This window comes from Rossellomorea orangium (genome assembly GCF_019334305.1).
Taxonomy (GTDB): Bacteria; Bacillota; Bacilli; order Bacillales; family Bacillaceae_B; genus Rossellomorea.
This window is the reverse complement of the sequence record NZ_JAHWGH010000008.1, coordinates 115,343-172,088: the sequence shown is the minus strand read 5'-3', so window position 1 is coordinate 172,088 and position 56,746 is coordinate 115,343. Positions and strand designations below refer to the sequence as shown.

Sequence of the window (56,746 nt, the reverse complement as noted above, 5' to 3'; positions counted from 1 at the left end):
CAAGCTGCTCCAGCTGCTTCTGGGACAGCTTGAGTTCAAGCCCGATGGAAAGCGTATATAACGTTACATTGAATGAATGATGAAAAATATAGGAGTCATATGTAAACACATCTGTCAAAATGGTGAGAAGATCATGGTTCGCCTTGACCTCTGACAGGACGACATCTATCACCTGTTTCAACTGCTTGGCACTATTCTCAATCATAAATAACCCTGGCTGCTCTTTAGAGGTACTTATTTGATTGAAGGCCGTCTCAATATTTTGGATCGCCTGCTGCCGCACTTTACTCGAAACGGACCCCTTTACATGGATTCCACTGGAAAGAGAGTCTTCAATATAGACATACTGAATACTAAGCTCCTTCAACCTGTAAATCATGCGTTCTGTAATAGGAACGTTATCATGAATCAAAGCTTGACCTCTCATATTATATACCGTTGTAGCTAGAACCATGCCGGGTTTTAAAGCCCGAGTTGATATAAGCCTCATAGAATTCTCCTATGTAATTCTTTCATTTTTCGACAAAATTTCCTAGTATCTCCATTATAAAGGATAAAAATGATCTTGCAAGGTGTATTTGGTTAAATATTCATGAAAGAATATTGAAGACATAAGGGGGATTAGATGGGGTTTTATGGATGTGAAGCGGGTTAGATACGGGACTCAATTTCCTTTTTTTGTTAAAATACGCAATTGCGGGTGACTTTGACGCAATAATTAAAATAATGACGCAATTACGGTCGGTTTTGACGCAATAAATCATATAATGACGCAATCACGGTCGATTTTGACGCAATTATCCTTATACCAGCAATGTGAAAATGTGATAAACCCCTTTCTACATGCGGGATCCACCTACCAATAGCTCAAATTCCCCCTTAATGATTCTCTTTCTCCCATAACAAAGACCAGTTACTCTGTTATGAGCACTGGTCATTCTCAACTTTTATATCATCTTTAACAGCGCATCCCTGCCGGCCATCCCTGTATGGATACCGAGATTCGCAGCTTCGTAGGTGATGGACTCCAGTGGCGCATCCAGTAGCTGATCAATGGTTTTCACACCGACCGCTCTTCCGGCGATGATCCCCCTGTCCTTTAACTTCTCATTCAGCAGCGCAACATCAAGTGCCCCACACATGATATATCCTTTTTCACTCGTCACGACGAGGAGATTGGTTTTCGGAAGTTCAACAGATATGGCTGTAAAGGTATGTCCTCCAATGGTAATTGGAGATACATTCATCATATTTCATCGCTCCCTTCACTCATATGTATGTTATGAATGAAGAAACGGTGACCTATTTACTGCTTTAATTTCCATTCCAAAACGTCCCGTAAAAACTCCGGCATAAAGTACTTTTTCTCAAGCCTTTGAAGGTCTGGAAAGAAGTGACCGAAAGTGAACATATCAGGAAGCGCCAGTTTGTACATTTTTGAAGGCTCGATCGGGGAGTCTCCAATCAGGATATCATGGTTACTGAAATGAATATTGTAATATACAAATCTACCCATCACTTTCCCCCTGAACCCAAGGCCCTTCACTTCAAGATTCGGCCAATCCTCATTGAGAGTCTGCTTAATGATTTCCTTCAGCTCAGCTCCCTTCATCCGGATCATACATGGGTTGATGGGATGGGGAAGGATGCTATGCAAATCCTGCTTTGTCACTGCTCCCTCATGAAGACCATCCATAAGAAGACCTGAATTTAAGAATCCGCAATCAGCACTACACCATTCCACAAGTGCTGCACAAAGCCTGTCAGGAAGGAGGGATGGCTGAAACCAATCGACTGGGAGAGGTGCTTTCAGCCGGGTAATCTCTTGCTCTAATAATTTTTCCCCCTTGCGAATCCAATCAAGAATCTCCTCTTCTTCCCCCTCAACTGAAGGGAGTTCATGCTGTTCATATAACACTGCCTTTTTTTCTACGATTTGCTTTGTAGCCGTATCCACTTCAATGGTCACATGACCGACGTAGTGACCATATTTCCCTCCGGCACCCAGCATGGTCCCTTTCACCATTTTGCCCACAGGTAATACATGGTGGGTATGTGCACCGAGAATGACGTCTATTTCAGGGAATTGCTCCCCAATCATCTCGTCATCCTTGATTCCTAAGTGCGAAAGCAGAATGATCATATCCACTTTGGGATGAAGCTCGTCAACCAATCTCTTTAATTCATCTATTGGTGAAGTGATATTCCAGCCGAGCGCTTCGTAAAAAGGCTTGAAATAGGCCGTTAATCCAATGACACCAATCTTCCCTCCTCTACCCGTCTGATAAATCCGGTGAGTATCTATCCAGTCGGGACGCCCGGATGACTGATCCAGCAGGTTCCCGACAATCACATCAAATTCGGCATCTTTATAGAGATTGTTTAAATCATCATAATCAAGGGTGATCCCTTCGTTATTGCCGATTGTGACGGCATCGTACCCCGCTTCATTTAATAACTCTACATTCCCTAGTCCCAACGTCGCTTCACTCAAAGGGTGCCATCGGTCAACGTGATCTCCGATATCGAATACATACACAGAGTCCCCGTCCATCACATGCTGCTGTTTTCGCTGTTTGAGGAAATCTCTGATCCTGGGCCAATGTTCAAAGTGACTGTGAAGATCGTTCGTATGATAAATATGAATGGTTTCTCTCATAAGTCGTTCACTCCTATAGGAGGTATATTATCCTGTCATTCCTTGATAAATCAACCGAATTCCAATTAATATCAAAATAATTCTCAATACACTAACCAATACTTTGGATTCGAGCTTCGTGTTGATATACGCCCCGATCTTTGCGCCGATCCAGGCTCCCGGGATGAGAGCGAGTGCATAGAGCCATTTAACATTCCCGAACAGGACATGTGTGCCGGAACTTACAATTGCCGACAGAAAAATCATGAACATGGACGTTGCCACGGCCACATGAGGTGGGAATAAGAAGATCAGGATCATGGCAGGGACCATCAATGAGCCCCCTCCAATGCCGAATAATCCGGATGTGAAGCCGACGACAAAGGCAATGGCCGCACCCAGGACAGGAGGATATCCGTAGCGAAATGTCTCTCCGCTTGGATCGGTGAATTCCCGTTGGAAGGATGCATTCCTGAATTTTTCAATGGGCTTTAATTTATTCCGCACCATCAGAATCACGGCTATCAATATCATGAAAATTCCGAAGTAAAGATTAAAGCTCTCCATATTCAAGCCTTTGTTCACCCACGCACCGACTATGGAACCAGGTCCGCTCCCGGCAAAGAAAATCAAGCCGCTTTTATAATCGACGGTTTTATGCTTCAAGTAAGCAAGGGTGGATGATAATCCCGTAAAAATCATAATAACCAAAGAAGTACCTACAGCCGTTTGAGGGTTCATGCCATCTATCAAGGTTGTATATGTACCAAAGTATATCAAGGCAGGTACAACGATCACACCACCGCCGAGTCCGACGAGGGAACCGATCGCCCCTGCTAAAAGTCCAATGGATAGAAGAACAATCCATTCCATCTATCTTTCATCTCCTGTCATTAGAAAAGATCCAGCTGCTTCGGTGCAAGCCCGTCATACTCGATGCCCAGCAATTCAATCAGTTCTTTCGCATTTGCTGCGGCGTCTCCTCCAGAATTATTGTTAAATAAAATATATAAATCTTTCGAGTTTTCATGTAAGCGATGAATGTGAGGAATCCACTCTTCCAGTTCGGCACGATTGTAGCGATAAAGATAGCGAACCTCACGCCAGTCTTCCCCATTCGGTTTATTCCATCCATACAGATTCCTGCCGTGAAACCGAATGAGCGTAGCCTCTTTATGGGTGGCTTCGAGCACCCGAGGTACAGACCCCTCTCCTGCCTGTGGTTCATCGCAAATACTGTGGATCCAGCCTTCATTTCCCATGAAGGATAAGGTCTTTTCCCGATACTCCGGTCTGAACCAGCTCTGATGACGGAATTCAAGTGCAAGGGGAAAGTCCTTTAACTGCTCCCTGCAATACCGGATATATGCGACATGCTCTTTTTTACAGTCGTACCATGGTGGAAATTGCAGCAGGACCATGGCTAATTTATCTGCCTTCACATATGGCAGAAGGGAATCCTTGAATGCCCGGAACATGTCTTCCTTTGTTTCGAAGGGGATTTCTCCACGCTGATGCCCGGTGATCCCCTGATAAGCTTTTACAATGAATTTAAAATTTTCCGGTGTTTCTCGTACCCATTTTTCAGCATTGCGAACAGGCTGGACCGCGTAAAACGTCGTGTCTACCTCTACGATGGGAAAATGGGCTCCATATTCTTTTAATTTATCACGTAGAGAGATATTCTCATAAAGGGTATCATGATCTCCCCAACCTGTGACTCCTATGTATATCATCCGCATTCACCTGCTTTATTATGAACATGTCCATTTTATCATAAGGGAAATGGAAATTCTTATGTTTGGCTTGATCCACCGCCATTTAGAAAAAGAAAAAACTCCCCTGATAAACATCAAGGGAGTTTGACATGTAGATTATCCGATTGAACCTTCCATTTCAAACTTGATCAGACGGTTCATTTCAACTGCGTATTCCATCGGAAGTTCTTTCGTGAATGGCTCGATGAAGCCCATTACGATCATTTCTGTTGCTTCTTCCTCTGAAATACCGCGGCTCATCAGATAGAATAACTGTTCTTCAGATACTTTTGATACCTTCGCTTCGTGCTCTAACGAAATGTTATCGTTAAGGATCTCGTTGTAAGGAATCGTATCGGAAGTCGATTGATTATCCATGATCAGCGTATCACACTCAATATTTGAGCGTGCGCCTTCTGCTTTACGGCCAAAGTGTACAATTCCACGGTACGTTACTTTACCACCATGCTTTGAGATGGATTTAGAGACGATCGTAGAAGATGTGTTAGGTGCCAGGTGGATCATTTTCGCTCCGGCATCCTGGTGCTGGCCTTTCCCTGCAAGTGCAATGGATAGTGTCATACCACGTGCGCCTTCACCTTTCAGGATGACAGCCGGATATTTCATCGTCAGTTTTGAACCGATGTTTCCATCCACCCATTCCATCGTTGCGTTCGCTTCACATACGGCACGCTTCGTTACCAGGTTGAACACGTTGTTCGCCCAGTTTTGAATCGTCGTATATCGACAGTATGCATCTTTTTTGATGATGATCTCAACGACTGCAGAGTGAAGTGAGTTCGTTGTGTAAACCGGTGCTGTACAACCCTCTACATAGTGAACGCTTGCGCCTTCGTCAACGATGATCAACGTACGCTCGAACTGACCCATGTTCTCAGAGTTAATACGGAAGTAAGCTTGAAGTGGTGTATCCACCTTTACCCCTTTAGGTACGTAGATGAACGATCCACCGGACCATACCGCTGAATTCAAGGCAGCGAATTTATTATCCGTAGGAGGGATAACCTTCGCCCAATGCTCACGGAATAGCTCTTCATTTTCCTTAAGAGCAGAATCTGTATCTTTGAATACGATTCCCATATCTTCAAGATCTGATTGCATATTGTGATATACAACCTCTGATTCATACTGTGCAGATACCCCTGCAAGATACTTTTGCTCAGCTTCAGGAATCCCTAGTTTATCAAATGTTTGCTTGATCTCTTCAGGTACTTCATCCCAGCTGCGCTCAGATTTTTCAGATGGCTTCACGTAATAAGTGATTTCATCAAAGTTCAATTCCTGCATATCTCCGCCCCATTGAGGCATTGACATATTATAAAAATGCTCAAGTGATTTCAAACGGAAATCAAGCATCCATTGAGGTTCTTCTTTCATGCGGGAGATTTCTTCTACGATTTCACGCGTCAAACCACGTTTCGAGCGGAAAATGGAAACGTCTTTATCGCTGAATCCATATTTATAATCCCCGATCTCAGGCGCTTTCTTAGCCATGTTGATTCCTCCATTCTTTGGTAGGGCCGAAGGAGAGCATTAGTCCTGCTCTTCCTCTGACACTCCTTTTTCCATCGCTTTCCATGCCAATGTCGCACATTTGATGCGGGCAGGGAATTTCGCGACTCCTTGTAATGCTTCAATATCTCCTAAATCCACATCGTCATCATATTCATTGCCTTGCATCATATCAGAGAAGATCTTGGAAAGCTTGAGGGCTTTCTCAATCTCTTTTCCCTTGACCGCCTGTGTCATCATGGAAGCAGAAGCCATGGAGATCGAACAGCCTTCTCCATCAAACTTCGCATCCTGAACGACACCGTCTTCCACCTTCAATGTCAGGTGAATGCGGTCACCACACGTAGGGTTATTCATGTCGATGGTAAAGCTTCCATCCTCTAAAGAACCTTTATTACGTGGATTCTTGTAATGATCCATGATGACTTGTCGATACAACTGATCTAAATTATTAAAAGACATCGCTGAAAAACTCCTTTGTCTTCACCAGGCCGGCAACCAGTTTATCAATATCTTCTTCTGTATTGTAAAGATAGAAACTGGCACGTGCTGTTGCGGATACGTTCAACCACTTCATCAGCGGCTGTGCACAATGATGACCAGCGCGAACGGCAATCCCTTCAGCGTCAAGTACAGTCGCTACATCATGGGGGTGAACATCATCAATGTTGAACGTCACAAGACCGGCACGCTGACCCGGATCATTTGGTCCGTAGATTGTCATCCCCTCAACTTCACTCATCTTGTTCAAAGCATAAGCCGCAAGCTTATGTTCGTGCTCTTCGATGTTATGAAGCCCTACTTGCTCAAGGAAATCAATCGCAGCTCCAAGTCCGATGGCACCTGCAATGATCGGTGTGCCTCCTTCAAATTTCCACGGAAGCTCTTTCCATGTGGATTCCTGAAGGCCGACAAAGTCGATCATTTCCCCACCGAATTCTACCGGTTCCATTTTATTCAGATGCTTTTTCTTACCGTAAAGTACTCCGATCCCTGTAGGACCTACCATCTTATGACCGGAAAAAGCAAAGAAATCGCAGTCTAAATCTTGTACATCAACTTTCATATGTGGAGCTGCCTGAGCTCCGTCCACAACCATGACGGCATCATTTTCATGAGCGATCCTGGTAATTTCTTTGATCGGATTCATTGTACCAAGTACGTTTGAAACCATCATGATGGAAACGATTTTCGTTTGGGGAGTGACAGTCTCTTTCACATCCTCGATCGCAATCGTCCCATCTTCCTGAAGTGGAACATATTTTAACGTCGCTCCGGTTTCTTTGGCTAACTGCTGCCAAGGAATGATGTTACTGTGATGCTCCATATGAGTGATCACAATTTCGTCACCCTCAGTCAGGTTCGCACGGCCGTAGCTCGCTGCGACGGTATTGATTGCAGTAGTCGTTCCACGGGTGAAAATCACCTCTTGAGTAGAGGACGCATTAATGAAATTGCGGACCTTTTCACGGGCACCTTCATATCCATCCGTTGCTCTCGTACCAAGAGTATGAACACCTCGGTGAACATTTGAGTTATATCCACGATAATAATCATTCATCGCTTCTATAACGGAAACAGGCTTTTGAGATGTTGCGGCACTATCAAGATAAACCAGTGGATGGCCATTTACTTCCTGGTCGAGAATCGGAAATTGTTTACGAATCTCTTTTACATCCATTAGTTTACTTTCCTTTCAATAACCTCAACAAGCTGTTTCTTAACTCCTTCGATTGGTAATTGTTTTACCACAGGAGCAAGGAATCCGTGGATGACAAGACGTTCTGCTTCGTGCTGTGGAATCCCGCGACTCATAAGGTAGTAAAGTTGTAATGGATCTACACGGCCTACAGAAGCTGCGTGACCTGCTGTTACATCATCTTCATCGATTAGAAGAATCGGGTTCGCGTCTCCACGTGCTTTTTCACTAAGCATTAACACCCGTGATTCCTGCTCTGCATTCGACTTGGATGCACCATGTTCAATTTTACCGATACCGTTGAAGATGGAAGACGATTCGTCTTTCATTACTCCATGCTTAAGGATGTATCCTTCAGAGTTCTTACCGTAGTGAACAACCTTCGTCGTGAAGTTTTGTTTTTGTTTTCCACGTCCGACAACGACGGTTTTCGTATCACCATATGAGCCATCGCCCATCAGGTTCGTCACATTTTCAGAAACGGTATCACCGTCGTTCATTAACCCCAAAGCCCACTCGATGCGGGCATCTCTTGCTGCTACACCACGACGGTTTACATATGTCGTGAATCCGCTTGTAAGATTATCCACTGCACCGTATGCCACTTTCGCGTTATTATTTGCCAACACTTCTGTGACGATATTGTATACACCGTTCTCTACATCAGCTGTAGAGATATAGTTTTCTACATATGTGACAGAGCTATTATCTTCTGCGACAACCAATACATGGTTGAACATAGCAACGTCAGCATTGTCATGAACGTAAACAGCTTGAATCGGTTGAGAAAGTTCCACATTCTTAGGAATGTACAGGAAGGCTCCTCCATTCATCAACGCTGCGTGAAGGGCAGTAAGCTTATGCTCATCCGTTTTCACGCCTTCAGTCATGAAATACTTCTGTACAAGCTCGCCATGCTCTTTTACTGCTGTAAAAATATCCGTAAAAATAACACCGTTATCTTTTAATTCGTTCGATAGTGAAAGAAAAGCAGGTGTATTATTCCGTTGAATATAAAGACTTTGATCTTTGTTTTCTAAATCAACTAATGCTTTCGCTTCTTCAGGCAGCTCGCTCAATGATGAAAACGCGTCACTTTCAACTGAATGCTTCTGGAATTGAGTGAAATTCCAATTTGTGATCTTCGTTTTATCAGCAACTGGAAGGCTAAGATCCTTTACTTTATCAAAGGCATCTGTACGAAGGGTTGTTAACCATTCTGGCTCTCCAAGTTGTTTTGAGTAGGAGCTGACATAGTCCTGATCTACTGGTAGTTTCGTTTCTACAGTCATTTTCATCCCCCTAACACTTACGCTTCTTGGCCAACAGTTTCGTCTTTGATTCCTAACTCTTCTTTAATCCAGTCATATCCTTCCGCCTCAAGGCGTTGAGCTAATTCTTCGCCGCCTGATTTCACAATGCGTCCCTGCATCATGACGTGAACATGATCTGGAGTGATGTAGTTAAGAAGACGCTGATAGTGAGTGATGATCAGGCAACCGAAATCTTCCCCACGCATTTTGTTGATTCCTTTTGAAACAACTTTAAGAGCATCGATATCAAGACCTGAATCGATTTCATCAAGGATAGCGATCTTTGGTTCGATCATCATTAATTGAAGGATTTCATTACGTTTCTTCTCTCCGCCTGAGAATCCTTCGTTCAGGTAACGTTGAGCCATGTCCGGATCCATCTCAAGGTATTCCATTTCGGAATCCATTTTGCGGATGAATTTCATAAGGGAAATTTCTTCGCCCTCTTCACGACGGCTGTTGATGGCTGAACGTAAAAAGTCTGCGTTCGTTACGCCACTGATTTCACTTGGATATTGCATTGCAAGGAATAGACCTACGCGAGCGCGCTCATCCACTTCCATTTCAAGGACATCTTCACCGTCGAACGTGATGCTTCCCTTTGTCACTTCATACTTCGGGTGACCCATGATCGCAGAAGATAAAGTTGATTTACCTGTACCATTTGGTCCCATTACTGCGTGGATTTCTCCACCCTTAATTTCAAGGTTAACCCCTTTCAGGATTTCCTTTCCTTCAATCTCAACATGAAGATCTTTAATTGTTAAAGTAGAACCTGCCATGTGTATTTACCTCCGTGACTTTATAATGAATTTAAGAATACAATTCTTTAATCATTCTCAATTTATTCTCATTACAATCTTATAACAAATAAAAGCTATAATCAACTTTTTCAAGTTGTCAGTTCATGTTAACCGGACGATAGAATCCTTATCTATTGTTGTCCTAAATGGGTGGAAAAATGTAGGATGTCGATGACTTGTTTCTCTTTGGCGGACTTTAGCCGGTTTTCTGCCCTTTCATCATCTATAAACAGCAAAAAACCAGTGCACATCCTACACTGGTTTCCTTTTTTCTTCCTTATTATATATTAGCGTGCACCCTGCGATCAAGGGCCGCAATCATTCTTCTGCTTTCCTTGTATTCCTGCTCTCTCTTTTGCTCTACTTGCATCCTGACATCATGCTTTCGTTTGTACACCTCATAACCAATCCCATGGGCTCCATGCATAGCCTTTTCCATTTCACTTGTGTACGAGATACTCTCAAGAGAGTCGATAATGAATCATTCCTTTCAGGTTTTTAATTACTTTACAACTATACTACCCCCTCGTTCATAAGACAAAACCGGTATTTCATCATTTTTTCTGAAAAATTCACCTTCAGAATCACTCCCGGGGGCTACCCTTAAGTTTTCACAAAATTCCGCCATTATACTGCCAATTAATAGTGCATCAACGGAAATTTATTAACCACTTTGTATATTTATTAAGTTTTCGCGACTATTTCGTTAGGTTGAATGTACCGTAATATAAAAAAAGAGAAGGATTTCTCCCTCTCGATTAGGTTATTGCTTTAATTGATTCAAGTCTTGAATGGACTGTTGAACCAGGGTGACTGCCTGGCTCATGACGGCTCCTCCGCCGAATGCAGCTGTTACGCCGATGGCCTCAAGGATTTCTTCCTCACTGCACCCTTGATCGAGGCATCCTTTTGTGTGATAGATGATGCAGTATTCATCCTGTGAATACAGACTGATTCCAAGGGCAATCAGCTGTTTTTCTTTTTTGGTAAGTACTCCTTCTCTAAAGCAGTGCTCAGTAAATGTGTTGTACTGCTCTGCCAGTTCCGGCATTTTCTCAGTGAAGATTCCAAGTCCCATTTTATAATCATGAAGGGCTGCTTCTGTTGTATTTCTCGGTTCCATCTGCATTTCATTCAACTCCATCTCAAAATAGATTCATCGGAAATAGTATGAGCCAATCAGGAAATGATTATGTTATTAAATTACGGAAAGGGCTGTGATCAAATAAAGCCGATGCTGAATAGTCAGCATCGGCTTATGATTGTTATTCAGTTACCGGTACAACCGCTCCGTCCCATTCTTCATTGATGAAGTCCTGGATTTCTTTTGAGCGCAATGCCTCAACCAAAGCTTTTACCTCTTCTTTGTTTTCATCACCTTTGTTCACCGCAATCACATTTACGTACGGTGAGTTACTGTCTTCGATGGCAATTGAATCTTCGAGTGGCTTCAAGCCAGCATCGATGGCATAGTTCGAATTGATGACGACCGCATCCCCTTCTTCATTTTCATACATTTGTGGAAGCAGGGCTGCTTCGTATTCATAATCGAATTTCAGCTTTCTAGGGTTTTCTTTGATGTCTTCCAGTTGAGCCTGTGTATTCTCGACACCGTCTTTTAATGTAATCAGACCCTTTTTCTCCAATAATGTGAGGATGCGTCCATGGTCGGAAACGGAGTTACTCATGAGAATCGTTGCGCCTTCTGGAAGGTCCTCAAGTGATTTATACTTTTTAGAGTATACACCGATCGGCTCGATATGAATTCCGCCGGCGTTGACGAAATCATAGTCATTTTCTTTCATTTGTAAGTCCATATACGGTGTGGTTTGGAAATAGTTCGCATCCAGGTCCCCATTATCCAGGTCTTTGTTCGGTAGGATATAGTCCTGATACGTTTCGATTTGAAGATCGATCCCTTCCTCCTCTAAGATCGGCTTCACTTGTTCAAGGATTTCTGCATGAGGTACATTCGATGCCCCAACCACTAACTCCTTCTCGTCGCTCCCTCCGGAACTTGAATCACTCCCGCATGCTGCTAAACCAAAGATACTCGTTGCTGCAATAATACCTGCTGCCCATTTTTTCATTATCATTCTCTCCTTTTTATCTTTTATCTAATTTATTTGTAAAGAAATCACCTATTAGTTGAATGGCGAAAACGACAAGTAAAATCATGATCGTTGCTGCCAGTGTTACATCTTCCCTGCTGCGCTGGAATCCATCCAGATAGGCGAGATTCCCCAAGCCTCCTGCCCCGATGACCCCTGCCATCGCTGTATATCCAACGAGGGCGATGGCTGTTACTGTGATTCCTGATATTAAAGCCGGAAGTGATTCAGGAATCAATACTTTCCATATAATTGTACTCGTTTTAGCTCCCATTGCTTTCGCTGCTTCAATGACGCCTTTGTTCACTTCTCTCAGAGCAATCTCAACCATCCTGGCATAGAAAGGAGCCGCTCCTATGATCAAAGCAGGAAGAGCTGCGTTCGCTCCACGTATCGTATCCAATAATAATTTGGTGAAGGGAATCAATAGTACAATCAGGATAATGAACGGGATGGAGCGGAACACGTTGACCACTGCACTCGTTATGGTATAAGTAAGCTTGTTCTCCCACAAATTTTCCTTGGATGTAAGAAATAACAAAATTCCAAGGATCATCCCCAATACAAATGTAATTAACACCGACATCCCGGTCATATAAAGGGTTTCAAGGGTGGCTTCCCACATCTTTTCCCAATCCACATTCGGAAATAAGTTCTCCATCATCCTCGTAACACCTCCACCTTAACCAACTGCTCTTCGGCAAACTGAACGGCTTTGTTGACCGTCTGTTCTTCCCCGTCCAGATGGACGAATAGCGTACCGTAAGCTCCTTTTTGTGTTTGTGAAATTTGCCCTTGCAGGATATTGACTTCAAGATCGAATTTCCTGATCAGGCTGGTGATGAGCGGTTGCTCAGTCGAATCGCCCACGAATGTAAATTTAATGACTTTTCCATTCGGATACTGTTCCAATAGGTGCTGAATTGTTTCTCCCGTTTCCTCTCCTTGGGATACTTCCTTTACAAATCGCTTTGTCACCTGCTCTTGTGGATTCCGGAACACTTCCAGGACATCACCAATTTCTACAACCTTCCCTTTTTCCATGACAGCCACACGGTGACAGATTTTTTTGATCACATGCATTTCATGGGTGATCAAGACGATTGTGAGTCCTAACCGTTGATTGATGTCCACCAGCAAATCAAGGATGGAATCGGTGGTTTGCGGGTCTAATGCTGAGGTGGCTTCATCGCATAGAAGGACGTTTGGATTATTCGCCAGAGACCTCGCTATCCCGACTCTTTGTTTCTGCCCTCCGCTCAGTTGAGAAGGATAGGCATCCCCTCTGCCTTCCAATCCGACCAGCACCAATAATTCATTGGCTCTTTGTATCCTTTCCTTCTTGGGTACCCCTGCAATTTCCAAGGGGAACATAATATTTTGCAGGACAGTCCGGGACCAGAGGAGGTTAAAGTGTTGAAAAATCATTCCAATGGACTGTCTTGCCTCTCGCAACTTTTTCCCCTTCACCTTGGAAACGATTTGTCCATTCACATCGACAATACCCTGATTCGGAACCTCGAGTCCATTGAGCATCCGAATCAGCGTACTTTTACCTGCACCACTATAGCCGATCACTCCAAAAATTTCTCCTTCGGCAATGTCAATATTTACTCCATCAACTGCAGCAATCGGACCATTTTTGGATTGATAGATTTTCTTTACATCTGAAATACTGATCATGTTGTCTCCACCTTCTTTCTAAGTAAAACGGTCGTTTTAATCAGGATTGTAAATATATCCCTGCAACCTCTCAAGCTCTTTCAGGATATTCAATAAAAAAATGCCCTCCTGCGATAAGCAGAAAGGCATAATCATATATAGGACTATCCTTTCTCTCATCTTTCAAAGCAATCGCTTTGAGTGAATTGGCACCATTTCAATTTTCATTGACGGTTGCCGGGCTTCATAGGGCACGTCCCTCCACCTCTCTAAATAAGAGTAAAGTATCAAGTTATTTAATTTTATTAGCTAAAGACTCTGAAAATTTGCTACAAGAGAGATTCTATCATCGGATATAGAAAAGTGTCAATTCTTTTTTTACTTTTATGACACTTTAACCGGTTCCTTCACCCTGGACCTTGTCAACCAAAGCACCGACTCCACAAATAGCAGCGGGCGGTATCCTCCCCTGACTTCAAGGATTCCTTTTTCAACCAGTTGGGACAATCGCTCTTCACCTGTCAACAGAGAAATGATATCCCCCTCTTCTCCCTCGATCACAAAATGTGCTTCAGGCATTATATCTTCTAATACTGCACAACGGCTGTTCGAAATGGAAATTCCATAGATCCAATCCCTGCGTTGAAAATGAAGGATAAATGGGCTGTCTGGAAACAAGAGTCGTAAATGGTATCTTGAATGACACTGATCTACTAATTCCTCTAAATATAGTCGCATGAATACCCTCCCAGTGAAACTTCTATATACTTACAATTCCACTTCAGGTGATCATTCCCTTTTAAACATTCTCGACATGTTTTGAACGGATGTATCAAATTTGTCGAACAGTAAGAATTTGGATGATGGAAGGTCAAAAAATGAGGGGATTCGAACCATTTCCCGAGAAATATGTCTGCGAATGTAGAAAGAAAAATGCTAAAATGTCCAAAGTATAAAAACAAAAGGCTGTTTTCGTAAACATTGTTGTTTTTGGATGTAGCGAGTGGCGGTTGATTTCCGCTACAGGTGCTCGCTTTCCGCGGGGCTGGCGGTGAGCCTCCTCGGCTTAGCCTGCGGGGTCTCACCTGTCCAGCGTTTCCCGCAGGAGTCGAGCACCTTCCGCTCCAATCAACTGACGCGAAATTTGACTATCACAAAGGAAATGTGGAGATCGGGTATGCCACTGCTTTTTCATTCGTTGCAGTGACTGATTTTATTTCATAGTCCCATACTCTTTTAAAACTGATGGTCACACACCATTTTGCTCTGTCAACACATACTACTCCAGAGGGTGAAGGGAACTGCGTAGACTACTACGGAAAACAGGCGTGCCGAGACCCCGGAAGCGGTTTTTGCTGAGGAGGCTCGGCCGAACGTCCGTGGAAAGCGGGACTGTTCCCTTCACCCTCCTGCACCATAACTTAAATGACAGGGCATCGTATATCTTGGTTTGTATGAGAATAGCAACAATCTTTGCGAAAACAGCCAAACAAAAAGACCCTCTTTAAAAAGGTCTTTTATCTCTCTAAGCATTCTTGGTGATGGTCTCATAGATGAATGGAACGGATTGAAAGGCATAAATCCTTTCTTGTTCCACGCTATCTTTTAAGAGGAGCAGGCAGGGTACACTTTCAATGGAGTGCTCTTCTGCATATTCGGGCAAGTAGTTCAAGTTTGCTTTCACAAAATGGAACGACTGGGGAAGTTTCTCCACAACGTCCATCATTTTACCTGCAACCTGGCATGTACCACACATTGGTGTATAAAGGTATACGGCTGCTAACGTATGACCATCAATCGATTGCTGTAATTCTTCTGTACTGCTTACCTCGATCAAAACTAGATCATCCTTTTTCCAAGATATTGTTTATGCACATCAATGTTTGCTCCGATCAGAACAGAGGCAAGGTGATATTCAGGAGCTGCGGCTACTTCTTTGTACATCCGGTCGATGTAAAGGTGTCCGGCCTCAGGAAATTCACGCATAAACTGTTTACGTAACTTCTCACCTGCATCATCGGCATCCACCAGGATGTACACATCCCTTTCAAACAGTTCGTCAATCAGTTCGTCCATCTTTGTAATACTGATCGTTCCATTTGTGCAAATGATTTCAATTGGTTCTTTAATAATGTCTTTTACTTTTCTCTTATCGGTTGTTCCTTCAACGATAATTACCTTTTCGTCAAGTTCCATCATGATCATCACCTTATCTTTCAGAAATAAGATTAGGATAGTATATTCAGATAACAAGAGATGATGTCCACTTTCTACTCATATTTTCTCATGTTTACAAAAAATAGTGCAAGTGGTTTGTTTCATTACGTATAGAAATGGTGCCAGATTCAATAATGAATCTGGCACCGAGAAAATCTAACACCATCCACCTTCATCACAATCCGTATATCTGGCGTCATGTCCATCAGTGGAAGTATAGCTTTGATAAATTTTATTTTCCTTTGCTTCAAAGTTCGGTTCCAGAGTTACCCCATCAAGAGGCAGACTCATTTTGCCGATCGGTTGATTATCAAGGTATAACTCAACTTCACCATTTTTTAGTTTACCAGTGACTCTGCCTGTCACATCTAATTTCTTTGGTTCAAGGACCATACGTCTTCATCCTTTCTATTTACGCGTAGTCATATGATGCCCAAAAAGAAAAACAAAACACCTTGAGAAATCCTCAAGGTGTCCTGGCAGATATTATCCTTCATTAATCATTTCGTCATACTGTTCAGCTGTCATAAGCTTGTCTACTTCTCCAGCATCTGAAGGCTCAACAACGACCATCCATGCCTTTTCATAAGGTGATTCGTTCACGAATTCAGGGCTGTCGGACAGCTCTTCATTCACTTCTACCACCTTACCAGAAACAGGGGCATACAGCTCAGAAACGGTCTTAACCGATTCAACACTGCCGAATGGCTCATTTGCTTTGATTTCATCGCCAACCTCAGGTAACTCGACGAATACGATATCGCCCAGTTCAGATTGTGCAAATGATGTAATTCCTACGCGTACATTTTCCCCTTCAACTTTGACCCACTCGTGTTCTTCTGAATAACGAAGTTCTTTCGGTGTACTCATTCTCTATCCCTCCAAATGCTAGTTATACAACCTAATATTGACACACTTTTCATTGAAAAAGCAAGAAAACCAAGTATGAATAATGAAACTTTTTCATAGCCCATGATTTAGGGAATCCAGGGCCCCGAATTACTTCCAGGTATCTTCAAATGTTTCTTCTTTAAAACCTACTGTAACCTGGTTTCCATCCGTTGTAATCGGACGTTTGATCAGCATTCCGTCAGAGGAAAGGATTTCCAATAATTCATCATCCGATGCTGAATTCACTTTATCTTTTAAACCAAGTTCACGATATTTTTTTCCACTTGTATTGAAAAACTTCTTAAGAGGATATCCGCTCTTTTCATACATGCTCTTAAGTTCTTCTTTTGAGGGCGGATTCTCTACAATATGTACTTCATTCAAAGCTGTGCCCTGGTCTTCCAGCCACTTTTTAGCTTTGCGGCATGTACCGCACTTCGGATAAGAATAAAAAGTCAATGACATCATTCCACCACCTTTCAATAAAATCCGGAGACGGGGAAATCCCCGTCCGGCAACAGTCATCTATTTCTTACATTCGACAATATCCGTAAGTATCCTTCTTTTCAGAAACATTAGCTGCATTGATTTTCTACCGTTTCTACCAACTCTTTAAGGAGGTCGGTTGCATTATCCAATTCAAGAGAATAGAAACGCTGGGTTCCTTTTTGTTCCATGGATACTAATTGCTGATCCCTCAGGATTTTTAAATGGTGCGAAACAGCAGGCCGGGATAGTGTCAGATTATCAGTTATCTGATTGACCGTAAGAGGTTCTTGTTCGGCAAGAAGTAAAATGATATCTTGACGATAAGGATCGCTCAGCGCTTGAAATAATGGTATACAAGCACGAAATGTATCGATTGCTTTTTGACCCATAGTGTTCTCCCTTCAAACTCATTCACTATTAATTATACCCGTTCTTGTACCTTACGAACAATACTGGTGACCATTTTACGCGGCATGAACCGAATTGATTGTGTGAGAATCCGGTTTTTCATCCCTGGGACAATGACCGTTTTAGTGCTTGTCATCATCTGTTTATACCCTTCCTCCACTACATCTTCGACACTCATCACGCCTGATTGGAACAGTTTGGAGGACTGAAGTTCCGCAGCGTCACTGAATCCCGTTTTAGTGGCTCCCGGGCATAGGGCCGTCACATTCACTCCATGTGGTGCCCACTCATTCGCGAGAGCTTCCGAGAAAGACAGTACATAGGCTTTTGTCGCGTAATACACTGCCATCAACGGTCCGGGCTGGAACGCAGCGGTTGATGCTACATTTAATATTTGTCCCTTCTTCCTCTTCACCATCTCTTTACCAAAATACTTACTCAACTCTGTAAGGGCTGTGATATTCACTTGGATCATGTCCAGTTCCTTTGACAAATCCGTTTGCTCAAACTCTCCAAATAGACCGAACCCTGCATTATTGATTAAAATATCCACTTGTATTCCTTGGGCTTTTATTTCTTCAAACAATTTCTTTGAAGCATCAGGCTTTGAAAGGTCTGAAGTAAATACATACGTCTTTACTCCGTACTTGTTCTCGATTTCATTTGAAAGAGTTTGAAGCTTTCCCTCACTACGGGCTACAAGAATCACATCATGGCCAGATCCTGCAAATTTATGGCTGAAGTTTAACCCGATCCCGCTTGAAGCTCCTGTTATCAATACCGTTTTATTCATTTATGGTAACCACCTTGTTTTAATGTTTAAACACTTAAACGTTCAAGTGTTTAAACATATAATAATTTACTGGGTTCGGTATGTCAAGTTATAGAACAAAAATAGGGACGGACCTCCGATTCGGAGGTCCGTCCCTGACTTACTTACAGTGCATATTTTTCTGAGTCGATCAGTTTTTCTGATGCTTCACGCTTCACTGCGATCACGTTGATCGGTGTGTGGCGGGTGAACTTACGAAGTGCTGACAGCATCATGCGAAGTGTGTCACCAGTTTCGGTTGCAACAAGTGTTTCTTTCGCATGCTGTTCGATTTTGTTGAATGCTTCCTGACAGAAGATTTGTGTGTAAAGAAGTTTTTGCTTCGCTTTCTCTACGCCACCTTTTTCAATCGCTTTTTCCGTTCTAAGAACAACGGATTCCATTGCGTAAGCCTCAGAAACGATATCCGCGATGTTCACTAGGATTTCTTGCTCTTTTTCAAGGGCTTTACCGTATTTCTGTGCTGCTAATCCAGACAGCATCAAGCCGATTTTCTTCGCATTTTTCACAAGGTATTTTTCCTGTGCCAGTGGCTCATCGCCCACTTCTTCAGGCATAAGCATCATTAACTCTTCTTGAAGCGCCTGTGCTTTTTGAAGTAGTGGTAATTCACCCTTCATCGCTTTACGAAGGTATGTGCCAGGAACAAGAAGACGGTTGATTTCATTCGTTCCTTCAAAGATACGGTTGATACGGGAGTCGCGGTACATTCTTTCGATTTCATATTCCTGCATGAAACCGTATCCACCGTGAAGTTGAACGCCTTCATCAACGATATAATCCAGTACTTCCGTTGCGAAGAATTTGTTCAGTGAACACTCTATTGCGTATTCAGCAATGGATTTGGCAACCTCTGTTCCATTCTTTACTTCTTCATCCGACAGCTTGCTCATACGATCCTCGAATAAGCCAACTGTACGGTAAACGGAGCTTTCAGCTGCATATAAGCGTGCTGCCATCGTTGAAAGCTTTTCTTTCGTTAAGTTGAAGCTTGAGATCGGAGTTTTGAACTGTTGACGTTGGTTCGTGTATTGAACCGTTACTTCAAGAGCGCGCTTACTTGCTCCCACTGCACCTACTCCTAATTTGTAACGACCGATATTTAAGATGTTGAAGGCAATGATATGACCTTTGCCAGCATCCCCAAGTAGGTTTTCCACTGGGATTTCAGCATCTTCAAGAATCAATGTACGAGTCGATGAACTCTTGATCCCCATTTTCTTTTCTTCTGGTCCTGTTGAAACGCCAGGGAATTCTTTTTCCACGATGAATGCTGAGAAGTGCTCCCCATCAATCTTCGCATAAACAACGAACACATCGGCAAATGCAGAGTTTGTGATCCATTGTTTTTCCCCATTTAAGATATAGTGGGTACCTTCAGCGTTTAATTTAGCCGTCGTTTTTGCACCAAGGGCATCAGAACCTGAACCTGGCTCAGTCAGTGCATAAGCCGCTAACTTTTCACCAGTTGAAAGTGCAGGAAGATACTTTTGCTTTTGTTCTTCGTTACCGAAAAGAACGATTGGAAGGGAACCGATCCCCACATGGGCACCGTGAGAGATGGAGAATCCGCCAGCACGTGACATTTTCTCAGCAATCAAAGCCGAACTTACTTTATCAAGGCCCAATCCGCCGTACTCTTCAGGTACATCCGCACCAAGAAGACCAAGGTCTCCAGCTTCTTTTAAAAGGCGGACAGAGTGATCGAACTCATGGTTTTCCAGATTGTCAATGACAGGTACCACTTCATTCAGGACATAATCTTCCGTCGTTTTTGCAATCATTTTTTGCTCATCGGAATAATCTTCAGGTGTGAAAACTTGTTCAAAGCTTACATCTTCAATTAAGAAACTTCCGCCTTTGATTAACTTATCTGTTTGATTCGCCATTTCGAATCCCCCTAAAATTGATTATTTTGTAGTGAGTTGGGAGGGCCTCTCAGTGAGAGGTCCGTCCCTCCTCTATTAACCTATTAATTCAAATACTCCTGCTGCTCCCATTCCGCCTCCGATGCACATGGTGACGATACCGAATTGCTGGTTTCTGCGTTTCATTTCATGGACAAGTGAAAGGGTAAGCTTCGCGCCTGTACAGCCAAGCGGATGACCAAGAGCGATGGCCCCACCATTCACGTTTACTTTGTCTTCGTCTAATCCGAGCTGACGGATGACCTGGATGGACTGGGAAGCAAAAGCTTCATTCAGTTCAAATAATCCGATGTCTGAAAGCTCAAGCCCTGCCATCTTCAATGCCCGTGGAATCGCTTCAACCGGCCCGATTCCCATGATTTCAGGTGGAACTCCCGCTACTGCAAAGCTTCTGAACTTCGCCATCGGCTGTAGTCCCAGTGAACCTGCCTTTTCACGATCCATCACCATGACAGCCGCAGCCCCGTCACTCGTTTGCGAAGAGTTCCCTGCCGTTACAGAACCCTTCACATTGAAAGCCGGGCGTAATTTAGCCAGTACTTCCGAGCTTGTTTCCGCACGCACACCCTCATCCTTTGTGAATTGGAAGGATTTCTCGACGAGCTTATTGTTACCGTTCACTGAGCGATGAAGGACATCAACAGGTACGATTTCATCATCGAATTTCCCTTCAGCGATTGCCTTGGCTGCTTTTTGGTGGCTTCGCACGGCAAAGGCATCCTGATCTTCACGGGATACGCCGAACTTAGTTGCCACCTGTTCCGCCGTGTGACCCATGCTCATGTAATATTGAGGAGCGTTTTCAGCGAGCTTTGCGTTGGGACGGACCACGTGACCCATCATAGGAACAAGGCTCATGGATTCTGCTCCACCTGCAATGGCTGTGTCTGAGTGACCGAGCATGATTTTTTCTGCCGCATAGGCAATGGATTGTAGTCCAGATGAACAGTAACGGTTAATCGTGATCGCAGGTACCGAGTCCGGAAGACCTGCAAGTCCTCCGATATTCCGTGCCATATTCAATCCCTGTTCTGCTTCAGGCATGGCACATCCGATGATCAAATCATCAATGTTACCTTCATAATTTCCTGCACGCTTGAGGGTTTCCTTGACTACAAGTGCTCCAAGATCATCCGGTCTTACCCCGGCCAATGATCCTTTTCGTGATTTTCCGACTGGTGTTCTTGCACCAGCAACAATGACTGCTTCGCGCATGATATTCCCCCGCTTTCTCATATGATAAAAACGCTGATTAATTGCGTAATGGTTTTCCTTTTACAAGCATGTGCTGCATTCTTTGCTGAGATTTCGGCTGAGCAACCAGGCTCAGGAACGCTTCTCTTTCAAGATCCAGCAGATATTGTTCGTCTACTTCGGTTCCGTATGGTACTTTTCCTCCTGCAATGACGTATGCAAGTTTTTTCGCAATCATCAGGTCATGTTCTGAAATAAAGCCTGATTGGAACATGGATTGAGCTCCTAGAAGCAGAGTCGCGTAACCTGGTTCACCTACAACCGGAACCTTTTTACGGATCGGCGCTGAGTATCCACCTTCGTATAAGCTGAGTGCTGCGCGTTTCGCATCGTATAACAGATGATCATTGTTCACACTCACTCCATCTGCTTTGTTTAAGAAATTATTGTCCCTTGCTTCATCACCGGATGTGGAGACCTTCGCCATGGCAATCGTTTCGAATACTTTATTGGCTACTTTTTGAAGATCGAATTCCACACCGTTCGGCAGGTTGGCTAAGTGCTTCATATAAAGCTCTTTGTTTCCGCCTCCCCCAGGGATCAATCCTACACCGACTTCAACCAATCCCATGTAGGTTTCCATGGAAGCCTGGATGTGGGCAGCCGGTAAGCAGACTTCGCTACCTCCGCCTAATGTCATACCGAATGGCGCTGCAACAACTGGTTTAGAGGAATATTTGATCTTCATCATAGCCTGCTGGAAGTGTTTTACGACCATATCAATTTCAAAGACGTTGTCATCCTGTGCTTCCATAAGAATCATGGCAAGGTTTGCTCCTACACAGAAGTTCTTGCCCTGGTTTCCGATGACAAGACCTTTGTAATTCTTCTCCACTTCATCAACGGCAAAGTTGATCATTTGCGTTATATCCATCCCGATGGCGTTGTTTGGAGAATGGAATTCAAGAAGGGCAATTCCGTCCCCGATATCGATCAGGCTCGCTCCGGAATTTTTCTTGATCAGATTCCCCTGTTTTTTCAGAGCTTTTAAATCAAGAGCTTTAGGATTCCGCTCTACCAGTTGGTAGTCACCGTTGTGATAGAAATATCGCTCTCCATCTTCTTCTTTGTAGAAAGTAGAATGACCCTCTGAAAGCATGGTTTCAACCCACTGAGGTACAGTGTGGCCTTCTTCCTTCATACGGGTTACGGATTTTTCAACTCCGATGGCATCCCATGTTTCAAATGGTCCCATTTCCCATCCGAATCCCCATTTCATGGCCTGGTCGATCCCTACGATATCATCGGCGATTTCGCCATGTAGCTGTGCCGAATAGAGTAAGACCGGTGACACGATATTCCAAAGAAGGCTACCTGCCTGATCTTTTGCGTAAACAAGTGATTTTACTTTATTTTTTAATCCCTTTTCATTTTTCGCCATTTCAAGTGAAGCTGTCTTCAGCTTTTTGCGTGGCTGATATTCCAATGTTTCAGGGTTCAGTTCGAGTATTTCTTTTCCTTGCTTCAAGAAGAAGCCTTGACCGCTCTTACTTCCAAGCCAGCCATTTTCAAGCATTTTTTGCATAAAGGCCGGTACTTCGAACACCTTTTGCTCTTCGCCATCCACTTGGTCGTACACATTTTTTGCAACATGTGCGAACGTATCAAGTCCCACTACATCAAGTGTACGGAATGTCGCACTTTTCGGTCTTCCGATCGTCGGCCCTGTGATGGAATCCACTTCTCCTACAGAGTAGCCGCCCTTCAGCATTTCCCGTACCGTAACCAGTAATCCATATGTTCCGATCCGGTTTGCAATGAAGTTTGGCGTATCCTTCGCCATGACGACACCTTTACCGAGGACGTCTTCACCAAATGTCTTCATGAAGCTGACGACTTCCGGATCCGTCTTTTTCGTAGGAATCACTTCAAGAAGCTTTAAGTAACGAGGTGGATTGAAGAAATGCGTACCTAAGAAATTCTTCTGAAAGTCTTCAGTGCGTCCTTCTGACATAGCCTCAATTGAGATCCCTGACGTATTGGAGCTGATGATGCTGCCAGGTTTACGGTAGCGCTCCACCTGCTCAAATACTTTTTTCTTAATATCTAAGTTTTCGACAACTACTTCGATCACCCAATCGCAGTCCCCGATATTTGCAAGGTCATCCTCAAAGTTACCTGCCGTAATTAGTGAAGCGTTTTGTTTTGATGTTAATGGAGCCGGTTTTTGTTTGAAGAGCTTTTTTAAAGCGTTTTCACTAAATTGATTACGAAACGCCTTGCTCTCTTCTGTCAGTCCCTTTGCTTTATGTTCGTCGGTCAATTCTCTTGGTACGATATCTAATAACATTGTCGGGATGCCGATATTTGCAAGATGAGCGGCTATTCCTGAACCCATGACTCCTGATCCTAACACTGCGGCTTTCTGAATTCTACGAACCAATGGTATTTCCCCCTTATACACACTTTGAATGAATACTCATTCATTTTTTACTTAAAAAAAAGACTCGAATGAGTTCCTGTTACATCTAATATATCGGATATTCTAAAATATCGCAATATTTAAACGTTAAATTTACAAAAAATTCACTAATGTCTCCCACACCCTCAAATGGGCAAACGTCTACAACCGTCTACAGCAACCTATTCACCAAAACCCGTCCACGTGAAGACAAATACCAAAACAAATTCACTACTACTATTTATATGTTATTTTTGAGGGACGGACCTTAGGTAGACGGCCATTTCTCCTCCCATTTTTTTAAAAAAGCCTATTCTGAAGGGATTCCCCTTCTCTTTCGTGTTCGTTTTCGCTTAAATTTGGAGGTCCGTCCCTCATAATTCATTCGTGTTTCGGGCATGTTAGGGGTGGAGGTGTTCGATATGGCGAAGCATAAGAAGAATCCTTCTAAGGCTGGGGTTAGTGCAGCGAGTGTGAAGGGGGATGCCGGTCCGACGGTTGAGATGGACGGCGGCGGTAAAAGGAACAGTCAGAACAATCAATTTAAGAAACAGCCATAAAAGGTTTGGGAACGGCACCTGATCCGTTGTGATCTGGTGCTGTTTTTTTTATGGGGTTGAGTGGTTACGGATTTATGAGCCGTTAACTTGTATTAGTTAAAAACTGTCATAAACCAAACATCATTTCCATACAAAAATTAACTTTGCCTTCCCGCACGTTTTAAAGTAAACTATTATTATTCATTAGAAGACGTCAGACCTCCTACTTTAAAAGCATGATCGAAGTGGATTGTCTGTTTTTTTAAGTATTTGAATGAGAACGTTTACAGATAAGGAGTTTGTGTAGATGAAGCGAAGATTTATGTTTTTTACAATTGGACTTTTCATTTTAACAATGGGGGTTGCCCTCATTATTAAATCAGGACTCGGCGCTTCTGCCTGGGATGCCCTGGCGGTTGGTGAATCGAATATGTTCGGAATCACGGTGGGGACTGCTGTCTTCATCAATGGAATTGTGCTCATTGGCTTGAATGCCCTTATTATGAAGAAAAAACCGGATGTATTGGCAGCGGGATCTATCCTTTTAATTGGGATGTTAATCGATTTTTGGCTGCTCGTTGTCTTTAACAATTATGCTCCTGAGATGCTGTTCAATCAGCTATTCGCTCTTGTTTCAGGGATCTTGACGATGGGACTTGGAATAGCCATTTACCTGCAGGCTAAATTTCCGGCAAGCCCGATGGATACACTTATGGTGGCCATTCACACACGATTCGGCTTAAATCTTCGTAACTCCAGGATCATCAGTGAGGGATTTGCCCTTTCACTCGCTTTCCTATTTAAAGGGGATATCGGAATCGGAACGATCATTGTGACTCTCACGTTAGGGTTCGTCGTTCAATACAGCTTCCCGATTTTCGAGCAGATCTTCGAAAAAAAATCGATGGGGAAACCAGCCGTTTCAGCAGACTGACCAAAGTAAAAAGCCATCTCTCCTTGGAGATGGCTTTTTCTGTTCCATTTCATGACTTGTCGACTACTTTCCCTTTCGCATTCAGCATCTCATTAATACGTTTTCGCTGGCTTTTATCAGCGAGCACATAGAGGGTATCTCCTGCTTTGATCAGAGTGTCCCCCATGGGAGTGATCAATTCATTGTTTCGTATGACGGCAGAAATCAACGTTTTCTGTGGAAGATTGATGTCTTTGATGGCCCTGTTCGTAATATATGCACCCTCATTAATAAGGATTTCAAGTATTTCATTATTTGTTTTTCCGATGGAGACGAGCTCGATGCTGTGGGCAATCGGCGGTTTCTCTTCTCCCGCTAGCTTCAGATAGTTTGCCAATGGTGAAATCGTCGTCCCTTGTATGAGGGCAGATAGGAGCACGACGAAGAATACGACGTTGAAGATGACTTCATTGTTCTCGATACCTGCTACCATCGGATAAGTAGCCAATACGATCGGTACTGCCCCTTTCAATCCTGCCCATGAAATAAAGAACTTTTCTTTTACCGTGAAGTTCTTGGCAAGTGCTAAGCTTAAGTAGACGCCCAGTGGTCTCGCTACCACAATCAGCAGAACAGCCAGTGCAATTCCCTGCCATGCAATCCCCGGCAGGTGCTGAGGGAATACCAATAATCCGAGGAGGATAAACATGACGATCTGCATCATCCACGCAAACCCTTCATTAAAACGGACAATCGAATGGCGATAGGTCAATTCCTTATTCCCCATAACGATCGCCATGATATAAACGGCTAACAGACCACTCGCCTCCAGTATGCTCGTGAACGCATAAGTGAAGATGGCTAGAGAGATGGATAGGACCGGATACAAACCTGATGAATCGAGGTTGATTCTGTTGATGATCCACACTGAAGCATATCCGAGAACCAATCCGAGTATCAATCCCATCCCCATCTGCCAAAAGAAACTAAGGATCAGTGACGCTGGATTTAATCCTGGAAATTGAATCAATTGTAAAAAAGCAACCGTTAAAAAGATGGCCATTGGGTCATTGCTGCCGGACTCGGCTTCCAGTGTGGAAGATATCTTCGGCTTGATGTTTTTGTTCCCTAAAACGGAGAACACCGCTGCAGCGTCTGTGGAACCGACGATGGCCCCGAATAGCATCCCTTCAAGCCAGCTTACATCGAGTATGTACTTGGCTGCCACACCGATGGATACAGTAGTGGCCACCACCCCGATCGTTGCGAGGGATAAGGCAGGTTTATATACCTTTCGCACATTCCCCCATTTCGTTTGAAGACCACCTTCGAACAAAATGATGATCAGGGCAAGCGTACCGATGAATTGAGTGATGGGAGCATTGTCGAAGAAGAAATATGTATTGAGTACCATACCCACGATGATGAACAGGATCAGTGAGGGGACGCCAAGTCGTGTGGAGAATTTAGCCGTGATGACGCCAACCAACAGCAAGAGGCCAAGGAGCAGGGTCAAGTTATCAATGGTCATTTCCATAGTATCGCCTCTTATTTCATGAAGATTATTCCTTATATTATATAATATTGTGAATTATATCACAATGATTATGCACTACACCCCGGATAAATTTATGCCCCCCTTATAATTGTTTGCCCATAATGATGTATTCATGAGGGACGTTAGGAAAGAAGCCCTCCCTGATCGTCTGAAATCCCCTGGAATGGTAAAAGGCAATGGCACCATGATTATCTTTACGTGTTGTAAGCAGGACTCTCTCTTCCCTTCTGTTTTGCAATAAATGCTCCACAAGATGTTTAGCGATTCCCCTGCCTCTGTATGCCGGGTCGACACCAAGCTCAACCAGCTCCATGCAATTCTTCATCCATATCCGTTCTGCATGTAAATGGCGTGCTAATAAATCGTGATAGTACTGACCTTTTCTTGAAGAATAACCATAGATGTACCCTGCCACCTCCCCATCAACGATAGCCAGGTATCCTTCAAAAAAGGGATAGGTAGAATGACGTTTGAACTGTTCTTCCATGCCTACGGGATCTACGTTGAACAACCGACAGTATAGACTGATCATCTTCTTAAAATAGTAACCCCCGACTCGGAACGGCACCAATTTCATCTTTTCTCCCCCTGTCATATGTAAACAAATAAGACCCTATGAACATCCATAGAGTCTACATCCTACTTACTATTATTTCTTTATGACCCCTTTTAGAACAAAGGCGACGTTGGCCGGTCTTTCAGCCAGTCTTCTCATGAAATATCCGTACCAGTCCGTACCGTATGGAACATAGACGCGCATTTTGTAGCCTTCTTTGACCAGTTCATGCTGACGTTCCACGCGGATACCGAAAAGCATTTGGAATTCGAATTGATCACGTGGAATCTTATATTCTTCCACGAGTCTTTTCGTATATTCGATCATCTCATCGTCATGGGTGGCAATAGCCGTATAATTCCCATTCAGCAAATGAGTTTTAATGATTTTTTTGAAATTATCGTCTACATCCTTCTTATCAGGAAACGCAACTTCAGGTGACTCTTTATAAGCCCCTTTTACAAGACGCAGATTGGGGGAATACGCATTCAAATCATCGATATCCTTTTCTGTTCTATATAAATAGGCTTGAATGACCGTGCCGATGTTATCATACTCTGACTTCAGACGCGTGAAAATATCAATGGTCTTTCCACAACGGGAGTAGTCTTCCATATCAATGGTAACGAAAACGTTCTGCTTGGTTGCTTCATCAAGAATCAGTCTCATATTCTTCATGACAACCTCTTCAGAAATATCGAGCCCCATTGAAGTCATTTTAAGGGATAGTTGAGATTTGAGGTTCTCTCTTCCGATTGCACGAATCGCCTCTACGCATTCAAGGGCCATTTCGTTTGCTTCACGCTCATTGTCCACAAACTCTCCCAAATAGTCGATCGTTACAACAAGATTCTGACTATTCAGCTCGCGAATAACCTCAACTGCCTGCAGGATGGAAGACCCTGCAACGAACCGACCGGCACCAAAGCGCAGGCCATATTTCTTAGCAAGTTTCGTCATCGGCTTATTTTTTGAAAGGAATAAAAAGAAATTACGCATTGCTTGCTCCATGTTGCTTACCCCCTGAAAAAACATATATACCATACTATGAAACCGTTTTCTTTATTGCTAAAAAAGAGAAGGTCCATACCAGTATATCTACCAATATTTTATCACCTTTTAAACGTTTTGAATATACTTTCAATACTTTCTTAGTAGAATATTATCGAAATTTGTAAATCCGTGAATAAGTCTGTTGAATAGTAGGAAAAATAACCTTTGCCTTATGATGATATCGCTTTCTGACCGTTTCGTATACAGGGTAATATTACCTATAATATCAACCCGAAGAAGGCATATCTGAAAATATGGAAAGGGAGGAATAGAACATGCAACAACAACCTCAACAAGGAAGTCAGCAGCAGACTTATACACAGCCACCGAATATGCTTACAACGAAAGATTCACTTTATTTAAATGATATGCTGGCGTGGAATCTGAACGCTATGAAGAAGTGTCACTTTGCCGCTGCTCACTGTCAGGATACGGAGATTAAAGCCGAGTTGGATAAATGCGGGCAAATGCATCAGCGTCACTACCAACAGCTACTGGCACATTTAAACACGACGAACCAAAACATGATGTAGAAAGGGGTCCTCTACCGTGAATCAACCAAATCAGCAAAAAATTCAAAATCCACAAACTCAAGTAGCTGCTACACCCCAGATGAATGATCGTGACTTCATCACCGATGTCCTATCACAGGAAAAGTATATGACGGCTTCGTACTGTACGGCTCTGAATGAAGCAAGTCATCAAGCGCTATACCAAGACTTGCTCACGATTTTTAATGAAACACAGAACGCCCAGCGCGAGTTATACAACGAAATGTTCCGCAAAGGCTGGTACAAGCTTGAAGCCGCCGACAGCCAGAAGATACAACAATCGTATCAACAGCACCAGCAATATTCTTCTCAATTCCCTTATGGGTATGGCGGTCAGGTTCAATAATGCTGAAGGCAGACTCCGGTCTGCCTTTTTTGATTACTCCAACCCCCAAACTCGTTCAGAATCTCCATCTATCTTCCCCGTCTCTTCCAAATTCCAATAAAAAAGCACCCTCTTCTCATCAAAAGGGTACTAATCAATCTAAACCGCTATTCTCCATTATTTTTCCCATTCATTTCCGCACGATGAGCTTCATTCATCTTCTTGATCTCCCCGACGATCCGTTTCATTTCATCCTTGCCTTCAGGGTAAAGTGAATTCCAATGCTTCACGAGTGAAGGCATGTTTTTGGCGATGAATGAGTAAAGTGCATATTGTGTCACCATTTCTTTCTTGCCGGCGTCGGATTCTCCAACCAATAGCTCCGTGTACTTTTCAAGCAATGCATCAAATTGTTCAGGAAATTCCTTCATTACGTTTACCTCCTTATGAGTGATGAATCAGGTCTTTTTCACCAGACAGGTTTGCGGACAGGTTTTACAGCGATACTGTTCCCCGTCCTTCAGCTTATAGGAGAAACAGCATGTTTTCCTGACACGCACCATGTCCATTACACCCTCGACATTTACTTTCCTACTATAATATTTTGCCAATGGATTCGTACGATATCTGCCGAACCACTGTCGGTTTTCATCTGACAGAAGATCCTGGAATTGGTCATCACGCCGATGCCTCATTCCTTCGTTCATAAGGAAGTCATCATTCTCAAATACCCAGAATACATATACGGCGATGTTTTCCCAAAGGATATGGTTGGAAAGCTTCGTAACATTCTTTAATGTTTGAATCACCCGATCAAGATGCCCCCGGAAGAGGGATTGAATGAACTCGTTCTTTTCCTCAAGAGATGAAAACTCCGTCACGGACGCATCTTTCAGGTGAAAGTGAGGTATCCACAGACCCTTTTTGTCCTCATCCACAAGTATCAGGTTTTCAGGCGTAAGGTTTAATTTCTTATTCCAATACGTCATCGCCATCAAGCCCATGGCCGCTACAAAAGCATATCGCTTCATAAATAAGGATGCTGCCACTTTAAGATCATCCGTCCCAATCAATGAAAGGCGATGTGACAAGTACTCCCTCATCTCATCACCGTCGCAGAATGTGCTTGCATCAACTCCTTCAATAGTAGCAGTTGACGCATGAAACCGGTATTTACCAAGAGTATCCCATTGTTCCTCAGTCAAGGAATTCATCCCGTCTCAACTGCGTCCTTCAAGATGCAGCGCCCTTTCCCGAATGGAATGCATAATGGCGTGCCGAATAGCGGGTCCCTTGAAACCTGACAATCCATATCGAACACATTCTTTACGAGTTCACAACTGATCACCTCTTCAGGCTTTCCTTGGGCGTAAATCTGCTTATCCCGGATCGCGACGATATTATGGGCATATCTGCAGGCGAGATTCAGATCATGAAGAACCATGACAATCGTACGCTGCTCCTTCTCATTGAGTTCGAATAATAAGTCCAGGATCTCGATCTGGTGGGTCATATCAAGATACGTCGTAGGCTCATCCAATAATATGATGTCAGTGTCCTGAGCGAGTGTCAGGGCGATCCACGCGCGCTGTCTTTGCCCCCCTGATAATTCATCCACTTTCCGGTCCTTGAGCTCCTCCATCTTCGTTGCTCTCAATGCATCCTGGACAATTTTCTCATCCTCTTGGGACCATTGTTTGAGCCAGGTTTGATGGGGATAGCGCCCCTGCTTGACGAGTTGCAGGACGGTCAATCCTTCCGGAGCCGTCGGAGATTGAGGGAGAATGGCCATTTTTCGAGCGACTTCTTTTGTTGATAAACGTGAGATTGCCTCCCCATCCAAGAGGACCGAACCTTGTTTCGGCTTAAGCAAACGGGCGATGGAACGAAGAAGTGTGGATTTACCACAGCCGTTCCCGCCGATAAAGACCGAAATCTCCCCTTTTGGAATGTCAATATTCAATTCATCGATGATGGTCCGCTCCCCGTAGGATAGAGTCAAATCTTTCGTTTGTAATGCATCACTCATCTATGGCCAACTCCTTTAAGAATTTCTTGTTTTAAATAAAAGATAGATAAAATATGGTGCACCGATCGCTGCCGTAAATACTCCGGCAGGGACTTCCAAGGGCAGGAATAAGGTCCTTCCGATCAAATCTGCCACCATGACGAGAATTCCGCCGATAAGGGCTGCAGTAGGTAGCAGTGCCCCAAATGAAGACCCGACCATCCGTCTTGCCATATGGGGAGCCATCAAGCCTACAAATCCGATCCCTCCCGCGAAGGCAACAGCCCCGCCTACTAAAGCCGTTGACATTAGTAGAAGGAAGAAGCGCTGAAGCTGGACATTCCCTCCTACACTTGTCGCAATTTCTTCTCCTAGTTCCTGTATATTCAGTTGACGGGTAATAAAGAAGCTTAAGAGAATAAAGACCAGGCTCCAGGGAAGCAATATCCATACATCCTGCCAATCGGAACCGTTCACCGTACCCGTGATCCATATATTTGCCTGACTCGCCCGGTAAATCGGTCCGAGAATCATGAGCAATGTCGTCAATGCTTGTGTTAAAGCGGATATCCCGATCCCGATCAGCACGAGCCTTACAGGAGATACCCCTTTTCGCCAAGCTAAAAAATAGACCAAAAATGCAATGATGGTCGCTCCGATAAATGCAGCGACCGGGAGCCATTTAACACTCACCATCAGCGTATTGTCATCGTTGCTGAAAAGGGTCAGAAACGCTACGACAGCCGCTCCCGCTCCCCCTGTGATTCCGATGATATCAGGTGAAGCCAGGGGATTCCGGATCATTCCCTGAAGGATTCCCCCTGCAACGGCCAGCGCCATTCCCGCCAGGAGAGCAATGATGATCCTTGGGAGGCGGAATGACGTCACCACGAGATGTTCCAAGCTTGTCCCGCCTCCAAAGAAGACACTTACCACCTTCCAGGGAGCGATTTTTAAATCGCCTATACCTGTACTCATAATCAGGACAAGCAATGTAATCACACCAAGGATGAGTACTTTCTTAAGTGCGGATAAATCCACGAGCATGGATACCCGATCCTTCAGCCAGCGTTTTCCTATAAATCGATTCATCTGTCAAAACCCCTTCCTAGCAACATACACGAAGAATGGTGCACCGATGATGGCGGTCATGACGCCAACGGGCACCTCCTGGGGCATGATGACGTATCGGGCTCCAACGTCAGCGGCCAAGAGTAATACCGCTCCGAGAAGTCCCGAGAAGGGAATGAGCCACCGATGATCCACTCCGATGATTTTCCTGGCTATATGAGGGATGACGATACCAATAAAACCGATGGGACCTGCAACGGCGACAGAGCCACCTGCCAGCAGGACGACGACGGCCAATGCGAGAAACTTGATCAGTGACGTTTTCAAGCCCAGCCCTTTTGCCACATCTTCCCCCATGGCAAGGATGTTCATCTTACCCGCTATGATCAGAGCAAGGATCCATCCAACTACGATATAAGGGAAAACGCCATTTAATATCTCCAGACTTCTTCCCTGTACAGAACCAGCCAGCCAGAATAATACCTGTTCAAGTGCCGCTTCATTCAGGACAAGCAATCCTTGTGTAAAGGAAGAAAACATCGCCGTGATGGCGGCCCCTGCCAAAGTCAGCTTCATTGGTGTCAAGCCTTTATCCCCTGCGGAACTGATGACGAAAACGCCTACAGCTGCAATTGCAGCACCTAGAAATGCAATCCACGTGAAGGATTGAAGGTTGGTTACACCAAATAACGTAACCGCAACGACCACCATGAAGGCACCGCCTGCATTGATACCGAATATCCCCGGCGAAGCCAAAGGATTCTTGGTCAACGTTTGCATCAGGACACCTGAAATCGCCAGGGATGCCCCTACTGTCGCAGCGATCAGCGCCCTTGGTAACCGGATCGTCTGGAGCACGATATGCTCAGTCGATCCCGTCGGATTGGTAAAAGCATTGAAAGCGGTCCTCCATGACGTGTCCGTGTAACCATACACAATACTGATCCCGACACACAAGATAAGAAAAAGGAATGTACCTATAAATATCAAAAGTTGTTTTTGAATTTTCATTATGTGCTAACCTTTCTATTTGTTAAAGGTCTTCTTTAAGAAAAGGAAATCAATTCTACCCTTACTATTTTAAAGAAGAATGAAACAAGCGTCAATGATTTTGAAAATCATTATCATTTAGGTGTTGACAATGAAAATCTTCTCATCTACTATTATGAGTGTAAATGATAATCATTATCATCGATAAACCAATATCAGGGGGATATACATATGAAATTGAGAAGCTTACTTTCATTACTGTTGATTTCTACTCTTCTATTTCTTGCAGCTTGTGGAAATAAAGACGAGAAAGATGAATCTGCAGGAAATGATACGAAAGAAGAAACATACACGGTGGAACATGCCATGGGTACGACAGAAATCAAAGGTACTCCTAAAAAGGTCGTCATTCTTACAAATGAAGGAACAGAAGCCCTTCTTTCCATGGGAGTGACGCCGGTCGGCGCTGTACAATCATGGACAGGTGACCCTTGGTATGAACATATTGCCGACGACATGAAGGATGTTGAAGTGGTCGGAACAGAGAGTGAATTGAACGTTGAAGCAATTGCAAAGCTACAACCTGATTTGATCATCGGAAATAAAATGCGTCAGGAAGAGCAGTATAATCAGCTGAAAGAAATCGCACCGACAGTAATGGCTGAAACCCTTCGCGGAGACTGGAAAGAAAACTTCGAATTGTATGCGAAAGCGTTAAATAAAGAGGAAAAAGGGAAAGAAGTATTGGCTGAATATGATCAGCGCATTGAAGACCTGAAAGGAAAACTGGGAGATAAATTGAATCAGCAAGTGTCTATGGTCCGTTTCATGGCTGGAGACGTCCGAATCTACCATAAAGATTCCTTCTCGGGTGTGATCCTGGATGAATTAGGATTTGCCCGTCCAGAAGGTCAGGATGTGGACGACTTTGCTGAAAAAGGGGTGACAAAAGAGCGCATCCCTGCGATGGATGGAGATGTCCTATTCTACTTCACGTATGAAACGGGAGATGGCGAAGCGAATAAGCTTGCTGAAGAGTGGATCAACGACCCTCTATTCCAGAACCTTGAAGTAGCGAAGAAAGATCGGGTATACGAAGTCAATGATAGCATCTGGAATACAGCAGGCGGTGTCATCGCAGCGAATCAAATGCTTGATGATATCGAGAAGTATTTCTTAGAAAAGGAATAAATGTAAGCCGGAAGGGATTATCCTTCCGGCTTATTTTCTTTCACATTCCAGGCTCCCCTCACCCTCCTTACGATTATTTTCCTTCTCCCCCTCTATTTTTCATAATTCTCCTTTTTTCGGAAACACTACTGGGTAGAATAGACTTCGGACATGAGGGATTAGTATGTTTCCATTCTTTAAGAACAAAAAGAATAATGATCATGATAAGAAGAAGCAGTCATATGAGAGCATGAAAAAGGAAGCAGAGAAATCTGCCGATTATAAACAGGCATTTTATAAAAATCCTCACACAGGGGCCAAATTCAGTCTCCACTTCCTTACAACGCTGATCGATGGAAAAATCCTGCAGGAGGACGTCCTCCCCTCTTTACTATCCAAAGACTTTCATTCATTCGATGATTTGAAGACACTGGTTCCTGTACTGGATATTCAAATTTCCACGGATGAATCTCAAATTGAGCAGAAGCTTTATAACGGATATACCCTCTTAACAATGGATGCTTCGAACCGAAAATTCGCCTTCATCGCGACTAAAAATGAGATGGGGAGAAAGGTATCCCAACCAGAGGTCGAGTTCAGCGTCGTCGGTCCGAAAGAGGCATTTGTGGAATCACTCAGCGATAACTTAAACCTCCTTCGAAAACGGCTGCCCATCAAGGAAATGCTTGTGGAAGAATTCAATATCGGAAAGCTCACCCATACCCGGGTGGTGTTACTTTATATTGACGGATTGGCAGATGAGGCCAACGTTAATACCGTTCGCCAACGATTACGTGATATAGACTTTGATCAAATCATGGATAGTTCCTTTATAGAACAATTGATCGCAGATAACAGTAAATCCCCCTTCCCCCAACTATTGGACTCGGAACGACCTGACCGGGTCGCTTCTGTATTGGTGGAAGGGAAGGTTGCGATTCTTGTGGATGGATCTCCTCATGCTCTGATCGGTCCTACCACTCTCGTAGAATTTTTCAATGCATATGAGGATTACTTTCTGAATTTCTTCATTTCGTCATTCTTACGTCTCGTTCGTGTATTCGCCGTAGCATTCTCTATCTTAATTACACCCATCTATGTAGCGGCATTGACTTATCATTATGAACTGATTCCTAAGGATTTAATGGCAACCCTCATCACGTCGAGACAAGAGATTCCCCTGCCACCGATACTAGAGGCATTATTTCTTGAATTGACGATTGAACTGTTGCGGGAAGCCGGGGCCCGCCTGCCGACCAAGGTCGGTCAGACCATTGGTATCGTTGGAGGTATCGTAATCGGGACAGCATCCGTTGAAGCGGGGATTACGAGTAATGTACTTCTCATCCTGGTAGCGCTTGCTGCACTTGCTTCCTTTACCACTCCCGTATACCGGATGAGTAATACCATTCGTCTGCTGCGTTTTCCGTTTCTTTTGTTCGCACAGCTTTGGGGGTTGTTGGGAATCGTTTATTGTTTCTGCCTCCTTATGGGACATCTCTTACGATTAACGTCTTTGGGCAGGCCATTCTTAGAGCCCCTTTATCCTCCAAGGGTAAAGGACCTTAAAGATGCACTCATTCGACTTCCGTTTAGTAAGCAAAAAGGGCGTCCGGAATATTTGCGAACACAGAAGCCTTTTAGATTCAAACCGTCTGAAGGCAAGAAAAAGCTTGATATTGATGAATAATGGTTGGAGGTGATCAGATGCAGCCGATACCAGACAGAAGAAAAATATCACCGTTCCTCGTATTCTTTCTCATCCACTCCATTCAAGTGGGAGCAGGGGTACTGGGCTTTCAACGGGTCATTTCAATGAATGCAGGATACGATGGGTGGATTTCTGTTATTCTTGCAGGTATTTTCACACATATTATCATGGTGATGATGTATCTCATCCTTGACAAAGTGGATGGAGATCTTGTATCTGCTCATACTCTGGCATTTGGAAAATGGATAGGGAATGTATTCAATTTTATATTTGTTATCTATTTCAGCTTACTTGTCATCACCATTTTACGAACGTATATCGAAGTTTTACAGGTATGGATGTACCCGAGGTTGAGTACGTTCTTCTTCTCCCTGTTCTTTCTCCTACTCGTTTATTATATTGTAAACGGCGGAGTCCGAACGATCACAGGAACGGCTTTTTTCGGAATCATCCTTCCAAGTTATCTCATTTTGACGTTCGCCTTTACCTTCCAATACTCAGACTTTCGGAATGTTCTGCCCGTCTTTGATCATTCGGTGAAGGATTTGTTGATTTCTACAAAGAATATGTCCCTGACCTATTTAGGTTATGAATCCATTTTAATTCTTTATCCCTTTGTAAAGGACGCCAAAAAATCACAGAAGTATGCACATTGGGGGCTATTCACCACCACCACCCTATACACATTGTTAGCGATCATTTCCTTTGCCTTCTTTAGCCAGAAGCAGCTGGAAAAGACCGTCTGGGCCACCCTCTCTATGTGGAAGATTGTCGAAATGCCGTTTGTAGAACGATTCGAATACATTGGGATCGCCAATTGGTGTCTCATCATTCTTCCAAACGTCTGTATTGCCATCTGGTGTTCCAGCAGGATCTTAAAACGGATGACGCCTTTAAGGCACAGGACTTCGTTATTGATCATATGCATTTTATGCCTATCCACCCTTACCTTTTTCACCGATCGGAAGCAAGTGAATTTCCTGAATGATATATCAGGGCAAATCGGTTTTTACATTAACTATTTTTACGTACCTGCCCTATTGCTTCTGGTGATCATCATGAAGAAAGTGAGGCATAAACAATGAAATGTCGCTATTTCATCCCGTCCCTTCTAATCTGCACCATGTTCCTGTCTGGGTGTGTAGAAAGAGAAATCCTTGATGATTTGTACATTGAGACAGCAAAAGCGTTCGACTATGAGGGAGAGGATAAAATTAGGGGAACATCCCTATTCCCTATTTATTTAGCAGATAAGTCGATTCAAAATGGGACACTGTCAGCCGAGGCATCCTCCACCAGGGAAGTATTAGAAAAATTAGAACGAAGGTCACAGCAGCCACTGGTACGGGGTGGACTCGACATCGTGCTGGTCGGGGAAGAACTTGCAAAGAAGGGGATCATCGATATCGGGGATTCCCTTCAACGGGACGCAAGTGTTGGAGCGCGGCTCTATTTAACCGTCACAGAGGGGGAAGCCGGAGAACTCATCAAAGGGAATTATGGATTAAGGGGCAACGGGACATACCTTTCCAATTTGATTCATCATAATATCACCCGGAGAGAGTTGCCCGAGACCAATCTTCATATGTTCGTCTATGATTACTTTCAAGAGGGGCAAACGCCTTATCTCCCAATCTTAAAGCAGCTTTCCAACGAAAGCGTCGCCATTACTGGCATTGCACTATTTGATAAAGATAAAATGGTCAAGAAAATCCCTGCTAAAGATATGTTTTTCTTTAAACTTCTGGTGGATAAGTTTGCAGAAGGCAGTCACGTGATCAAAATGGGGAAGGAAAGGAGCAGGGGGCATGTGGAGAAGTCCGTTGAGGCCTCGGTGACAAGTCTCATATCCAAGAGTAAAATCATCGTCAAACACAACAGCGATCCCGTTGAAGTGACCATCCGAGTGAAAATAAGGGGAATCATCCGGGAGTATACCGGTAAAAATCTGACGCCTGACAAAGTGATCGAAGTGGAAAAAGCGATGAAGAAAGATATAGAAGAAAAATGCATGAAAATGCTGAAAGAATTCCAGGAGTTAGGGATCGACCCTGTAGGCATAGGCCAAAACCAAAAGCATGGTATACGCGGGTTTGACTTCAAGGAATGGGAGGACAACATCTATCCACAAGTGAAATTCAACGTGGACGCAAGAGTTCAGATTTTAGAAGCCGGTACGGTGGAATAACGCATAATGAAAGGCTCCCTTCATATGAAGGGAGCCTTCTATAATGATCATAAGGTTATGACCCGTCCACTTTCAGCACTTTCTTTACACGCTTCAATGATTTTTATGACCTGTAAAGCATCCTCAGGGTCAACGGGAAGAACTTGATTTTCTCTTAGAGCACCATACACACCGAGATAAAATTGAGAATAATCCCCTTTTTCGGATGGAATGACTTCAGATGTCACATCTTCCCCTGAAATGGTTGTCAGGATACCCCAGTTTTCTTCTTCTTCCATCCCCCAGTCTTCTGAAAGAGGATTTTTTCCGGCCTTCAAATCATCCTCCTGACGATCCATCCCATGTTTCACGTAGCTGCCTTTTAGTCCATGAACCTGATAACGCGGTCCCGGATCGAGGACGATAGAGCGTGAGTACAATTGCACTCTCAAAACGTCATATCCGAGGGTGATAACGAAGTAATCTTCCGCTTTATCCGGGTTCCGTTGTGGAAAGACATCTGCCTGAACCCATTTTGGCTTGCCAAACAGGGTTAAAGCCTGATCCAGAAGATGAGAACCCAGATCATACAGTACTCCTGCTCCTTCAATCTTGTTCTCTTTCCACCGGTCCTTGATAGCGGGACGGAATCGGTCAAAATGAGCTTCATATGTATAGATTTGACCAAGCGCCTCTTCTTTTAATAACTGCTGAATCGTTAAGAAGTCAGCATCAAAGCGTCGATTATGGAAGACAGAGAGATGCAGGCCTTTTTCCTTTGCTAAAGCCAGCAGCTCTTCCCCTTCCTTGCTGTTCGTTACAAATGGCTTCTCCACGATGACGTGCTTGCCTGCTAGTAACGATTGTTTAATCATGCTGTAATGAAGGTGATTAGGCGTCGTAATGACCACTAACTCGATATCTTCCTGAAGCAAGTCGTCAAGTGTCGACACGACGGTCGCTCCTTCTATGTCTTTCAATACTTTTTCTTCTTTGGAAGACAGAACCGCTTCAATGTGAAATTCCTCTAAGTGAACTAATAAAGGACGATGAAAGCTTTGTCCTGAGAAACCGTATCCTGCTAAACCAACTTTAATGGGCTGCATAATGTCACCTTTTTCTTTGAAAATGTATTCTCATATTAGCATGTACAAAGACAGACTAAAAATGATTCGTTTTACAATGGGGCAGGGTTTTGTATAAAATAAGTGGAAAAGGGAGGTTAGCATCATGCAATCAATCAAAAACAAAGAAACCTTTGACGATCTAATCGGTTCAACAGAGCCTGTCATCGTAAAATTCCATGCGGACTGGTGTCCGGACTGCCGTCGTATGGACATGTTCATTGATGAAATCATGGAAGAGTTCAATCAATATAAATGGTATGACATCAATAAGGACGAATTCCCGGAAATCGCTGAAAAATATGACGTCATGGGCATTCCAAGCCTGCTGGTATACAAAAACGGCGAAAAAATCGCTCACCTGCACAGCGCCAACGCCAAATCACCAGAACAAGTGACAGAATTCCTGAATTCACTATAAAAACAAAGGTCCGTCCCTATTTATACAGAGGGACGGACCTTTGTTTTTCACTTAATAAATATTTCCCTTTCCATCTACATACACCGTTTGAATCACTGTTCGTTGAAATTCGTTTCCCTGCTCCGTTTTCCCTTCCAGGTCAAGGGTGATGTTGTGGATTCCTTCCTCAAAGTCCGCCAGCGGCAGGGACGACAGATCTTCACAAGTAATGAGTGTAGAGGGTTTTTTCCCGCTCTTCATTGGGATATGGTGGATCGTATACATTTTCTTCAACACCGTTTGATCACTTGCAGTCAAGGAAGTCACTGCTAATTTCTTATGAAAGAGAATGCTCAGCATATAGTGTTCTTGAGACGCGTGAGCCCTTACTTCCCACCTTCCAGTAATGGGAGCAGCAAGCTGGATGCTGTGATGAAAAGCGCCGGGGAAATATCCTGTAGCATCTTCAGCCACACTCCACTGCCTGTATACTTGACCGTCCGGACCCACCAGTTCATACATCGTATCCCGTTGATCGCTGACCCAGTCGATCGTAAGCCTCTCAACCCCTTCTTCCACAGAGAAATGTTCCACTGCCATACCATCTACTGTCCCTCCCCTGTGAAGCACCGAGGTTTCCTCTTCCTTTACATGTTCGTTCGCTTCAGCATGAACTACAGCTTTCACCTCATCCGAGAGAAGCTCCTTCATATAAGGGAAAATGGTACTTCCTTCTTTAATGGTCGAATGAGTCCAGTCCCGTACCGCCACTTCTATGCCATAAGGAAGCCGGGAGCTCTTCACCAGGACAGCACCATCGCTCTGACCAAATCGACTTAAATAAAGCCCTCCCCAAAACAATTCAGATTGTGCTCCACCCCAACCTGTACCGCCAAACGTATAAAAAGGGATGCTTCTTGCAAGATCATGCCGGTCCATTTCCGACCTGAAACCTTTCATATAGCCCGTTTGCAATGAAAAGACGGCAGGGGTCTTGCTTTTCAACGCATCGGTCAGCCATCCCGCCCATTTACTAAAGGCAAGATCGGCGAGCTCTGATCCATGATGGGGAGTTGATAGTGTAATGACCCGTTCTACATAAGGAGAAGCACCGTAATGCAACAGTGCCGTTTGGGCATCGATCCCTCCCTTGCTGTGACCGACAATCACGAGCTTTTCCTTTAAAGAATCGTACATTTCACCTATTTTCTCTGCTAAAATAGCTCCATTCGTCCACATGTCTTCGTCCTGGTGCAAATCGATGAACACCGATTGATAACCGGCTCCACGGATGATGGGGAGCATATCATTATTCGAAAGCCACGTGTCTGATGAAGTATTGATGCCATGGACAAACAAGACCGGAAACCCTTCCGTATTCGCTGCTTCCTCATCTTTGAACCACCTGCCTGGTTTTCCTTCCCGCATTTCTTTCATTCTTTCATGCATCAGCATTGCCCTCCCCATAGAAAAGCGTTCTTTTCTTCATTATCGTTCAGCACTGATAAAAATTCATCCTGATTGTTAAATTTAGGAATAAAGACATATATTCTCCCCGAATTGAATAGTCCCCTTGTCCTTATCAAAAACTAATATCGATTTTACTAATATGGAGGGATTCCTTTGACAAAGAAAAACAATCGGGGCAGTGAGAACCAAAATTCACCTAAACGAGGCACGACAGAGTTTGCAAGCGAAATCACAAGCGGGGACAACAGTAAGGGAAATAAGCATAATAAAGACCAGAAAAGTAAAACGAAATAGTAAAAACCTGCCTGATTCGTTTCAGGCAGGTTTTTGGTTGGAAAAGGTTTCAGTCATCTTCCTTAGAGATATTCACCGGAATCATGTTCGATTCAACATGTATGTGACTCTGGTCGGCTTCCCTCTCATCATCACCATTTAATCGTTCGTTTAACTCCATGTTGGCTTCTGTAGGGGACATTCTTTCTTCCTGCTTCTTCATATCATCATCCTTTCACTATTAGAGTATCAATTTCCCATTGGGATTATGCGGCTCATGGTTCTACCGAATTGGGACACACTAATCAATGAAAACATTAGGAGGAATGAATTATGGACCAAAATCGAGTAAAACAGATCTTATCTTCTTCAGCAGACATCCAGGTCAAATACAAAGATGCATCCGTTTGGATCGACTCTGTATCAGAAGACGGAAAAACGGCTGTTGTGCATCTTCGAGGGCCTTTGGAAGAACGTTCAGAAGTAAGTGTTTCTGATTTAGAAGAGGTATAAAAAGAAAAGCTGTCTTAGTAAACATTGTTGCTTTTGGATGTAGCGAGTGGCGGTTGATTTCCGCTACAGGTGCTCGCTTTCCGCGGGGCTGGCGGTGAGCCTCCTCGGCTTCGCCTGCGGGGTCTCACCTGTCCAGCTATTCCCGCAGGAGTCGAGCACCATCCGCTCCAATCAACTGACGAAAAGTTTGACTATCACAAAGGAAATGTGGAGATTGCGTATGCCACTGCTTTTTCATTCGTTGCAGTGACTGATTTTATTCAATAGTCCTTTACTCTTTTTAAACCGATGGTCACAAACCATTTTGCTCTGTCAACTACTTACTTCTTTAGAGGGTGAAGGGATCTTCGTAGACTCCTACGAAAAACGGACATGCCGAGACCCCGGAAGCGTTTTTGCTGAGGAAGCTCGGCCGAACGTCCGTGGAAAGCGGGACTGTTCCCTTCACCCTCCTGCACCACAACTAAATGACAGAGCATCGTAAATCTTAGTTTGTGTGCGAATAGCAACAATCTTTGGGAAAACAGCCAAAAGAAAAGACCACGCCGGGCAAGTCCCCCGTCGTGGTCTTCATTCAGATCATTTCTTGTCTTTAATTTTCCCTTTGTTCTTCAAAAGTTCAAAGATTTGGTTTGCCTGATCTGTATTATCGATCAAACCGGCAAATTTCTCTTTTTGTGGACCAAAGGCATAAACAGGAACGTCGTCACCAGTGTGCCCGTCTGTTGTCCAGCCCGTTCCAGAACGGGTATCAAAAATCTTCTCGATCGCATTATCGATTTCCGTTTGATCACCTTTTTCAGCCGCGGTTTTCACAGATGCGATTTCTTCAGGCGTCAGTTCAAGGTCGATATTATTCGCTAATGTTTCTTCAACCGATGCACCATTCACAATCTGCTCTGCCATATAGTCAGGTGTATGCTTTGCCGCTTGGATTGGAGCCGGATCCCAGTTGTACTCACCGTCTGAACCAATTGAGATTCCACCTGTTGAATGGTCTGCCGTCACGATGACAAGAGTTTCTCCATTTTCTTTTGCAAAATCTCTTACTTTTTCAAATGCTTGTTCAAAGTCTCTCATTTCACTCATCGCACCGACTACATCATTATCATGGCCGGCCCAATCGATCTGACTACCTTCCACCATTAAGAAGAAACCATCTTTATCTCCTTTTAAACGGTCAAGGGCAGCCGTCGTCATATCCGCTAAGCTCGGTTGCTTCTCATCACGGTCAATCATCTTGTCCATTCCGGATTCAGCGAACAGACCAAGGATTTGATCATTCTTATCTTTTTTAAGCTCATCAGCTGATTTTACATAGCTGTATCCGTCTTTTTTGAATTGTTCTGCCACATTACGGTCATCACGTTCGAAGAAATCCGTTCCTCCACCCAACATGACATCAATCTTATGTTTACCGTTGATCATTTCATCATAATAATCATTGGCAATCGCATCTTCGCTCTTACGTGACTCTTCATGTGCCCCGTAAGATGCCGGTGTAGCATGCGTGATTTCAGATGTAGCTACAATTCCTGTAGACATGCCATTTTCTTTCGCCTGTTCCAGTACCGTTTTCACATCTGATTTATCGTTATCCACTGCAATTGCATTATTATAAGTCTTCACTCCACCGCTCATGGCTGTTGCAGCAGCTGCAGAGTCTGTAACGTTCTCTTTTTCATCTTCCGGATACGTCGTTTGTAGTCCGACAAGGTAAGGATCAAATGCCGTCTTTTCCATTTCGACAGTATCAGGATTGTCGTTCATATAACGAAGGCCGGTTGTGTAAGGTACACCCATTCCATCACCGATCATAAAGATGACGTTCTTGGCTTTGCCGTTCTTCGATTCCTTCGCACTTGCTTCTGTGTCGTCCTGGTTCATTCCTATGACACTTCCAAGAGCTAATGTGGAAACCACCGCTAATGGAAGGATCTTCTTCATCGATTTCTTCATTTTCCCTACCTCCTATAATTCGTGGTACATGTAGAAGAATAAAGGGGAAATATGAAGAACCATTTACGAAACGAATACAGGAGAGTAAAGCTTATGTAAATTTAAAAAAACAGGCAAAAAGTCACCTGTTCTTTTCAATATCATTCTCTTATAAGGGGAAGAGTACAGCAGCGGAATGACCCACCCGACTTAATGATTTCCGATAAGTCGAGCTCGATCACCTGAAATCCTTCCGCTCTGATCCGTTCATTTAAAGCTTCGTTCTGGATGAGACTGATGATCTTTCCGTCACCGATCGCCAACACATTCGGCCCCATTTGAAATTGTTCACGATCTGTGACCGTAATGGTATGATAATGCTTCTTGATGGTCTTTAGATCCTCTTTTGAAAATGCCGGCGGATAGACAAGTGCCCAATCACTCGAAATGATGGTAAAGACACAATCCAAGTGGAGGATGTCTTCCCTTAAAGGCATTTCATGAACGGTGTATTGCGGGAGTTGATTTCGCAACGATTGGATGGCCAATTGATTCGTCCGGCCACTCACCCCGATCCAGATATTTTCTTCATCCACGAGGACATCCCCTCCTTCTATGGAATGAAGAAGTTCACGATAAGGGATCTCACCTTCCTTCAGCCAAGTCTTTAGCGTCTCCACTTCCCCACGCCTGACTTCAGTATTCATCGATGCTACGAAGAACTGATCATGGATGGTGAAGCCAATGTCTCTTGTAAAGACTTGCTCATTGAATTCAGGGGATGCCGGAAGATGAATGACCTCTGAACCATTTTTTTCTAATGTGTCTACAAATTGTTTATGTTGCAGAACAGCTTTATCTATATTGATATTGTCATTTAAAAAGTGCTTTTGAGTTTCATTTATGATTTCGTTGATTTGCATATTTTCAGGTGAAACCACCACTACTTTTTTTAGCTTTCCATACTCATTGGCACAATGCGTTTTCGAATTCGGAACCAACGGGGAATTTAAACTCATCTTTACGCCCTCCATTTGTCTACTCTTAAACACTGCTTTTCCCTGTTATTATGCTGATAAAACTTCCTTTTTATAAGTTATGCCGCATAAGCCTAAACAGGGACGACGAGCATCATGTATCGATGAAATAAGGGCGTTTGTCCATGGAAATGGAAAAAGGCATGCAGCTGCATGCCTTTTATTATCAATGCACCATCCGATCATGATCCTTCCAGAACTCTTTTCTGATGACCACTTTTTGGATCTTACCGGAGGCCGTTTTGGGTAACTCTTTGGCAAAGGTTATATTTTTCGGCGCCTTGAAGTGGGCAAGTTTTTCTCTTGTAAACGTTATGAGATCTTCTTCTGTGACACTGTGCCCATCCCTGAGAACGACCACTGCATGGGGAACTTCCCCCCACCTTTCATGAGGAACCGCCACAACGGCTGCTTCCAGCACACTATCATGCTCGTAAAGGGCACCCTCTACTTCAATGGATGAGATATTTTCCCCTCCGCTGATGATCACGTCTTTCATCCTGTCGACAATTTCAATATATCCATCTTCGTCAACGGTCGCCATATCCCCCGTATGAAGCCACCCTTCCCGGATCGTCTGCTTTGTGGCTTCGGGGTTTTTGTAATAGCCTTCCATCACCGTATTAGTCCTGGTCACGATCTCACCGATTTCTTTACCGTTATGAGGCACTTCTTCCCCCAGCTCACTTACCACTTTCACCTTGCTTCCAATCATGCTGTAGCCCGCCTTCGCTTTCAGTCGGTATGTTTCTTCCTTAGGTCTGCCCTGTTCCGAAGACCTTGGGATGGAAGTCGTGATTAGTGGCGAAATTTCAGTCATCCCATATACTTGGATGAATTCCCATTTCAGATTTTCTTCCACTTTCCGGACAAATGCCGGTGGAGGTGCAGATCCGGCAATGACCACCCTCACATCCTGCCCGATGGAACGCTCCCTCTCCGGGTAGGATTCCAGAAGCATATTAAGAACCGTCGGTGCCATATGCATGACGGTGACACCATGCTTCTCCACTTTGTCCAAAATCACTTCCGGATCTACTTTTCGAAGCATCACCTGGGTCGCACCGTTAGCTGTATAATAAAATGGTGACCCCCATCCATTCACATGAAACATCGGCAGGACGTGAAGAAGCGTGTCTTGATCAGAGACTTTTAAGTGATGCATGGATGACAAGGCATGTAAATAATTAGACCTGTGGGTAAGAAGGACTCCCTTCGGATCTCCCGTTGTCCCGCTCGTATAGAGAAGGGACGCGATATCCGTCTCTTCCAAGTCTACCCGGTTGAAAAACTCCCGGCTGAAAGAGCCTCTCCATTCTTCATATCCGGGGTGTCCGTCCCTCTCCTTACCGAGTATCACCACATGCTCCAAATGAGGAACCTCTGAAAGTATCGGTTGAACCAAAGGATAGAGCTCTTCATCGACAAACAAGGCCTTACTCTCACTATGGGTCAGGATAAATTGATAATCTGCAGGCTTTAATCTGGTGTTCAATGGCGTCATGACCGCTCCGACAGAGTAGACACCATAGAATCCTTCCAGCATCTCCGTCGTGTTAGGAGCAAGGTACGCGACTTTGTCGCCCTTCTCTATCCCAAATTGATTCAAACCCCTTGCCAGCTGATTCACCCTGTCATTAAGCTGCTTATAGGTCAATCGTTTTTCATCATCGATGATCGCGACCTTGTCTCCATATAACTCCACTGCCCGATCGAGAAAATCCGTCAACACTAATGGTACATGCATATGTATATCCATCCCTTCTGATTCGTAATGACTGCTGTGAATCGTTTATAGGAATCATTTTACCAGATCCCGCTATATTTTTGGGAATATTCAGAAATTATCAAAGGTATCCAGTCAAAATAAATAGCATGATGACACTAGTGTCACCATGCTAACAGGCTACATTCCTCTGCGACTGGAAGTGGATCTTCCCCCGCTATTTCGCTTAGTACCGGAGTTAGTCCTTTCCGTAGAGCCTCTTCGGCTGCCCCTGGAAGAGGCCGTTGATTCACCACTTCGACGTGAGTCCACTCGACCGGAACTCCTCTTGTGTGAAGGACCATTACTTTCATCCGTCCGTGGTCTGCCTCCACGTGGGTGCCGTGCTTTACGGTCTTTATTCGCTTGAATCTTCTTTTCACGGCGATCTTTCGCACTTTCATTGGATCCTTTAGGCGCATTAGAGGTCCCTTTCGCAGGAACAACCTCTACAACCCGACGGGGCAAGGAACGACCAATCCCTTTTTCAATCACTTCCAGGTCCTGCTTATCCTTTAATGCTACAAACGTGATGGCAAGCCCGTCGTTCCCGGCTCGGCCCGTACGTCCGATTCTGTGAATGTAGCTTTCTACATCTTGTGGAATGTCATAATTAAATACATGTGTGACACCCTCGACGTCAAGCCCGCGTGCTGCCACGTCTGTCGCAATAAGAAGTTGGAGCTTTGCGTCCCTGAACTTCTTCATCACGTTTTCCCGCTTTGCCTGGGACAGGTCACCGTGGAGCTCATCGACTAGAAAGCCCCTTGCTTTGAGATCCCCAAGGAGCTTACTAACCCTTCTCTTTGTCCGGCAGAAAATGATTCCGAGGAACGGCTGAACCTCATGAATCGTCTGGCTGAGGGCATCGAGTTTCATACGATCCGTCGTTTCCACGACTTCCTGCTGAATTTCCTGTACGATCTTTTCTTTTTCACGGATCTGTACATTATGGGGACGATTCATATAGCGCTTGCCGATCTTGCGGATATCCTTGGACATCGTCGCTGAAAACAGCGCTGTCTGACGAGTGAACGGCGTCTCGCGGATGATCGCTTCTACTTCATCGAAAAATCCGATATGAAGCATCTGATCCGCTTCATCTAATACAAGAAACGATACATTCGAAAAGTCGACCGTCTCTCGGCGTACATGATCAAGTATCCGACCCGGTGTTCCGATCACGATATGAATCGCTTTATTCTTCAATCTCTTAATCTGCTTCTCGACATCCTGGCCACCGTATACGGCCAGCACATGTATATCATCTTCCGTTGAAGAAAGAATCTGATTTAATTCAGCCGTTACTTGAATCGCGAGCTCCCTGGTCGGAGTCACGATAAGTGACTGGATTTCATCTTTTTCAGGATCGATCTTGGCTAGCATGGGCAGGATAAAGGCCATCGTTTTTCCTGTTCCTGTTTGCGCCTGTCCAATTACATCTTCCCCGTTTAAGAGAAAAGGAATGGTCTCACTCTGAATCGGCGTAGGTTCTATAATGGATTGTTCTTTTAATGCATTGACATACTTAGGCTGGATACCTAAGGAAGTAAAATCATTCATTGGGGTCACCTCTTTGTTCCTCATTATACCTGTAAACCACTTTAGAAAATAGGGGCCTGTGTTATAATGGGGAAATCGTAAAATGAAATGAGGAATAACAGTGCTGACATTTGAGGAAAAATTAGCTGTCATAGAAGACTTTCCTGAGCTTACACGGAAGGATGTTTCGATGAACCGGGTGAACTTCCATTTTGAAGACAGTCTATACGAAAAGACGACTGTCGTGTACCACCTTCACCCGAACGGAAATGGGTTTGTTTATACAGGCAGTCTTCAAGCGTATGAAGCGAACCAGAAAGGCCTTGTGAATATCAGGGACTTTACTCGAGATGAACTCCTGGAAATCGTCCGTTCTTCCATCGACTTTCTGGCAACAGAAGAAGTAGTTGCTCCACCAGTAGAAGAGTTGTGGAAAGACGCTGAAGGACACTCCCTGCAACTAATCGAGGAAGACGACCGCTGGAATATATATGCCGGTGACAATTTGGAAGACAGTTTCGGCGGGTATGATGAAGCAGCATTGTATCTTCGTGAAGAAGGCTTCAGGAGAAGATGATACTAACGTAAAAAGGACGAATCGTTTTGGCGATTCGTCCTTTTAATGTGGGGTCTGGTTTTGAAATTGAGCCGCTTTAGGTAAAAATCCGGCCGAAACGATGAAGAATCCAGCTGTTTTCTGTCTTAATCAAGCCGAAATCGATCCTAATCCAGCCGTTTTTAAAGAAAATCCAGCCGAATGCCATTTATTACCTCAAACCCTCATAACGAGCGCTTCAATATATCCCGCACACTATCATAATCCATTTCCTTATACGTCCCGACGCCTGGCTTGATGAACGTCTTCTCTACAATGGCATCAAACTGACTATCGTCAATATCATAATCGGCAAGTGTACTTGGAGCCCCAAGTGAGTTCCAGAAATCACGCAGCGCTTTTGCTCCCTCTCTTGCCACTTCGATATCGTCCTTGCCATCAGGCGAAATCCCGAAAACATTTACCGCAAGCTGTTTGACCCGTGATGGATCCTCTTCCAGGACATGCTCCAGCCAGTTAGGGAAAAGAATCGCAAGGCCGCCTCCATGTGGAATATCATAAATCGCAGAAATGGCATGCTCGATTCTGTGTGTTGCCCAATCACCGCCGTCTGTCCCGTTGGAAAGGGTTCCGTTAAATGCGGTCGTACTGATGTACATCATCGTTTCCCTATGCTTGAACGACTCCAAATCCTCCAGCAGTTTAGGGCCGGTTGCAATCGCCGTTCTTAGAAGCGACTCAATGAACCCATCTATCATCGGAGTATTTTCAGTCCGGTGGAAATAGTGTTCAAGGGCATGTGACATGCTGTCCACAATCCCATAGATCGTCTGATCACGTGGTACAGAAAATGTATAAGCAGGATCGAGAATTGAAAATGCCGGGAACACATGAGGAGATCCCCATCCTAATTTATCATTCGTTTCCCAGTTCGTGATGACCGAAACAGAGTTCATTTCAGAACCCGTAGCTGCAAGGGTCAGAACCGTTCCAAAGGGAAGTGCCTCATTGATTGGTGCTTTGGCGGTGATCAGTTCCCACACGTCTCCATCATATTTGGCTCCTGCCGAGATCGCCTTTGTACAATCGATGACGCTGCCGCCGCCTACGGCCAGGATGAAATCAATCCCTTCTTTTTGACAGATCGTAACACCCTTACGAACCGTCGTTAAACGGGGATTCGGCTCGACTCCGCTTAGTTCAAAAACGTTTGCATCGATTTTCTTCAATTCGTTCATCACATCGTCATAAACGCCATTACGCTTGATGCTTCCTCCGCCGTAAACGAGTAACACGTTCAGTCCTTTATCCAGGATGGAAGGCAGTTGCTTCACTTCATCTTTACCGAAGTATAGCTTTGTGGGATTGTATTGTAAAAACGTATTCATATTTAACACCTCTTCAATTGTAGTTTGTATTCATTTTAGCACTAGATTCACCCATGGAGATATTGATAGTTTTTCATATTATATATCAAAGATTTTGATGACTACGAAGTCAAGGCTGAAATGAATTGTGCAATCGGAGGCGTCAGCCACTTTTTCTTTTGATAAACGATCTGCGTATACACCGGGATTTTTTTATGATCAAAGGGGATTTGGACGACTTTCCCGCTCTCAATATCTTTCTTCACTGCTATCTCAGGCATGATGGCAAGGCCCAAATCATCCGCTACACATTGCTTTATGGCCTCTAAACTGCTGAAAGAGATGACCGATTTTGCCTGAATGTTTTCTTCTTTTAATAATTGCTCAAGCAGGACACGATACGAACATCCTTCCTCGGTCAGGATCAGTGTTTCAGTTTCAAGCTCTTTTAAGTTCATTTCTTTCAAGCCATTCAGACGGTGCCTTGGCGGGGCGATCATCACCAATTTCTCTTGACGAATGGGAATCGTCATCAAATCGGGATGTTCCGATAAGCGGTCCAATAAAATCGAGATATCGAACTTTCCCTGGAGGGTGCCTTCTTTTAAATTTGGACAAAGTCCGGATTCAAGCAAGATCTTCAAATCTGGATGTTTGCCTTTTAATTCCTTGATATATGGTGTGATGAAATAAGCGGCCAGAGACTCTACTGTACCGATGCGCACGGTTCCCCTCAGATTGCTTTCCTTCGAAATCCGTTCTTCCGCTTCATCCAGTAGGGATAGTATTTTCTCCACATAGAAGTAGAGTTCCTCTCCCGATTGCGTCAATCTCATTTTCCGGCCGACCCGCTCGAATAGCTTGACTTGATAATGATCCTCCAGTTTCTTGATCTGGGTCGTGACACTGGACTGAGCATACCCGAGCTCCTCTCCGGTTTTGGTATAGCTTCCCCACTTGGCTACCTCTTTGAAGGTATATAAATAGTTGATATCCATTTCATTCTCCCTCATCATCTTTTACAATAGTTAGTATCAATAATTATAGATAACTTCAATACTAACAGCAATGATATACTCCATACTGAATGAACATTCTGGAGGGGTATCATGAGTCAGCTTCAAAAATCACTGCGTCTGCCACAAATCATATCTTTATATATAGGAGCCGTTCTTGGTTCCGGTGTACTATTTTTACCTGGGGTTGCAGCGAGTATGAGTGGTCCTTTATCCATCATCTCTTGGATCGTCATCTCTCTCGCTGCCATCCCCCTCGCCCTAACGATGGGTTTGCTTTCCGCCTTCCATCCTAGTTCAGGAGGGGTTTCACATTTTGTATCCGAAGCATTCGGTAAATCCTTTGGAACCGTCATAGGATGGATGTTCCTGCTCTCTGTCCCTACAGGTGTCCCCATCATCGCTTTAACAGGTAGCTCTTATTTAGGGCAGCTATTTGACTGGGGACACACCGAAATGGTACTTGGGGCTGCGGGCATTTTAATCATCGTTCTGCTCATCAATTTCTTTGGTGTGAAAACAATGGGATTCATTCAGACACTGGTCATTTCCCTTATCTTATTTGTCTTATTGTTTGCGATCTTTTCAAGTATGCCCCATGTCAAGGCGGAGCATTTCACTCCCTTTGCGCCAAATGGGTTATGGACAGCAGTCCCTACCATCGGAATTCTGTTCTGGTGTTTCATTGGATGGGAAAGCGTTACGCATATGTCGGGAGAATTCAGTGACCCCGGTAAAGATGCACTGAAAGGCGTGTTATGGAGTGCAGGTATTGTATCTGTTCTTTACATCATGCTAGGAATAATGGTCGTCGGTACTAATAGCTACACAGGTGGAATGGCTGAGACTGCACTCAGTCATATGGTCCTTTTATCTTTCGGAAGGCCCGGGGCGATTGCGGTCTCCGTTACAGCACTATTCATATCCATCGCCAGTTCCAACGCTTATGTCAGTGCCGGTTCCCGGATCGCTTACACGTTATCAAAGCAAAAGGTGGCACCGAAATGGTTCGGTGCGGTACACTCTAACTATAAAACACCAACCGGCGGACTATTATTCATCGCAATCATCTTTGCCGTCTTGTTATCGGCGGTTCAATTAAGGTGGCTGTCCTTTGAAACGTTGCTTCCGTTCCCGAATGCTACCTATTTTGCCACCTATATCGGCGGAGCTGCCGCGGGGCTGAAGCTATTAAAGAATCATAAGATCGGATGGATCGCCTCCATGGCCTCCCTCGTTCTGACTCTTGGATTCTTCCCGTTTCTCGGCTGGGTCGCTATTTATCCTATAAGCGTAGTATTGATCGTCTTCATATGGAATGCTAAGAAGAAAACGACACAAACGGTACAATTGAATTCATAGAGGAGTGTTGAAGTATGAAAGTATTAGCCCTTTTAGGAAGCACACGAAAAAACGGAAACTCAGAATACCTTGCAAAGAAAATCGTAGAAGGAACCGATCATACTGTCGTTTCCCTGGCCGACATGCATATCGAGCCGATCGAAGACCTTCGCCATTCTGAAGGAGGCTTCCTTCCCGTCGAGGATGATTACGAAAAGCTGGTCCATTTGATGGAAGAGCACGACGTTTTATTATTTGCGACTCCCCTTTATTGGTATGGGATGAGCGGCCCGATGAAGAACTTCTTTGACCGCTGGAGTCAGTACCTTCGTGATGAACGTTTCAATCTAAAAGAAGAGCTTACGAAAAAGAAAGCGTATGTAGTGATTACCGGAGGAAACTCCGCCAAGATAAAAGGACTTCCACTCGTTCAGCAGTTTGATTACATTTTTCAGTTCGTCAACATGGAATTCACAGACTATATGATCGGTGCAGGAGTCAAGCCTGGTGAAATTGTCAATGATACAGCAGCACTTGAGAAGGCTGAACGTTGGAATGACCGATTCAAATCATAGATGATCCCATTATGGGGTCATCTTTTTTAGTAATTTTGCCGGTTAAGGAAATAGTATGAGTAAAACCCTTATTGGAGGTTTACTATGGATTTCCCTACTATTCACACTAACTTCTGGGATGCCGTCATTGCGATTCCTGTTATTATCCTTTTAACTCAACTGATTAAAGTTTTATTTAAGCCACGGGCTTTTTTAGTCCCGAATATCGCCGTCATACTTGGACTGTTCATTTCCATTTTCATCAGTCACCGAGGACATCTCGTCACGGGTCTTTTCATGGGCTTTTTTTACGGATATGCGGCAATCGGGAATTATGCTTCTTTGAAGACAACGGTGCTGGCTTATCGGGGGGAGAAGGAGGAGACTTGATGAGTGGCGTTAAGTCGTAGGTTCTATCTTTTGTCGTGCCTGTGGATGGGAGGTTCAAGTTTTGAAGGAGCTTTCGTATAACCGAGATGGATTCAATCTTTAAGAACTTCCTTGCTTCCCTGTTCGTTATAAATGGTGTGCTCAGATAAATATAGTCTATCAATGCACTAATATGAGCATCTTTTTGAATGGATAGACAACTCATGCACCTCCACGTACCGCTTATTCTCTCCATGGAGACATGTTGACAATGAGCACAATAGACGCCGGTAAGGATTTCAGTTTGTGGAACATTGAATTGTTTTAGAACGTTGTAGGATTTAGGTGAATGGTTTTTCAATAAGAAGTTTGACCACTTGGATAGTTGTTTAGGAGTGAAAATAGGGGTTTGATAGGACTTGGTATAGTTTTCGATGAAGAAAAGAAGTTTAGGACTTCTAACCAGTCTTCGAAATACACTTTGGTCTTGCGGAGAATTTTTAATATAGGTATTGGTGTTGGTGAATACAACCAGATTCTCAATGGGAATAGCAGGACATTTATTTTCAATCAACCATCTTTCAAGGTTCTTCCTTTGATTTGAAGACTGGAGAATGGGATCAGGAAATACTTCCGTTGTACCGTTTAGTGTTCGAATCATTTGATTGTAAGTCGTATCAATGTAAATGTCACCTGAGATATTTTTCACTTCAAGAATGAGGATGAAATTCTTATGAAGAATGACGGTATCCATCTGAAAACAGGTTGATTGATGGCAAAGGCGCAGATCATGAAGGATAATATACTCTTTTACCGAGAGCTGTTTCAAATAATAAGAAAGTGACATTTCGCCGTTGTACCCAGCTCTGTATCTTGCCAACTGAATTTCAATTTCATGTCTTCCAATGTAGTATTTGGACAACCGCTTCAGTAATGCTTCAAGTTTGAAGATGATTTCAGGGGGTTCAAGCTCTTTTACGATCAATAGAATCACTCCTCTTAGATAAATGAGCTGAATTCAAGTCATTATAGGGGAGAATTTGGCCGAAATTCGTGAAAATTCAGCCGTTTCGCAAGAAAAACCAGCCGAATACCAGAAGAATCCGGCCGCTTTCACATAAAATCAAGCCAAAACAATCAAAAATCCAGCTAATAACCAAATTATAACAACTGAATCCCGAGAAATATACAGTTAATTCTGCAGTCTATTCAAAATCGTCGTCAGCGTCTGATCCAGCTGATTTAACTCCTCACCGTCCATCTCAAGACGCTCCAATAAACGGGTCGGGACACATTCTGCTTTTTCCTTGAGGTCTCTTCCTCTTTCAGTAAGACTGATGACAACACTCCGCTCATCCTCTTTCGATCGTGTCCTTTCAACAAGTCCGTTTGCTTCCATCCTTTTCAACATGGGTGTCAGTGTGCCTGAATCCAGGAAAAGCTTCCTCCCGAGTTCCTTCACAGATATTGTTTGTTCTTCCCATAAAACGAGTAAAGCCAGATACTGAGGATACGTGACTCCGATTTCCTCCAGCAGGCTCCGGTAGAGCTTCGTTATCTCCCGCTCAGCAGTGTATATTTTAAAACAGATTTGATTTTCCAATAAAAGTGGATCTTTCATACATGTCGATTCCTTTCTTGAAACATACTAATTGAGATTATCATACAAAAAAGACTATCATTTATCAAATTTAATTTTACACAACTAAATTGTTGACAATTTTAATCAAGACCGATACAATTGATTTTGTAGAATTAAGTTGTACACAATACAAATTGAGGAGTGAATAAAATGGATGCATTATACACAGCAAAAGCCACGGCTGAAGGCGGCCGCGCAGGAAAAGTAAAAAGCAGTGACGGAGTATTGGATGTGGCACTCGCCATGCCAAAATCACTTGGTGGCAACGGGGCTGAAGGAGCAACAAATCCGGAGCAGCTATTTGCAGCAGGATATGCGGCTTGCTTTGACAGCGCACTTAATTTAGTCGCTCGTCAGGAAAAGAAGAAAATTGAATCCAAGGTAACGGCGGAAGTCTCCATCGGTAAAGATACGGATGGCGGATTCAAGCTGGGCGTAGCGCTAGTCGTAGGTGTCAGCGGTGTCGAATTGGACGAAGCGAAGCAATTAGTAGAAAAAGCCCATGGTGTTTGCCCATATTCAAAAGCAACAAGTGGGAATATCGAAGTTGAATTACAAACTGAATTAATCTGATTCCGTAGAGGCTGAGACAAAAGGATTTCAGCTAAAGAAAAATCCGAACGAGTGATTTGATAAAAATCTCTCCGTTCGGATTTTTGATTTTCAGTGCTAAAGCTCAGTCTCTGTATTAAGCAGATTCTAGCTTTTGATTGGAGTGCAAGACGTAGACTCCTGCGGGAAAAGCGTAATGGGTGAGACCCCGCAGGAGCGCAAGCTGTGAGGAGGCTCGCCTTCCGCCCGAGAAAAGCGGAGTCTTGCACGGAAATCAAAAGCGGTGTACCACGTGATCTTTTTGTTCGTCGTCTTTAGAGTGTATAAATTATATTATGTTCCAACCTCTTTTTTTTCGGTGGTAACCGAACGTTTGTTCTTGTATTTAATCACACTCTTGTTCTATAATAAAAGAGTACAAAAATTCATCGGTATTGGAGTGGAAATTGATGAAACATCAAGCTACACCTTATTTTAGTTTTGATGGGCAGGCAAGAGACGCATTGGAGTACTACAAAGAAGTATTCGAAGGGGAAGCGCTGGGGATCCAGACATTCGGCGAGGCAGATTTTCCGAGTCCTCCTGAAATTTCAGATCACATCATGCACGCTCAATTTAAAAAAGGAGAGCTTTTCTTTATGATATCTGACAGCTTTCCTGGCCAAGCCCCGACTGTGGGCAATCATATTTCACTTGTCCTCGAACTGGAAAGTGAAGAGGACATCCATACTTATTACAA

General features: G+C 43.9%; 62 protein-coding genes and 1 riboswitch (2 of these 63 cut by a window edge). Of the genes, 17 read left to right on the top strand and 45 right to left on the bottom strand.

Annotation, left to right across the window (positions count from 1 at the left end; translation table 11 throughout):
* The 26 genes from KYJ26_RS04365 to KYJ26_RS04240 all read right to left on the bottom strand — a co-directional run.
* Positions 1-490, bottom strand: partial view of an HD-GYP domain-containing protein gene (locus KYJ26_RS04365; RefSeq protein WP_219166192.1) — the start only. Its footprint begins 623 nt before the window's first position; only the first 490 of its 1,113 coding nucleotides appear in the window; the start codon lies at positions 488-490; its stop codon lies beyond the left edge, outside the window.
* 457 nt (positions 491-947) lie between these two features.
* Entirely contained in the window at positions 948-1,250 is a 303-nt protein-coding gene (locus KYJ26_RS04360; RefSeq protein ID WP_219166191.1) for a YunC family protein, read from the bottom strand.
* 56 nt (positions 1,251-1,306) lie between these two features.
* On the bottom strand, positions 1,307-2,659 hold the full coding sequence (locus KYJ26_RS04355; protein WP_219166190.1) for a bifunctional metallophosphatase/5'-nucleotidase: 1,353 nt from the start codon (positions 2,657-2,659) through the stop codon (positions 1,307-1,309).
* A 27-nt stretch (positions 2,660-2,686) separates the two neighbouring features.
* Complete coding sequence (locus KYJ26_RS04350) at positions 2,687-3,511, bottom strand: sulfite exporter TauE/SafE family protein (protein ID WP_219166189.1); 825 nt, start codon at positions 3,509-3,511, stop codon at positions 2,687-2,689.
* 20 nt (positions 3,512-3,531) lie between these two features.
* Complete coding sequence (locus KYJ26_RS04345) at positions 3,532-4,374, bottom strand: DUF72 domain-containing protein (protein WP_219166188.1); 843 nt, start codon at positions 4,372-4,374, stop codon at positions 3,532-3,534.
* A 138-nt stretch (positions 4,375-4,512) separates the two neighbouring features.
* Positions 4,513-5,910 (bottom strand): Fe-S cluster assembly protein SufB, encoded by a 1,398-nt coding sequence (gene sufB, locus KYJ26_RS04340; RefSeq protein WP_219166187.1) that lies wholly within the window; start codon positions 5,908-5,910, stop codon positions 4,513-4,515.
* A 39-nt stretch (positions 5,911-5,949) separates the two neighbouring features.
* Entirely contained in the window at positions 5,950-6,390 is a 441-nt protein-coding gene (gene sufU, locus KYJ26_RS04335) for a Fe-S cluster assembly sulfur transfer protein SufU (RefSeq protein WP_098350063.1), read from the bottom strand.
* Positions 6,380-7,609, bottom strand: a complete 1,230-nt coding sequence (locus tag KYJ26_RS04330) for a cysteine desulfurase (protein ID WP_219166186.1) — start codon at positions 7,607-7,609, stop codon at positions 6,380-6,382. The genes sufU and KYJ26_RS04330 overlap by 11 nt, the downstream gene beginning before the upstream one ends.
* Positions 7,609-8,919, bottom strand: coding sequence for a Fe-S cluster assembly protein SufD (gene sufD, locus KYJ26_RS04325; protein ID WP_219166185.1), 1,311 nt, complete (start codon positions 8,917-8,919; stop codon positions 7,609-7,611). Before sufD ends, KYJ26_RS04330 begins: the two co-directional genes overlap by 1 nt.
* 17 nt (positions 8,920-8,936) lie before the next feature.
* Positions 8,937-9,722 (bottom strand): Fe-S cluster assembly ATPase SufC, encoded by a 786-nt coding sequence (gene sufC, locus KYJ26_RS04320; RefSeq protein ID WP_034763664.1) that lies wholly within the window; start codon positions 9,720-9,722, stop codon positions 8,937-8,939.
* A 301-nt stretch (positions 9,723-10,023) separates the two neighbouring features.
* Complete coding sequence (locus KYJ26_RS04315) at positions 10,024-10,170, bottom strand: YuzK family famiily protein (protein WP_219166365.1); 147 nt, start codon at positions 10,168-10,170, stop codon at positions 10,024-10,026.
* Between the two features lie 336 nt (positions 10,171-10,506).
* Positions 10,507-10,872, bottom strand: a complete 366-nt coding sequence (locus KYJ26_RS04310) for a carboxymuconolactone decarboxylase family protein (protein WP_219166184.1) — start codon at positions 10,870-10,872, stop codon at positions 10,507-10,509.
* Positions 10,873-11,008: 136 nt separating this feature from the next.
* Entirely contained in the window at positions 11,009-11,833 is an 825-nt protein-coding gene (locus KYJ26_RS04305) for a MetQ/NlpA family ABC transporter substrate-binding protein (RefSeq protein WP_219166183.1), read from the bottom strand.
* 16 nt (positions 11,834-11,849) lie between these two features.
* Positions 11,850-12,518 (bottom strand): methionine ABC transporter permease, encoded by a 669-nt coding sequence (locus tag KYJ26_RS04300; protein ID WP_219166182.1) that lies wholly within the window; start codon positions 12,516-12,518, stop codon positions 11,850-11,852.
* Positions 12,515-13,537, bottom strand: a complete 1,023-nt coding sequence (locus KYJ26_RS04295; RefSeq protein WP_219166181.1) for a methionine ABC transporter ATP-binding protein — start codon at positions 13,535-13,537, stop codon at positions 12,515-12,517. The genes KYJ26_RS04300 and KYJ26_RS04295 overlap by 4 nt, the downstream gene beginning before the upstream one ends.
* 152 nt (positions 13,538-13,689) lie before the next feature.
* A riboswitch (SAM riboswitch) is annotated at positions 13,690-13,796 on the bottom strand.
* 104 nt (positions 13,797-13,900) lie between these two features.
* A complete protein-coding gene (locus KYJ26_RS04290; protein WP_219166180.1) occupies positions 13,901-14,254 on the bottom strand; it encodes a hypothetical protein in 354 nt (117 codons plus the stop codon).
* Positions 14,255-15,041: 787 nt separating this feature from the next.
* Entirely contained in the window at positions 15,042-15,353 is a 312-nt protein-coding gene (locus KYJ26_RS04285; RefSeq protein ID WP_257474879.1) for a thioredoxin family protein, read from the bottom strand.
* A 2-nt stretch (positions 15,354-15,355) separates the two neighbouring features.
* Positions 15,356-15,715 (bottom strand): toprim domain-containing protein, encoded by a 360-nt coding sequence (locus KYJ26_RS04280; RefSeq protein ID WP_219166179.1) that lies wholly within the window; start codon positions 15,713-15,715, stop codon positions 15,356-15,358.
* Positions 15,716-15,889: 174 nt separating this feature from the next.
* Positions 15,890-16,126 carry a YusG family protein gene (locus KYJ26_RS04275; protein WP_219166178.1) on the bottom strand — a complete coding sequence of 79 codons (237 nt, stop codon included), beginning with the start codon at positions 16,124-16,126 and terminating at the stop codon, positions 15,890-15,892.
* A 93-nt stretch (positions 16,127-16,219) separates the two neighbouring features.
* Positions 16,220-16,603: a glycine cleavage system protein GcvH gene (gene gcvH, locus KYJ26_RS04270; protein WP_201714209.1), complete on the bottom strand. Its 384-nt coding sequence runs from the start codon at positions 16,601-16,603 to the stop codon at positions 16,220-16,222.
* 129 nt (positions 16,604-16,732) lie between these two features.
* Complete coding sequence (locus KYJ26_RS04265) at positions 16,733-17,089, bottom strand: arsenate reductase family protein (RefSeq protein ID WP_219166177.1); 357 nt, start codon at positions 17,087-17,089, stop codon at positions 16,733-16,735.
* Between the two features lie 110 nt (positions 17,090-17,199).
* Positions 17,200-17,502 (bottom strand): ArsR/SmtB family transcription factor, encoded by a 303-nt coding sequence (locus KYJ26_RS04260; RefSeq protein WP_219166176.1) that lies wholly within the window; start codon positions 17,500-17,502, stop codon positions 17,200-17,202.
* 32 nt (positions 17,503-17,534) lie between these two features.
* Entirely contained in the window at positions 17,535-18,314 is a 780-nt protein-coding gene (locus KYJ26_RS04255) for an SDR family NAD(P)-dependent oxidoreductase (RefSeq protein ID WP_219166175.1), read from the bottom strand.
* Between the two features lie 143 nt (positions 18,315-18,457).
* The gene (locus KYJ26_RS04250) at positions 18,458-20,242 is read right to left on the bottom strand and encodes an acyl-CoA dehydrogenase family protein (RefSeq protein ID WP_219166174.1); all 1,785 of its coding nucleotides are present in this window, start codon (positions 20,240-20,242) and stop codon (positions 18,458-18,460) included.
* A 75-nt stretch (positions 20,243-20,317) separates the two neighbouring features.
* Positions 20,318-21,496: an acetyl-CoA C-acetyltransferase gene (locus KYJ26_RS04245; protein WP_219166173.1), complete on the bottom strand. Its 1,179-nt coding sequence runs from the start codon at positions 21,494-21,496 to the stop codon at positions 20,318-20,320.
* Between the two features lie 37 nt (positions 21,497-21,533).
* Complete coding sequence (locus KYJ26_RS04240; protein WP_219166172.1) at positions 21,534-23,918, bottom strand: 3-hydroxyacyl-CoA dehydrogenase/enoyl-CoA hydratase family protein; 2,385 nt, start codon at positions 23,916-23,918, stop codon at positions 21,534-21,536.
* Between the two features lie 440 nt (positions 23,919-24,358).
* Here KYJ26_RS04240 and KYJ26_RS04235 point away from each other — a divergent pair, with 440 nt between their 5' ends.
* Positions 24,359-24,496: a YuzL family protein gene (locus KYJ26_RS04235; RefSeq protein WP_206856877.1), complete on the top strand. Its 138-nt coding sequence runs from the start codon at positions 24,359-24,361 to the stop codon at positions 24,494-24,496.
* Positions 24,497-24,782: 286 nt separating this feature from the next.
* A complete protein-coding gene (locus KYJ26_RS04230; protein ID WP_219166171.1) occupies positions 24,783-25,409 on the top strand; it encodes a YczE/YyaS/YitT family protein in 627 nt (208 codons plus the stop codon).
* A 49-nt stretch (positions 25,410-25,458) separates the two neighbouring features.
* Here KYJ26_RS04230 and KYJ26_RS04225 read toward each other — a convergent pair whose 3' ends face one another.
* From KYJ26_RS04225 to KYJ26_RS04215, 3 genes are all read right to left on the bottom strand, one after another.
* The gene (locus KYJ26_RS04225) at positions 25,459-26,925 is read right to left on the bottom strand and encodes a potassium/proton antiporter (RefSeq protein WP_219166170.1); all 1,467 of its coding nucleotides are present in this window, start codon (positions 26,923-26,925) and stop codon (positions 25,459-25,461) included.
* Between the two features lie 103 nt (positions 26,926-27,028).
* Positions 27,029-27,523: a GNAT family N-acetyltransferase gene (locus tag KYJ26_RS04220; RefSeq protein WP_219166169.1), complete on the bottom strand. Its 495-nt coding sequence runs from the start codon at positions 27,521-27,523 to the stop codon at positions 27,029-27,031.
* 72 nt (positions 27,524-27,595) lie between these two features.
* Positions 27,596-28,513, bottom strand: coding sequence for a proline dehydrogenase family protein (locus KYJ26_RS04215; protein WP_219166168.1), 918 nt, complete (start codon positions 28,511-28,513; stop codon positions 27,596-27,598).
* Positions 28,514-28,830: 317 nt separating this feature from the next.
* Here KYJ26_RS04215 and KYJ26_RS04210 point away from each other — a divergent pair, with 317 nt between their 5' ends.
* Positions 28,831-29,088: a hypothetical protein gene (locus tag KYJ26_RS04210; protein ID WP_219166167.1), complete on the top strand. Its 258-nt coding sequence runs from the start codon at positions 28,831-28,833 to the stop codon at positions 29,086-29,088.
* 79 nt (positions 29,089-29,167) lie between these two features.
* Positions 29,168-29,452, top strand: a complete 285-nt coding sequence (locus KYJ26_RS04205) for a spore coat protein (protein WP_201714322.1) — start codon at positions 29,168-29,170, stop codon at positions 29,450-29,452.
* Positions 29,453-29,598: 146 nt separating this feature from the next.
* Here KYJ26_RS04205 and KYJ26_RS04200 read toward each other — a convergent pair whose 3' ends face one another.
* From KYJ26_RS04200 to KYJ26_RS04180, 5 genes are read right to left on the bottom strand one after another with little or no spacing between them, the layout of a single operon-like run.
* Positions 29,599-29,862 (bottom strand): DUF2573 family protein, encoded by a 264-nt coding sequence (locus tag KYJ26_RS04200; RefSeq protein ID WP_219166166.1) that lies wholly within the window; start codon positions 29,860-29,862, stop codon positions 29,599-29,601.
* Positions 29,863-29,889: 27 nt separating this feature from the next.
* The gene (fhuF, locus tag KYJ26_RS04195) at positions 29,890-30,636 is read right to left on the bottom strand and encodes a siderophore-iron reductase FhuF (protein ID WP_219166165.1); all 747 of its coding nucleotides are present in this window, start codon (positions 30,634-30,636) and stop codon (positions 29,890-29,892) included.
* A gap of 5 nt (positions 30,637-30,641) precedes the next feature.
* On the bottom strand, positions 30,642-31,460 hold the full coding sequence (locus KYJ26_RS04190) for an ABC transporter ATP-binding protein (protein ID WP_219166164.1): 819 nt from the start codon (positions 31,458-31,460) through the stop codon (positions 30,642-30,644).
* 15 nt (positions 31,461-31,475) lie between these two features.
* The gene (locus tag KYJ26_RS04185; RefSeq protein WP_219166163.1) at positions 31,476-32,531 is read right to left on the bottom strand and encodes a FecCD family ABC transporter permease; all 1,056 of its coding nucleotides are present in this window, start codon (positions 32,529-32,531) and stop codon (positions 31,476-31,478) included.
* A gap of 3 nt (positions 32,532-32,534) precedes the next feature.
* Positions 32,535-33,521, bottom strand: coding sequence for a FecCD family ABC transporter permease (locus KYJ26_RS04180; protein WP_219166162.1), 987 nt, complete (start codon positions 33,519-33,521; stop codon positions 32,535-32,537).
* A 210-nt stretch (positions 33,522-33,731) separates the two neighbouring features.
* Between KYJ26_RS04180 and KYJ26_RS04175 the strand changes: the two genes are divergently transcribed.
* The 4 genes from KYJ26_RS04175 (at position 33,732) to KYJ26_RS04160 (ending at position 38,569) form a co-directional block, all read left to right on the top strand.
* Positions 33,732-34,691: an ABC transporter substrate-binding protein gene (locus KYJ26_RS04175; RefSeq protein ID WP_219166161.1), complete on the top strand. Its 960-nt coding sequence runs from the start codon at positions 33,732-33,734 to the stop codon at positions 34,689-34,691.
* A gap of 163 nt (positions 34,692-34,854) precedes the next feature.
* Positions 34,855-36,360 (top strand): spore germination protein, encoded by a 1,506-nt coding sequence (locus KYJ26_RS04170; RefSeq protein WP_219166159.1) that lies wholly within the window; start codon positions 34,855-34,857, stop codon positions 36,358-36,360.
* A 17-nt stretch (positions 36,361-36,377) separates the two neighbouring features.
* Entirely contained in the window at positions 36,378-37,466 is a 1,089-nt protein-coding gene (locus KYJ26_RS04165; RefSeq protein WP_219166157.1) for a GerAB/ArcD/ProY family transporter, read from the top strand.
* Positions 37,463-38,569, top strand: a complete 1,107-nt coding sequence (locus tag KYJ26_RS04160) for a Ger(x)C family spore germination protein (protein WP_219166155.1) — start codon at positions 37,463-37,465, stop codon at positions 38,567-38,569. The genes KYJ26_RS04165 and KYJ26_RS04160 overlap by 4 nt, the downstream gene beginning before the upstream one ends.
* A 47-nt stretch (positions 38,570-38,616) precedes the next feature.
* On the opposite strand, the gene KYJ26_RS04155 is transcribed toward KYJ26_RS04160, so the two are convergent.
* Positions 38,617-39,654 carry an oxidoreductase gene (locus tag KYJ26_RS04155; protein WP_219166153.1) on the bottom strand — a complete coding sequence of 346 codons (1,038 nt, stop codon included), beginning with the start codon at positions 39,652-39,654 and terminating at the stop codon, positions 38,617-38,619.
* Positions 39,655-39,775: 121 nt separating this feature from the next.
* Between KYJ26_RS04155 and KYJ26_RS04150 the strand changes: the two genes are divergently transcribed.
* On the top strand, positions 39,776-40,093 hold the full coding sequence (locus KYJ26_RS04150) for a thioredoxin family protein (RefSeq protein WP_472690535.1): 318 nt from the start codon (positions 39,776-39,778) through the stop codon (positions 40,091-40,093).
* 51 nt (positions 40,094-40,144) lie between these two features.
* Here the strand turns inward: KYJ26_RS04150 and KYJ26_RS04145 are convergent, their stop codons facing one another.
* A complete protein-coding gene (locus KYJ26_RS04145) occupies positions 40,145-41,521 on the bottom strand; it encodes a PGAP1-like alpha/beta domain-containing protein (protein ID WP_219166149.1) in 1,377 nt (458 codons plus the stop codon).
* Between the two features lie 174 nt (positions 41,522-41,695).
* Between KYJ26_RS04145 and KYJ26_RS04140 the strand changes: the two genes are divergently transcribed.
* Positions 41,696-41,836 carry a hypothetical protein gene (locus tag KYJ26_RS04140; protein ID WP_219166147.1) on the top strand — a complete coding sequence of 47 codons (141 nt, stop codon included), beginning with the start codon at positions 41,696-41,698 and terminating at the stop codon, positions 41,834-41,836.
* 49 nt (positions 41,837-41,885) lie between these two features.
* Here the strand turns inward: KYJ26_RS04140 and KYJ26_RS04135 are convergent, their stop codons facing one another.
* Entirely contained in the window at positions 41,886-42,038 is a 153-nt protein-coding gene (locus KYJ26_RS04135; RefSeq protein ID WP_219166145.1) for a hypothetical protein, read from the bottom strand.
* Positions 42,039-42,148: 110 nt separating this feature from the next.
* On the opposite strand from KYJ26_RS04135, the gene KYJ26_RS04130 reads away from it, so the two are divergent.
* Complete coding sequence (locus KYJ26_RS04130; protein WP_061809731.1) at positions 42,149-42,328, top strand: H-type small acid-soluble spore protein; 180 nt, start codon at positions 42,149-42,151, stop codon at positions 42,326-42,328.
* Positions 42,329-42,907: 579 nt separating this feature from the next.
* On the opposite strand, the gene KYJ26_RS04125 is transcribed toward KYJ26_RS04130, so the two are convergent.
* The 4 genes from KYJ26_RS04125 to KYJ26_RS04110 form a co-directional block, all read right to left on the bottom strand.
* Complete coding sequence (locus KYJ26_RS04125; protein WP_219166143.1) at positions 42,908-44,287, bottom strand: alkaline phosphatase; 1,380 nt, start codon at positions 44,285-44,287, stop codon at positions 42,908-42,910.
* Positions 44,288-44,427: 140 nt separating this feature from the next.
* Positions 44,428-45,285, bottom strand: a complete 858-nt coding sequence (locus KYJ26_RS04120; protein ID WP_219166141.1) for a dimethylarginine dimethylaminohydrolase family protein — start codon at positions 45,283-45,285, stop codon at positions 44,428-44,430.
* 184 nt (positions 45,286-45,469) lie between these two features.
* On the bottom strand, positions 45,470-47,050 hold the full coding sequence (locus KYJ26_RS04115; protein WP_219166139.1) for a long-chain-fatty-acid--CoA ligase: 1,581 nt from the start codon (positions 47,048-47,050) through the stop codon (positions 45,470-45,472).
* Positions 47,051-47,209: 159 nt separating this feature from the next.
* On the bottom strand, positions 47,210-48,631 hold the full coding sequence (locus KYJ26_RS04110) for a DEAD/DEAH box helicase (protein WP_219166138.1): 1,422 nt from the start codon (positions 48,629-48,631) through the stop codon (positions 47,210-47,212).
* Positions 48,632-48,731: 100 nt separating this feature from the next.
* Between KYJ26_RS04110 and KYJ26_RS04105 the strand changes: the two genes are divergently transcribed.
* Complete coding sequence (locus KYJ26_RS04105) at positions 48,732-49,187, top strand: hypothetical protein (protein ID WP_219166136.1); 456 nt, start codon at positions 48,732-48,734, stop codon at positions 49,185-49,187.
* 203 nt (positions 49,188-49,390) lie between these two features.
* Here KYJ26_RS04105 and KYJ26_RS04100 read toward each other — a convergent pair whose 3' ends face one another.
* Together KYJ26_RS04100 and KYJ26_RS04095 are read right to left on the bottom strand one after the other, a co-directional pair.
* Entirely contained in the window at positions 49,391-50,554 is a 1,164-nt protein-coding gene (locus KYJ26_RS04100; protein WP_219166135.1) for an iron-containing alcohol dehydrogenase, read from the bottom strand.
* A 101-nt stretch (positions 50,555-50,655) separates the two neighbouring features.
* Complete coding sequence (locus KYJ26_RS04095) at positions 50,656-51,531, bottom strand: LysR family transcriptional regulator (protein ID WP_219166133.1); 876 nt, start codon at positions 51,529-51,531, stop codon at positions 50,656-50,658.
* A gap of 111 nt (positions 51,532-51,642) precedes the next feature.
* Here KYJ26_RS04095 and KYJ26_RS04090 point away from each other — a divergent pair, with 111 nt between their 5' ends.
* From KYJ26_RS04090 to KYJ26_RS23895, 3 genes are all read left to right on the top strand, one after another.
* Positions 51,643-52,911, top strand: a complete 1,269-nt coding sequence (locus tag KYJ26_RS04090; RefSeq protein WP_219166132.1) for an APC family permease — start codon at positions 51,643-51,645, stop codon at positions 52,909-52,911.
* A 14-nt stretch (positions 52,912-52,925) separates the two neighbouring features.
* A complete protein-coding gene (locus KYJ26_RS04085) occupies positions 52,926-53,465 on the top strand; it encodes a flavodoxin family protein (RefSeq protein WP_219166131.1) in 540 nt (179 codons plus the stop codon).
* A gap of 84 nt (positions 53,466-53,549) precedes the next feature.
* Positions 53,550-53,834 carry a hypothetical protein gene (locus tag KYJ26_RS23895; protein ID WP_257474878.1) on the top strand — a complete coding sequence of 95 codons (285 nt, stop codon included), beginning with the start codon at positions 53,550-53,552 and terminating at the stop codon, positions 53,832-53,834.
* On the opposite strand, the gene KYJ26_RS04080 is transcribed toward KYJ26_RS23895, so the two are convergent.
* Together KYJ26_RS04080 and KYJ26_RS04075 are read right to left on the bottom strand one after the other, a co-directional pair.
* Complete coding sequence (locus tag KYJ26_RS04080; protein ID WP_219166130.1) at positions 53,740-54,798, bottom strand: nuclease-related domain-containing protein; 1,059 nt, start codon at positions 54,796-54,798, stop codon at positions 53,740-53,742. The two genes, KYJ26_RS23895 and KYJ26_RS04080, sit on opposite strands and share 95 nt — an antisense overlap.
* 207 nt (positions 54,799-55,005) lie before the next feature.
* Positions 55,006-55,434 carry a MarR family winged helix-turn-helix transcriptional regulator gene (locus KYJ26_RS04075; protein ID WP_219166128.1) on the bottom strand — a complete coding sequence of 143 codons (429 nt, stop codon included), beginning with the start codon at positions 55,432-55,434 and terminating at the stop codon, positions 55,006-55,008.
* A gap of 171 nt (positions 55,435-55,605) precedes the next feature.
* On the opposite strand from KYJ26_RS04075, the gene KYJ26_RS04070 reads away from it, so the two are divergent.
* Positions 55,606-56,028 (top strand): organic hydroperoxide resistance protein, encoded by a 423-nt coding sequence (locus KYJ26_RS04070; protein ID WP_219166126.1) that lies wholly within the window; start codon positions 55,606-55,608, stop codon positions 56,026-56,028.
* 428 nt (positions 56,029-56,456) lie between these two features.
* A protein-coding gene (locus tag KYJ26_RS04065; RefSeq protein WP_219166124.1) for a VOC family protein crosses the window boundary here: on the top strand, positions 56,457-56,746 show its 5' portion. 121 nt of this gene lie beyond the right edge of the window; 290 of the gene's 411 nt are visible here — the first part of the coding sequence; the start codon lies at positions 56,457-56,459; its stop codon lies off the right edge, out of view.

What these genes read in the sequence shown, in the direction of transcription:
- KYJ26_RS04360 (WP_219166191.1), bottom strand. Translation starts at nt 1,250, where the DNA reads ATGATGAATGTATCTCCAATTACCATTGGAGGACATACCTTTACAGCC.
- KYJ26_RS04355 (WP_219166190.1), bottom strand. Translation starts at nt 2,659, where the DNA reads ATGAGAGAAACCATTCATATTTATCATACGAACGATCTTCACAGTCAC.
- KYJ26_RS04350 (WP_219166189.1), bottom strand. Translation starts at nt 3,511, where the DNA reads ATGGAATGGATTGTTCTTCTATCCATTGGACTTTTAGCAGGGGCGATC.
- KYJ26_RS04345 (WP_219166188.1), bottom strand. Translation starts at nt 4,374, where the DNA reads ATGATATACATAGGAGTCACAGGTTGGGGAGATCATGATACCCTTTAT.
- sufB (WP_219166187.1), bottom strand. Translation starts at nt 5,910, where the DNA reads ATGGCTAAGAAAGCGCCTGAGATCGGGGATTATAAATATGGATTCAGC.
- sufU (WP_098350063.1), bottom strand. Translation starts at nt 6,390, where the DNA reads ATGTCTTTTAATAATTTAGATCAGTTGTATCGACAAGTCATCATGGAT.
- KYJ26_RS04330 (WP_219166186.1), bottom strand. Translation starts at nt 7,609, where the DNA reads ATGGATGTAAAAGAGATTCGTAAACAATTTCCGATTCTCGACCAGGAA.
- sufD (WP_219166185.1), bottom strand. Translation starts at nt 8,919, where the DNA reads ATGACTGTAGAAACGAAACTACCAGTAGATCAGGACTATGTCAGCTCC.
- sufC (WP_034763664.1), bottom strand. Translation starts at nt 9,722, where the DNA reads ATGGCAGGTTCTACTTTAACAATTAAAGATCTTCATGTTGAGATTGAA.
- KYJ26_RS04315 (WP_219166365.1), bottom strand. Translation starts at nt 10,170, where the DNA reads ATGCATGGAGCCCATGGGATTGGTTATGAGGTGTACAAACGAAAGCAT.
- KYJ26_RS04310 (WP_219166184.1), bottom strand. Translation starts at nt 10,872, where the DNA reads ATGCAGATGGAACCGAGAAATACAACAGAAGCAGCCCTTCATGATTAT.
- KYJ26_RS04305 (WP_219166183.1), bottom strand. Translation starts at nt 11,833, where the DNA reads ATGAAAAAATGGGCAGCAGGTATTATTGCAGCAACGAGTATCTTTGGT.
- KYJ26_RS04300 (WP_219166182.1), bottom strand. Translation starts at nt 12,518, where the DNA reads ATGATGGAGAACTTATTTCCGAATGTGGATTGGGAAAAGATGTGGGAA.
- KYJ26_RS04295 (WP_219166181.1), bottom strand. Translation starts at nt 13,537, where the DNA reads ATGATCAGTATTTCAGATGTAAAGAAAATCTATCAATCCAAAAATGGT.
- KYJ26_RS04290 (WP_219166180.1), bottom strand. Translation starts at nt 14,254, where the DNA reads ATGCGACTATATTTAGAGGAATTAGTAGATCAGTGTCATTCAAGATAC.
- KYJ26_RS04280 (WP_219166179.1), bottom strand. Translation starts at nt 15,715, where the DNA reads ATGATGGAACTTGACGAAAAGGTAATTATCGTTGAAGGAACAACCGAT.
- KYJ26_RS04275 (WP_219166178.1), bottom strand. Translation starts at nt 16,126, where the DNA reads ATGGTCCTTGAACCAAAGAAATTAGATGTGACAGGCAGAGTCACTGGT.
- gcvH (WP_201714209.1), bottom strand. Translation starts at nt 16,603, where the DNA reads ATGAGTACACCGAAAGAACTTCGTTATTCAGAAGAACACGAGTGGGTC.
- KYJ26_RS04265 (WP_219166177.1), bottom strand. Translation starts at nt 17,089, where the DNA reads ATGTCATTGACTTTTTATTCTTATCCGAAGTGCGGTACATGCCGCAAA.
- KYJ26_RS04260 (WP_219166176.1), bottom strand. Translation starts at nt 17,502, where the DNA reads ATGGGTCAAAAAGCAATCGATACATTTCGTGCTTGTATACCATTATTT.
- KYJ26_RS04255 (WP_219166175.1), bottom strand. Translation starts at nt 18,314, where the DNA reads ATGAATAAAACGGTATTGATAACAGGAGCTTCAAGCGGGATCGGGTTA.
- KYJ26_RS04250 (WP_219166174.1), bottom strand. Translation starts at nt 20,242, where the DNA reads ATGGCGAATCAAACAGATAAGTTAATCAAAGGCGGAAGTTTCTTAATT.
- KYJ26_RS04245 (WP_219166173.1), bottom strand. Translation starts at nt 21,496, where the DNA reads ATGCGCGAAGCAGTCATTGTTGCTGGTGCAAGAACACCAGTCGGAAAA.
- KYJ26_RS04235 (WP_206856877.1), top strand. Translation starts at nt 24,359, where the DNA reads ATGGCGAAGCATAAGAAGAATCCTTCTAAGGCTGGGGTTAGTGCAGCG.
- KYJ26_RS04230 (WP_219166171.1), top strand. Translation starts at nt 24,783, where the DNA reads ATGAAGCGAAGATTTATGTTTTTTACAATTGGACTTTTCATTTTAACA.
- KYJ26_RS04225 (WP_219166170.1), bottom strand. Translation starts at nt 26,925, where the DNA reads ATGGAAATGACCATTGATAACTTGACCCTGCTCCTTGGCCTCTTGCTG.
- KYJ26_RS04220 (WP_219166169.1), bottom strand. Translation starts at nt 27,523, where the DNA reads ATGAAATTGGTGCCGTTCCGAGTCGGGGGTTACTATTTTAAGAAGATG.
- KYJ26_RS04215 (WP_219166168.1), bottom strand. Translation starts at nt 28,513, where the DNA reads ATGGAGCAAGCAATGCGTAATTTCTTTTTATTCCTTTCAAAAAATAAG.
- KYJ26_RS04210 (WP_219166167.1), top strand. Translation starts at nt 28,831, where the DNA reads ATGCAACAACAACCTCAACAAGGAAGTCAGCAGCAGACTTATACACAG.
- KYJ26_RS04205 (WP_201714322.1), top strand. Translation starts at nt 29,168, where the DNA reads ATGAATGATCGTGACTTCATCACCGATGTCCTATCACAGGAAAAGTAT.
- KYJ26_RS04200 (WP_219166166.1), bottom strand. Translation starts at nt 29,862, where the DNA reads ATGAAGGAATTTCCTGAACAATTTGATGCATTGCTTGAAAAGTACACG.
- KYJ26_RS04190 (WP_219166164.1), bottom strand. Translation starts at nt 31,460, where the DNA reads ATGAGTGATGCATTACAAACGAAAGATTTGACTCTATCCTACGGGGAG.
- KYJ26_RS04185 (WP_219166163.1), bottom strand. Translation starts at nt 32,531, where the DNA reads ATGAATCGATTTATAGGAAAACGCTGGCTGAAGGATCGGGTATCCATG.
- KYJ26_RS04180 (WP_219166162.1), bottom strand. Translation starts at nt 33,521, where the DNA reads ATGAAAATTCAAAAACAACTTTTGATATTTATAGGTACATTCCTTTTT.
- KYJ26_RS04175 (WP_219166161.1), top strand. Translation starts at nt 33,732, where the DNA reads ATGAAATTGAGAAGCTTACTTTCATTACTGTTGATTTCTACTCTTCTA.
- KYJ26_RS04170 (WP_219166159.1), top strand. Translation starts at nt 34,855, where the DNA reads ATGTTTCCATTCTTTAAGAACAAAAAGAATAATGATCATGATAAGAAG.
- KYJ26_RS04165 (WP_219166157.1), top strand. Translation starts at nt 36,378, where the DNA reads ATGCAGCCGATACCAGACAGAAGAAAAATATCACCGTTCCTCGTATTC.
- KYJ26_RS04160 (WP_219166155.1), top strand. Translation starts at nt 37,463, where the DNA reads ATGAAATGTCGCTATTTCATCCCGTCCCTTCTAATCTGCACCATGTTC.
- KYJ26_RS04155 (WP_219166153.1), bottom strand. Translation starts at nt 39,654, where the DNA reads ATGCAGCCCATTAAAGTTGGTTTAGCAGGATACGGTTTCTCAGGACAA.
- KYJ26_RS04145 (WP_219166149.1), bottom strand. Translation starts at nt 41,521, where the DNA reads ATGCATGAAAGAATGAAAGAAATGCGGGAAGGAAAACCAGGCAGGTGG.
- KYJ26_RS04135 (WP_219166145.1), bottom strand. Translation starts at nt 42,038, where the DNA reads ATGAAGAAGCAGGAAGAAAGAATGTCCCCTACAGAAGCCAACATGGAG.
- KYJ26_RS04130 (WP_061809731.1), top strand. Translation starts at nt 42,149, where the DNA reads ATGGACCAAAATCGAGTAAAACAGATCTTATCTTCTTCAGCAGACATC.
- KYJ26_RS04125 (WP_219166143.1), bottom strand. Translation starts at nt 44,287, where the DNA reads ATGAAGAAATCGATGAAGAAGATCCTTCCATTAGCGGTGGTTTCCACA.
- KYJ26_RS04120 (WP_219166141.1), bottom strand. Translation starts at nt 45,285, where the DNA reads ATGAGTTTAAATTCCCCGTTGGTTCCGAATTCGAAAACGCATTGTGCC.
- KYJ26_RS04115 (WP_219166139.1), bottom strand. Translation starts at nt 47,050, where the DNA reads ATGCATGTACCATTAGTGTTGACGGATTTTCTCGATCGGGCAGTGGAG.
- KYJ26_RS04110 (WP_219166138.1), bottom strand. Translation starts at nt 48,631, where the DNA reads ATGAATGATTTTACTTCCTTAGGTATCCAGCCTAAGTATGTCAATGCA.
- KYJ26_RS04100 (WP_219166135.1), bottom strand. Translation starts at nt 50,554, where the DNA reads ATGAATACGTTTTTACAATACAATCCCACAAAGCTATACTTCGGTAAA.
- KYJ26_RS04095 (WP_219166133.1), bottom strand. Translation starts at nt 51,531, where the DNA reads ATGGATATCAACTATTTATATACCTTCAAAGAGGTAGCCAAGTGGGGA.
- KYJ26_RS04090 (WP_219166132.1), top strand. Translation starts at nt 51,643, where the DNA reads ATGAGTCAGCTTCAAAAATCACTGCGTCTGCCACAAATCATATCTTTA.
- KYJ26_RS04085 (WP_219166131.1), top strand. Translation starts at nt 52,926, where the DNA reads ATGAAAGTATTAGCCCTTTTAGGAAGCACACGAAAAAACGGAAACTCA.
- KYJ26_RS23895 (WP_257474878.1), top strand. Translation starts at nt 53,550, where the DNA reads ATGGATTTCCCTACTATTCACACTAACTTCTGGGATGCCGTCATTGCG.
- KYJ26_RS04075 (WP_219166128.1), bottom strand. Translation starts at nt 55,434, where the DNA reads ATGAAAGATCCACTTTTATTGGAAAATCAAATCTGTTTTAAAATATAC.
- KYJ26_RS04070 (WP_219166126.1), top strand. Translation starts at nt 55,606, where the DNA reads ATGGATGCATTATACACAGCAAAAGCCACGGCTGAAGGCGGCCGCGCA.